Origin of the sequence: Gemmobacter denitrificans (assembly GCF_036964905.1) — a bacterium.
In the GTDB taxonomy this organism is placed as follows: Bacteria; Pseudomonadota; Alphaproteobacteria; order Rhodobacterales; family Rhodobacteraceae; genus Gemmobacter; species Gemmobacter denitrificans.
On record NZ_JBALHR010000006.1, the window covers coordinates 114,073 to 168,491 of the forward strand.

The window sequence follows — 54,419 nt, forward strand, 5'->3', positions numbered from 1 at the left end:
ACCGGGAAGCTGACGACCGTCAGAAGGGCCGCCGCCAGCATGGGCGAGACGAGCTGTTCCAGATCCTCGGCCAGCCTAAGCAGCGACAGCGCGTTTGTGTAGTCGTCCTCGTCCTTCAGCACGTCAGGGATCACCGCTTGGAAGGCCGGGGTGAACCCGGCAGATGCTGCCTGCAGGAAGAAGATCAGGACATAGACTTGGCCCACCTGATCCACGAAGGGCAGGAAGGCAATCACCCCCGCTCGGATCAGGTCCAATGCCACAAGGAAGGCCCGACGCGGCAGGCGTTCGGCAATCGCGGCGGCCACTGGGGCCAGGGTCACATAGGCCACCATCTTGATCGCAAGCGCGGTGCCGAGGACCGCCCCCGCATTGTCACCCGCAAGCTGCCAGGCCAACAATCCAAGCGCCACGGTGGCCAGCCCCGTGCCCACCAGCGCCACGATCTGCGCGGCGAAGAGATGGCGGAAGGTCGGGTTTCTCAGCGTGGACAGCATTTACAGGAGCTTCGTAAGGGCCTTGATCTCGGCCAGGTCGTGCGTCCCTTCTCCGGTCAGGCAGTGGTCGATGTGATCGTGGATCAGCGCGCGCTTCGCCTCGGCCACGGCGCGTTCGACGGCATGCAGTTGGGTCGCCAGATCGACGCAGGGCCGTCCCTCCTCGATCATGCCGATGACGCGGCGCAGATGCCCTTCGGCGCGCTTCAGCCGGGCGGCGATGGCGGGGTGGCTTGCGTGGGTGTGATCTTCTGCCATATATCTGAGAGTATCCCCCCAGGGGGGATGAGGCAAGAGAGCGAAGGGGGCCAACCCCGAGGGACGATGATGCGGGCAGGGGAACCAGCATGGCGGGGGTTAAGGGCGCTTTGGGCGGTCCTGTGCCTTGCTCTGTCCCTGGCAATCGCTCCTACCGTTGAAACCGTTAAGCATGGTCCCGGAGCCATGGCCGCCGAGGCCGATCAGCGTGCCTATCACGCCGAGCACGGCCATGAACACGACATCGCTGGCGCGGATCATCACGACTCGAGCGACCACGATCATGTCGGGGCGGCGTTGCTTGCACCGCCCGGGGCGGAAGTTCCCCCGCCACCCGAGCGGACGCTGCGCCCGGACTCCCTTGTGGCCTCCGGCACCATCCGTGATGGCCCGCGACGGCCGCCCCGACTGACGTTGATCTGAGCCGCCGCCCGGCATCCCGGGCGGTCCGATCTCTCACGTCAGGAAACATCACATGATTCAGTTTTTTCGGGCGCACTGGCGCCCCCCGATGCCATGGCAGGCGCTGATCGCCCTCGCCATATTGTTGACCGCCCTGCTGCTTGCAGGCGCGGCCCTTGCCCACAACGTCACCGAAGGCGACGCGGGCTATGTGCAAGAGGTGACGGGCTTCCGCCCCATCGCCTTTATCTACCTGGGCGCCAAGCACATGGTGACGGGCTATGACCATCTGCTTTTCCTCGCCGGGGTGATCTTCTTCCTTTACCGGTCGAAGGACATCGCGACCTATGTCAGCATCTTCGCCATCGGCCATTCGGTCACGATGATCGCCGGTGTCTGGTGGTCCATCTCGATCAACGCCTACATCATTGACGCGATCATCGCGTTCTCGGTGGTCTATAAGGCGCTGGATAACCTGGGCGCCTTCCGGCTGTGGTTCGGGGTCCAGCCGAACACTAAGGCAGCTACACTGGTTTTCGGCCTGCTGCACGGCTTTGGTCTCGCCACCAAAATTCAGGATTACGACATCTCGCCAGACGGGCTTCTGGGCAACCTCATCGCCTTCAACGTGGGCGTCGAACTTGGCCAGCTGATGGCCTTGGCGCTGATCCTGACGGCGATGACCCACTGGCGGGCGCGCCCCGCCTTCGCGCGGCAGGCCTATGCCGCGAATGTCCTGATGATGGTGGCTGGCTTTGCCCTGATGGGCCTGCAGATCACCGGCTATTTCGTCGCCTGAAGGGAGGGCGAGACCCATGACCAACCGTTTCGATTTCTCGAAAGCCCCCTTGCGGGCCGAACCACGCCACCCTGCGGCGGCCGCACCGGTCCAGTCGGTGCCCGCGACACCCGGCGGCCTGATCCGGTCCACGCTGCTGGCCGCCGGGGCGGCAGGGGCGATCCTTGTCCTGTTCTGGCTGCCCGCCGAATACGGGATCGACCCAACCGGCGTCGGCGCGTTGACCGGCCTGACGGAGATGGGCGAGATCAAGCAGCAGCTTGCCGCCGAAGCCGAGGCCGATGCGCAGACCGCAGCGGCGGTGCCGGTTACATCCGGTGCGGCTTTGCCCGTTTCGACCGCCCCCGCGCCAGAAATCCTTGAGCGGCTTGACCGGATCGACGCCCAGCTTGCGGCTCTCTCTGCCGTGATCGGCACCCCGCCTGGCCTGACCGAGCCCGTGGCAGCTGCCGCGGTTCCGGCGGAGCCAGCGCCCGAAGCGGCAGCCCCTGCAGCCGACCTGGTCGAGGCCGCCGTCGCCGAGGCCGCCGCGCCGGAACCTGCCCCCGAACCCGCCACCCCCGAATGGCGCGACGAGGTCAGCTACACCTTGAACCCCGGCGAGGGGATCGAGGTGAAACTCGCCATGGAGGCAGGCCAGACCGTCCGGTTCTTCTGGACGGCGAACGGTAGCGTGGTGAACTTTGATCTTCACGGCGACGGCAGCGGCGAGAGCATCAGCTACGAACAGGGCCGGGCCGTGCCCGAGGCCTCAGGCGACCTCACTGCCGCCTTCACAGGCAACCACGGCTGGTTCTGGCGCAACCGCACCGAGGCGCCGGTCACCGTGACCCTGCGCACGGGTGGGGATTACGCAGAGATCAAGGCTCCGTAATCACTTCGGCTGGGGCAAACCAAATTTGTCTGCCCCAGCCGGGCTCGATGTTTCTAGATCGCACTCATAAGCCGGACGAAAATTCGCTAGCCCCGCTGAAAAACTGCCCTGCGCAGTTTCCACGTCCCCTGACTAGGTTTCCATTTGGCTAGGGGTCTTCCCAGATGCCAGCGCGTCTGCGAACCACTGCGGTTGCCGGCCGCGGCCAGACCAGGTGATGCCTGCGTTCTCAGGGTGATGATACTTCGCCACGGCTGGCGCACGGGTGGTTTTCACCTCAACACCGATCAGGTCGGCGAGGGAGTAGCCCATCTCCTTGGCGATGGCTTCTAGCTTGGTGCGGGCTTCGGCCTTGTGACGGTCCTCATAGGTGGAAATCGCCTTGGCGAGGTCTCTCTGCAATTGCCGCAGTTCCTTGAGCGACATCGCCTCGAGATTTAAATCAGCCACTTGGCCCTCGTGTCCTGTATGATGCGTCCGGGATAGCCGTCAGGTCGAAACATCGCAACTCCCAGAGAAGTCCGCGCGATAGGGCAGTGGGTTGAGGTTGGCTTGAGCCGCCGGGTCGATGCTCTCGAAGATGCTTCAACTCCGTTGCCTTGGCTAGGAAGGCCGAGTTCTGCGAGAGCCCCAGGTCGCCCCTATCCCCGGTGCCATCCCTTCGACTTACAATCCCCTAAGCCTGTTCGGCCTCTGGCGCGCAACCCCGCGTCAGTCCGGGCCGTGTTGCCCCTCTGGGGCTGCCCGCTCCACCCCGGCCCTCTGGAGGTTTCCGGTCGACGTTCCGTCTCCCGTGCACGCCTCGGCCGACAGGCTTTTTCCGGGTCTTGTCGAAGGGACGGTCCCAGGGACAGGAAACACAGGAGCTTACCATGCAGAACATCGTCATCCTCGCCGGCAACATCGGTCAGAAGCCTGTAGTGCGCTCGACCCAAAGCGGCACGAAGATCACCAACTTCACCCTGGCCACCTCGCGGCCGCGCCTCTCGGAAGGTCGCGTGATGCGCGACGAGAACGGCTACCGGGTTATGGACACCGAATGGCACCGCATCACCTGCTTCAACGGCCTCGGCAAGACCGTCGCAGAGCACTGCGAAGAGGGCATGAAGGTCCTCGTCCACGGTCGCATCCACTACACCAAGTGGACCGACGCCACCGGCACCGACCGCTACGGCTGCGAGATCATCGCCGAGAAGGTCGACTTCCTGAGCCGCCCGAAGTCGGCCGAGTTTGAGTCCCCCGAGCTGGTCGACCGCGACGACGAGATCCCGTTCTAAGGAACGGGGTCTCCCCCTCGGGCCCGGCGGGGAAACCCGCCGGGTTCTGGGCTTCGCTCCAGTCGAATGCCCCTCCCGTCCAACCGGTCATTTCGATAGCTGGGCCGCCCCAGAAATCGAAGGATGGAAAATGAAATCAACATCTTCTGCACTCACACCGCGCAAGATCGCAGAATTCTGCAAGGCTCGGCTCACGTCGATTTTCACCGAAGATGAGGTGCGCTTGCTCTATAGCTGCTTGGTCGACCTGCTCGAGCGAAACGAGTACCCACCTTACCGGGGCAGCGGGCTCGACTTGCAGTCTCTGTCCGCCATGCTCGACATCGATGTTGATCGCTTCCGTGCTCATAGGGCAATTCTGCAGCCGATCTTCGACGCTGTAGCACGCGAGGTTTCGAATGCGACCCTGCGTCCGGCCCGCGCCGGAGGCCGATCAACACGCTCCATGCCCAGCGGGCCCGCCATAAACCCCACAGGCGTTCGAGCAACAGGTACCGAGAATGTCCGCAAGAAGCCTGGAGTCCAACCGAAAGCGGTTGTCGAGTTTCCCGAGCCGCTGGACACAACCTGGCAGGATCCTGCGACCTTTGGCGAAGCCCTTCAACTGCATGCCCGCCGTCATGGCGAAACCATCTACCACCTCTACAACGCGGTGGTGAGACCTGAGGATGGCGTCAATCGCAGCACGCTCATCAGCTGGGGGCGCGGCAAGAAGGTCCCGCGCGCTGCGATCAGTCTGGAAATCTTGGGACGCATCGAGCGGCGCTATCGTCTGCCGGCGGGCTACTTTCTGAGCCTGTCTGGCCTGCCCGACCGAGCACCAGGCGATTTTGATCTAGATAACATCTCGCCGTCTGAGCGCCGGCGTCTGGCGTGGCACCTCCCCGAGGATTTCAACCGCAGGCCAAGCCAGGAGAAGGCGGAAATCCTGAATTGGGTCCGAACAGTGATCATCAGCGGGTCCACGGACTACCGGAGGTATCAGGCGGAGGCCATTCGCCAACGCTATGCGGTTCGTTTCAGCTGTGCTTCGGGGCCGGTTCGCAAGTCGTCATCGGCGCGGACGCCGGAGGAATCCGGCATCATCATCGCGCCCAAACGCCTGAACGACGAGATGGCCGACCTTCTGCGTTTCAAAACGTCGACCTTCGCCGCCTTCGGCATGCAACGGAATGGGGTGTGGGGGACGGAAACCGCCTCCCAGAAGGTGGAGCATTTCGGGCTGTGGTTCGGGGCGTTCGTGGCCCCACCCGAGAGCGACGTGCAGGGGCTCGGCGTCGATCCGAAGCTCTTGACCTTTGCCATGATGATCTTTCCGCAGGTCTGGGACTGGTACCTTCACTGGCGGGAGCGTCGGCGCGGCTTTTACACGAAATGGGAGATCGACCTGCTCTCGATTGCTGCGGCGATCTCTCGGGACGAGACCGGTTGGCTGCGCCAATCGCCCCGTATGGGCAGCAGCCTTCGTCCGATCGAAGGCTTGGTTACCGAGGCCGACATCATCGCTGTGCAGTCGGATTGGTCTACCGCCTGCGACCGTATGTACAAGCACGCCCGTCGGCGTATCAAGGAGATCGACCGTGTTGCCCGGGTTCATCGAGACCCCTTCGAGCCCATCCTGCCGGTGCTTGAAGCGCCAAGCCCGGTCGGCGAGTACCGCAAGATCACCGAAGAAATCCTGCAGCGGATGCCAGATGAACGGCACAACGCACGCGCAGCGGCAGAAGCTGTTCGGGCATTCCTGATGCTGCGCATCGGTCTTCACACAGGGCTGCGTCAGAAGAACTTGCGCGAACTGATGCTGTGCCAGCCTGGTACCTTGCCGACCTCAGAGCGCAAGCTGGAGGACACGAAGCGTGGCGAGTTGCGTTGGAGCAGCCGCGACCAAGGGTGGGAGATCCTGATCCCGTCGGTCGCTTTCAAGAACGCCAACTCGTCGTTCTTCGGATCAAAACCATTTCGTCTGATCCTGCCGGACCTCGGGCGGCTATACGAACTGATTGAAGCTTGGATCGAGCGCCATCGCGCGCGCCTGATCGGCGAGGCGGCTGACCCGGGAACGTTTTTCGTCAAGACGGCGAAGATGACGAGCACCAACGCGGCTTACTGCCAGAACACGTTCTATGAGGCATGGCGCACCGCGATTCAACGCTACGGCATCTATAACCCATGGACCAAGCGCGGGGCCATCGAAGGCCTTCTGCCGCATGGCCCACATAACGTACGGGATGTTCTGGCAACCCACATCCTCAAGCGCACCGGATCCTATGAGCAGGCAAGTTATGCCATTCAGGATACGCCCGACATGGTCGCACAGCACTACGGCCGGTTCCTGCCGCAGGACAAATCCGAGATCGCGGCACGGATCCTGAACCAGGTCTGGGAAGCGGCCTGATCAATCAAGAAGAGTTGTGGATCTGGAAGTCTCCCGGTCCACAGCCCAGAGCAGAGAGCGGCAAGTCCTAGTGGCATGCGCTAGTGGCAGAAAGCCGATTTACCATAGATTTTTCCGATGCCGCAGAATATGTTACTTCCGACTGTTAGTGGCATTCTGGAGTCCGTTTGACGTATATCGTGTCCCCATCGCGGATCGAGCCTGCCCGGCTCGAAGATGGCATCCCGCTTGACCTGGTCGAGACGGCAAACCGGCTGATCCAGTCAGCCCGCGGTTTGGGTCGCAATTTACCTGCCCGAACCTTGTCCGACCTTGCCGCGATGGTGCGGATGATGAACAGCTACTACTCCAACCGGATCGAGGGCAACAACACCCGACCGCGCGACATCGAACGCGCACTGGCCGGCGACTTTGACGCCGATCCAGGACGCCGGGCGCTGCAGCAAGAACATGCGGCGCATGTCCGCCTGCAGGAAGAGATCGACCGCCGGGCGGTCGAGGGCACGCTTGCAGACCCGAGTGATCCGTCGTTCATCAAATGGCTGCACGAAGCCTTCTATGAAGGTGCCACTGAAGAGATGCTGACGCTGCGCCATGGGGGCCAAGTGGTCCGGATCGTGCCCGGAGAATGGCGGCAGGGCGACGTAGAGGTTGGCGCCCATGTTCCGCCTCCGTTTGACGCCGTTCCCTCGTTTATGGCGCATTTCCACACCCGGTTTCAGCTGGATTGGCTGCATGGTCAGGTCACGCGCACACTTGCCGTGGCGACGGCGCACCATCGCTTCAACTTCATTCACCCGTTCTACGATGGGAACGGCCGTGTCAGTCGTCTGATGTCGCACGCAATGGCGCATCATGCGGGCATTGGGGCAGGGGGGCTCTGGTCTGTTTCGCGCGGGCTGGCGCGAGGTCTTCAGGATGGCCTTCCGGGTCGTGAGGAATATCGCGAGATGATGCAACTTGCCGACCGTGTCCGTCAGGGCGATCGTGACGGGCGCGGGAACTTGTCGTTGGCAGCGCTGGTCAGCTTTACCAAATGGTTCCTCGCGGTTTGCGAGGATCAGGTCAGCTTCATGGCGGGCATGTTCGACTTTGACCGATTGGGTGAGCGGCTGGCCCGTTACGCTGCGCTCTCGGGTCTGGGCGACAGGGCAGGGGACTTGCTGCGCATCATCCTCCTGCGGGGTGAGGTCGACCGTGGTGATGTGGCGGCCCTGCTGGGCGTGGCCCCGCGAACAGCACGGGCCACAATGAAAATCCTCCTAGACGATGGGGTTGTCGGCTCCGAGACTCCGCGTGGTGCCTTGATGCTGCGTTTTCCCAGCAAAACCCACGATGTGCTGTTTCCACGCTTGTTCGACGCAGTCTAACGGCTGCCAAGTTCTGGATCGTGAGGGAAGGTGATCGCAACGCGCGGCTCAAATTCGTCGGTACGGAGGACGGCGAAAGGGCAGGGGGCGCGGACCTGGCCGCTTGAGCGCTGACAATGCGTGAGGGGCCTGCTCATGCGCGGGCCTCTCACCGACCACAACCCCGTCCCGCGATGTCGCGGGGCGCCAAAGGATCCATCCCCCATACCTAGATACTCAACCAAGAGCCTGGCCGGGAGGCGGGCAGCGTTAGAGGCATCAGCGAGACAATAGGCTCCTGACGTTGGGGAACAATCCCCCGCTCGCCATTCCCTTCCTTGCCCCGAATCCTGTCTTCGAGATCAACCCGCGAGGGGTCGGACTACGGGCAAGCCCGTGCCGCCGGGTGGATTCGGGCGAGCCGAACGCACCCGGTGATGTCAGCCAGTCGTCGGGCCTGCGGGGTCCTGTCGCGCGGGGGATGGTCCCCCGCCTCCAAGACAGGAGCCAAACAGATGTCCCGCAAAGATGCTCACGCCTTCGCAGCCTCCCTCGCCGCCACGCTCATGGTCTCGATCGTCGTCTTCCAGGCAGGGGATGGAACCTTCGGCGCCGTCCCCGCCGATGAAATCGACGGCGACGAAGTCGTGATCGTCTCGGAATACGATCCCTTCGGGTGAGGCTTCGGCCTCACTTTTCGAGGGCCCGGGCACGGCGCAGGTGCGCCTCCGGGCCTTTCGCCGACCGTCTGGCCTTGCGCCGATTAAACGGGCCGTCATCGGACTATTGCGTGCCTGCCAGCACTGGCAGGCCATCCTCTCGCCATTCCGGCAAACCGCCGTCAAGGCGGCGCGCATTGAGGCCGTGTTTGCGCAGAGCGGCCACAGCCTGGTGGGCATAGATGCAATAGGGCCCCCTGCAATAGGCCACGATTTCGGTGGCCGGATCGAGCGTCGGGACGATCCGTTCGATCTCCGTCAGCGTCATGTTGAGCGCACCCGGAATGTGACCTGTGGCGTATTCGTCTGCAGGGCGTACATCGAGCACGGTCACAGAACCCTCGGCGATCCGGGCTGCCAGGTCTTCCCTGCTGACCGGCTCGGGCGCATCCTCGCCGCCCGAGAGGCCCCGCAGGATGCGCTCGACCTGCGCAAGGTTGCGCTCCGCCACGATGCGTAGAAGGTCCATGAGCGCGAGCGTCTTCGCGTCGGTCAGCCGGTAGATCACTGCTTTGCCGTCACGGCGGCTGGTTACGAGAGCGGCCCGGCGTAACTGTTGCAGATGCTGCGAGCAGTTGGCGATGGTCAGGCCCGTCTTGTCGGCAAGTGCCTCCACTCCGCGCTCGCCTTGCGCCAGTTGTTCCAGCAGCATCAGACGCGCCGGAGCCGACAAGGCGCGTGCGACGAGGGCGTATTCCTCCAGCAGGGCCAGCTTCGGGCTGATTGACAAGGCGTGTCTCCTGACGCTACATCATTCAAGCGATGAATTGAATAATAGCGATTCCATCGCGCCCCACAAGCCCCAAGGCCAGCGATCAATGTCCGAGACCATCCTTGCCACTGAGGCAACCATCCGTCTTGCCATCTTTCTGGGTGTTCTGGCAGCGATGGCGCTGTGGGAAGTGGCAGCCCCCCGGCGGAGACGGGAGATCCCGCGGGTGATCCGCTGGACCAATAATCTTGCGCTCGTGGTGGTCGACACAATCATCCTGCGGCTGTCCTTCCCGTTTCTCGCGGTCGGTCTGGCCGTCATGGCCGAGGATCGTGGCTGGGGCCTGTTCAACAATCTCGATGTGCCGGTCTGGGTCGCGATCATCGTCTCGATGCTGCTGCTTGATCTGGCGATCTACCTGCAACACGTCATGTTCCATGCGGTCCCCGGCCTCTGGCGGCTGCACCGGATGCACCACGCCGATCTCGACTTCGATGCAACCACAGGGCTGCGCTTCCATCCCGTGGAAATCCTCATCTCGATGGGGATCAAGCTGGCGGCGGTCGCGGCGCTCGGACCGCCCGCCGTCGCGGTGCTGCTGTTCGAGGTGATCCTGAACGCTATCGCGCTTTTCAACCACGCCAACATCGACCTGCCGCGCCCGGTGGACCGCGTGCTGCGCCTCATATTCGTGACGCCGGACATGCACCGCGTCCACCATTCCACCGACCCGCGCGAGACCAACTCGAACTACGGCTTCAACCTGCCGTGGTGGGACCGGCTGCTCGGCACCTACATCGCCCAGCCCGCCAAGGGACATGAGGGGATGGAGATCGGCATCGAGCAGTTCCGCACGCGGCGCGATCTCTGGCTTGATCGGATGCTGGTCCAGCCGCTGCGCGGACCGGCCAGTGGCCATGCGCTCGATCCGCGCATCACGACGAAGGATACCGCCGAATGACTGCCACCGTCTTCACGCGTGGCATCCGCGAGAACCGGGTGCAGGTCGCCCATCAACTGATCCAGGTGATGCTAGTGGGTTTCGCCATCGGCATGACGCGGACGGTGGTCCCGGGTCTGGCCGAGAGCGAGTTCGGGCTAGAGCGCGGCTCGTTCCTCTTGCTCGCCTCCTTCGTGGTGGCCTTCGGCGCGGTGAAGGCGGTGATGAACTTCGTCGCCGGGCGTTGGTCCGAGCGGATCGGGCGCAAGCGCGTGCTGTTCTGGGGTTGGGTCGTGGCGCTGCCGATCCCCGTGATGATCTGGTATGCGCCCGACTGGAACTGGATCGTCGCCGCGACCGTGCTGTTGGGCGTCAACCAGGGCCTTTGCTGGTCAATGACGCAGACCGCCAAGCTCGACATCACCAAGGCCGAGGAGCGGGGTCTCACCATGGGGCTGAACGAGTTCTCGGGCTATGTCGGCGTCGCGATCGCGGGCATCCTAACCGCCTATGCCGCCGAATGGCTGGGGCCACGTGTTGGCTTGTTGGTTTTCGGCATGGCGGTGGTCCTGCTGGCGCTAGTCCTGACGGTTGTCTGGGTCAAGGACACTCTGCCATGGGCTAAGGCGGAGACGGCCGCGCACAAGGCAGCACCCCCGAAATCCCTGCCGCGCTACCCCGAAGGCGTGTCCGAGCATCCCACAACGGGCGAGGTCTTCGCGCTGATGAGCTGGCGCGACCGCCGCCTCTTCGCGATCTCCCAAGCGGGGCTTGTCGAGAAGTTCGTCGATGCGCTGGTCTGGGCGCTGTTCCCGGTCTTTCTCGTGACGCAAGGCGCGACCCTCACCGAGGTCGGCTGGATCGTCGGCACCTACGGTTTTGTCTGGGGCGGCTCGCAGCTTGTCACCGGGCGGCTGTCGGACCATGTCGGTCGGTTCTGGCCCAACGTGCTCGGCATGTGGATCTGCGGCGCGGGCGTGGCGATGGTCGTCATGGGGACCGGCGCGCTCTGGTGGTCGGTCTCGGCTGGGGTAGCGGGCTTTGGCATGGCGCTTCTCTACCCGAACCTCTCAGCGGCGGTCGCCGACATCACGCCGCCCGCCTGGCGCGGCTCGGCCATCGGCATCTATCGCTTCTGGCGCGACCTCGGCTACGCGATCGGCGCTCTCGGTCTCGGGCTGGCGGCCAGCCTGACCGGCACTGCGGAAGCGGCCTTCTGGTTCGTCGCGATCTCCATGTTCGTCTCCGGCGGCCTGCTGTTCTGGCTGTCTGAAGAGACGCACCCCCGGCTCAACCCCGCCAGCCCACGGGAGCTTGCAGATGCCTGACACGCTTGCCCGCCCTCTGGGCTTCCTTTCGATCTTTTTGGGCGCTGCCTCGATCGCGCTTCTTGCAGTTTCTGTCTGGGGTTTCCGGGCGGGCGGCTGGCCCTGGCCGCAGGCCTATGACCTTGCCGGCTGGGGGGCGTGGGCGGCAGGTGCGGGCGTCATCGCCGCGCTGGCTGGGCTGGTGGTCTGGCTCCGCCGCAGGAAGGGCGGCGCTGGAGTGGTCCTGCTGGGGCTGATCCTGTCGCTGCCCGTCGCGGGCCTTGGCGCCGCCTTCGAGATCGCCGCACGCACCATGCCGCCGATCAACGACATCTCGACCGACACCGAAGATCCGCCGGTTTTCTGGTTCACGGCCACACCCAGCGACTACCCGGCGCAGAACGCCGAGCCGCAGCGCGCTGCCTATGCTGATGTGCGTCCGCTGGAGCTACCGCTGCCCGTTGACGAGGCCTTCGCCGCGGCGATCGGCCTCGTGGAAGAGCGCGGCTGGGAGGTGCTGTCGGCCGATCCCGAGGAGAGCCAAATCGAGGCGATCGCCCGGAGCCGGCTCTTCGGCTTCGAGGACGAGGTGGCGATCCGCGTCACAGAAACCGAAACCGGCGCCCGCATCGACATGCGCTCGCGCTCGCGCCTCGGCCAGATCGACCGCGGCGCCAATGCCCGGCGCATCGAAGCGTATCTCGCCGATCTCGAAGCGCGCGCCCCGACCTGAGGACCCAAGATGAAACACCTGATCCTTCTGAACGACCCACCCTATGGAACCGAGCGCAGCTTCAACGGCCTGCGCATGGCCCACGCGCTGGCGAAGAACGACCCGGAGGCCGAGATCACCGTTTTCCTGATGGCCGACGCGGTGCTCTGCGCCAAGGCGGGGCAGAAGACGCCCGATGGCTACTACAACCTCGAGCGGATGCTCCGCAGGGTTCTTTCGTCGAAGGGGCGCGTCCTGATGTGCGGCACCTGCATGGACGCGCGCGGCCTTGCAGAGGGCGACATGATGGAGGGCGCGACCCGCTCCACCATGGACGAACTCGCGCAAGGAACGCTCGCTGCCGACAAGGTGCTGGTGTTCTGATGGCCGGGATGCTGACGCTCGCCACCCTCGCGGCCGATCCGGATCGCTTTCACCTGATTGATGTGCGCGACGCCGAAGACTACGCCACGGCCCATGTGACGGGTGCCATGCATATCCCGCTGGTTGCACTCGAAGACCGGGCGGGTGAACTCCCTGCCGGCAGAACACCCGTGACCATCTGCGGCAAAGGCGGCGGGCGCTCCGCCGAGGGCGCGGAGATCCTGAACAGGCTCGGCCACCCGGACGCCGTCTGGCTCGAAGGCGGCACGATCGGCTGGCTCGCGCAGAACACCTGAACACCAAGAAACCGGAACGGAGGAGACCCCGGATGACCCTGAAGCACCTAATTTTGGCGACGACCGTCGCGCTCGGGCTGCAGGCAGCGCCCGCCCTGGCGCAGGACGCCGCCGTTGAGGCCATGCAGGAATACATGATGTTCTCGGAGTACGAGTCCGGCATCATCCTGCCCCAGCAGATCGACCAGAGCGTCTTCGAGACGGCGCTCTTCGTCGATACCCGTGACGCAGGCCAGTTCGAGGAAGGCACGATCCCCGGTGCCGTCAACATCGAGTGGCGCGAAGTGCTCGACCGGATCGACGAGATCCCCGAGGATCGCATGACCATCCTGTTCTGCAACACCGGCAGCTTGTCGGCGCAGGCTGCCTTCGCGCTGCGTGTAGCAGGACGGTCGAACGTCGTCGTCATGCAGACGGGCTTCACCGGCTGGCAGCAGGACGCGGCATACAAGCCCTGATCCGCTAATCCCTCGGTCGGGCGGTGCCCCGCTCGACCTACCCTGCAGGAAACACCGTGCCCAACGTCACAAAGCCGCTGCCGCCGATTCTGTCAGACAAGCATCACGACGCCCCGTCGGCCTTCACGCCCGAAAGCCTGCTGCGCGAGGCGCGCCGCCAGAAAGGTGCGGAGTCTGTCGCAGTGCCGAAGGTCTGCCTGCTCGACCCCGACGGCGACATCGTGCGTCAACTCCGCGCCGAGGCTCGCGCGCGGCGGCACGAAGGATGGGTCTGCTACCACACCGATATGTGGGTGTTTGATCTGGACGGTCACGAGATCGGCGTCGTGGGCTGCGCTGTCGGCGCGTCCTTCGCCGTTCTGGTCGCAGAGGAGATGTTTGCCTCGGGATGCAAGCTTCTGATCAGCGTGACCTCCTCGGGACAGATCATGCCGCAGGGCGCACCGCCCTATTTCATCCTGATCGACCGGGCATGGCGCGACGAAGGCACGAGCTATCACTACCTGCCGCCATCCGACTGGAGCGCCGCGCCCGAGCAGCTTCTTTCCCGACTGGATGGCGCATTCGAGGGCGGTCCCCGCGTGCTGACCGGGGCGACCTGGACCACCGACGCCCCGTTCCGCGAGACGGAGGCCGCCATCGCTGCGGCGCGGTCGCGTGGCATTCTGGCGGTCGAGATGGAAGCGGCGGCGCTCTATGCATTTGCCAAGGCACGGGATCGCGACGTGATCTGCCTTGCGCATGTCACCAACCAGATGGGCACCATCGAGGGCGACTTCGAAAAGGGCGAGGCGAACGGCACCGCCGATGCCATGGCGGTGGTGTCGCGGATTGTAACTCGCCTCGCTTGAGGTTTTCAGGCTGTAAGGGACAGAGCGATACCGCCCAACGCGGCAATGATCACGACGCCCCAGGGGGGCATCTTCCAGGCCATCAGGAGGACGAAGCAGGTCAAGGCCAGTGCGAAATCGCGCATGTCGCCGATGGCACTGGTGAACACTGGAGAATAGAGCGCAGCACCCAGAATGCCCACGACGGCGGCATTTGCGCCCTGCATCAGCGACTGCGCGCGCGCCATCGACCGGAACTGATCCCAGAACGGGAGGACGCCGATCAGGATCAAAAAGCCCGGAAGGAAGACCGCCACGAGGGCGATCATTGAACCAAGCACACCATTCGGTTCGGGCCCAAGAACCGCGCCCAGATAAGCAGCAAAGGTGAACAAAGGTCCCGGCACCGCCTGTGCCGCACCGTAGCCGGCAAGGAAGGCATCCGGCGCAACCCAACCGGGTTGCACCACCTCTGCCTCCAAGAGCGGCAGCACGACATGGCCGCCGCCAAAGACCAGCGCTCCGGCGCGGTAGAAGCTGTCGAAGACCGCCAGTGCCTGCCTTTGTCCCGCGAGCAGCGGCAGGACCACGAGAAGCCCGACGAAGACCAACAGTGCCGCCCCCGCGATGCCGCGCGTCACCGGCATGGTGATATGCCCACCGACAGGCGCGCCCGTGCCGCGGCCAAGGGCAAGGCCAAGCGCCGCACCGACGATGATCGCGCCGATCATCCCTATGGCACCCGGCAGAAAAGCCAGCATCGCGACCGCGACGACCGCAATCGCAGCACGTTCCTTATCCGGGCAAAGATTCTTCGCCATGCCCCAGACCGCCTGCGCGACAATCGCCACCGCGACAATCTTGAGGCCATCCAAAGCGCCGGTGCCGATCGGCCCCGCGATGCTGGCCGCCGTCGTGGCAAAGACCAGCAGGATCAGCGCCGAGGGCAGGGTGAAGGCGATGAAGGCCGCAAGCGCGCCCAACCAGCCTGCGCGCATCATGCCAAGTGCAAAGCCGACCTGGCTGGAGGCCGGGCCGGGCAGGAACTGACAGAGCGCCACCAGATCGGCGTAGGCTTGGTCGGACAGCCATTTGCGTCGGTTGACCAGTTCCTCGCGGAAATAACCCAAATGCGCGATCGGCCCGCCGAAAGAGGTCAGGCCGAGCTTCAGGAAGGTCAAGAACACCTCTCGCGCCGTGCCACGGGTCGGTCCCTTCGCCGCTATCTGGTCCTGATCCTGCAATTCTCTATCCCGTTTGTCGAAATCCTACGCCTTGTCGGCGGATTATGTGTCAGTTGCGCGACGGCAAAAGGATCACCGCGCTGCCGATCAGACACAGCGCAACGCCCACCATGTCCCAACGATCGGGCCGCTGTCCCTCCACCAGCCACATCCAGATCATCGAACTTGCAATGTAGACCCCACCATAGGCGGCATAGGCGCGACCTGCGATGGCACTGTCTGCTCGGGTCAGGATCCAGGCGAAGAGAGCGAGGCTCGCAAGCCCCGGGATCAACCAGAGCGCCGATTTGTCCAGCCGAGCCCAGGCCCAGAAGGCAAAGCAACCCGCAATCTCGGCAAATGCCGCGATCAGATACCACACAAGGGTCATGCCGGTCCTCCCGTCCGCCGCCGTGCCAGTTCGCGATAGAGCGCCTCCCGTGTCACGCCCAATTCTGCCGCCACGTCCTGCCAGCGGCCCTTTTCCGGCAGGGCGTGACCTTCGTACAACCAGGCATTGAGCCGCTCGGCCACCTTGGGCAGGGACCGGATTTCCGCACGGACACGGGCGGTCTGAACCGATCGGGCAAGCATGGCCGACCATGCCAGAGCGAGGTCGGGATCGTCGCGCAAGGCCGCGATGAAAACCGGTTTGGGCAGCGCCGCCAGCGTTGCGGGTTCCGTCACGACGGCATCGCAATGGTAATGCTCGGAAAACGCCGAAGCTTCGGCCAGCACTGTCTCCGGCCCCGCATTTTGCAGGATTAACCGGGCCCCATGGGTCGTGTGGCGCTGGAGCTGCACCCGACCGGCGCGCAGCATGTAGATCATCTCGACCTGCTGCCCTGTCAGAAACACTGCCTCGCCTGCGGGCAGGTCAAGGGATCGTGATCCGGCAAAGAGGGGAATAAGAGCGTGTCGCATGATTATGATCATATGTCCGTGGGCAAGCTCCTGCAATACGGAGGAAAAACGACCTTCAAGGATGCCGTGCCATGCCTCGTTTCTCCGTCCTCGCTCTCGCCCTCGCCTTTCCGAACGCCCTCTTTGCTCAGGATCTGACGGTGCACGGGAATTTCCGCCACATGATGCACACGGGTGAAACTGCGGGCACTGTCGCGCTTGATACGCTGACCGTCCCGTCTGCCTGGGGCGTCGGTGCGACGGCGGGCTTGCGCGGTGAGGTGGTGATCCGCGATGGCGCGGTCCTGGTCAGTCGCGGTGATGACCCGGACGCGCGCCTGACGCCACCGGAGGCCGGGGAGCAGGCGGTCATTCTCGCCTTTGGCACCGTGGAGGACTGGCAGTCAGTCGCAATTCCCCACGACATGGCGCCCGACCGCCTGACGCATTTCATCGAAATGCAGGCGCAAAGCCTCGGCCTCGACCCTCAGGGGGGTTTTCCCATCCGGATCGAGGGTAGCTTTCCGCAACTGGTCTGGCATGTGGTGACAGGGGACGCCCCGGCGCTCGGCGGCCATGGTACGGGCCACGGCGGTGGTCATGCCAATAGCCAGTCAGGGATGAACCTCTATGACGAGGCTGGAGCAACCGGCGAGATCATCGGCGTCTATACCGGCGCCGCGCTAGAGGGCATCGCCTCGCATCCGGGCGAGAGGCTGCACCTGCATTTCGTTTCGGGGGACGGAACGCGGTCGGGTCATATCGATGAGATCACGATTTCTGCAGGGGCACTGCTGATGCTTCCCGCCGCAGAGCAGACCGAGGCCCCTGATCACGCGATGCCGGATACTGGTCCCACCCTGCGCGAAGGCGGGCAATCTGCCTTTGCCGCCATCCAGGAAATCACCGCTGCGCTGATGGCCGATCCTGCGACGGACTGGACCAAGGTCGACATCGAGGCGCTGCGACAGCACCTGATCGACATGGACAACGTCACCTTGCGGGCCGATGTCGCCAGCGAAGAGATCGACGGCGGGGCGCGGTTCACCGTGACATCTGCTGATCCATTGGTCCAAGCCTCGATCCGCGCGATGGTGATGGCGCATGCGGCCACGATGAACGGAGTGGAGGGCTGGGACATGCGGGCCGAAGAGGTCGACGGTGGCGCGGTCATGACCGTGACCGGACCCGATACCGCCCGCATACGTGGCCTTGGCTTTATCGGCCTGATGACCGTTGGCATGCATCATCAGGCCCATCACCTGGCGCTGGCTTCGGGCCAGAATCCCCACGATCATTGAGGCTTTCCCCATGCAGCGCATCCTTCTGACATTGGCCGCCCTTGTCCTGCCTTTTCCCGTCCTCGCGGATATCCTGAATGTCCAGCCGGTGGCTCCAGGAATCTGGGCCATCGAAGGCCCCGCTGAGCAGCGCGACGCACAGAACCTTGGCAACAACGCCACGTTCGGCCTGATTGAAACCACCGATGGCGCGGTTTTGGTCGATCCGGGTGGCACCTGGGCTGGCGCCGCCATGCTGCATGATGCGGTGCGTGGCCTGACGGATCAGCCCGTAACCCATGTGATCAATACCGGTGGACAGGATCACCGCTGGCTCGGCAACAGTTATTGGCAGGCGCAGGGCGCGACTGTCATCGCCTCGGCCGATGCGGTGACCGATCAGCAGGCGCGGGCGTCCATGCAGCTGACCATGTTGTCCCAGCTTGTGGGCGAGGGCCTGTCCGGCACCGAGCCCGCCTACGCTAATGTTACTTTCGAGACGGATCACGTCCTTGACCTCGGTGGCCGGCGGATCGAAATCCGTCACGTTGGGGCTGCGCATACGCCGGGCGACAGCTTTGTCTGGCTGCCCGATGCGCAAGTCGTCTTCACTGGCGATATAGTTTATGTCGGCCGGATCCTCGGTGTGATGGAATTCTCGGACAGCGCCACCTGGCTGGAGGCTTTTAGCGCCATCGAGATGCTGGAGCCTGTTCACTTGATCCCTGGGCATGGTCCTGCGACCACGCTGGCGCAAGCGCAGGCTGATACCCGCGACTATCTGCAGAACCTGCGGGATAGGATGCGCGAGCATATTGACGTGGGCGGCGATATCATCGGTTCGGTCGATGTCGATCAATCGGCCTTTGCATATCTGGACCAGTTCGACGCCTTGGCGGGCCGCAATGCCCAGGCGGTTTTCCAGCAGATGGAATGGGAGTGACGATGGAAGAGAAAAGCAGGAAACGGCTCAAATTATTATACTCCTGAGCGCATTTGCTTCGAGCTTCCTGACGCGAATCCCGCACAAACCGATGCTGTATGCTATGAGCAAATCCTTGCAAGTCTTGCCCACTTCTAGCGCCTCCACGAACCACTGCGGTTTGCGCCCAAGACTGGACCAGTTGAACGACGTGTTCTCCGAGTTCAGGTACTGCGCCGCTGCAGGCGCTCGGGAGGATATCGTCTCGGTGCCGGCAAGTTCGGCGAGGGAGAAGCCCAACTCCTGAGCGAAAGCTTCCACCTTGGCACGGACTTCAGCCTGCTGCAGATCTCGATAGGTGGAGATCGCCGTGGCGACGTCCTTCTGCATTTTCTTCAGCCCGCTGAGCGACAGTGCCTCGAGATCGCAATCAGCCATTGATGCGGTCCGTGTCCTGAATGATCCAGTATCGATACCCCTTCGAGGCAGGGCGCCGCAACTCCCAGAAGGCTGGGGCAGGGGTGGCAGAGACTGTTGATCGCCATTTCGTCGCCAGGGAGGTGCTGAACTGGGGGTCAGACTGTCCCGATTGGCAGGGTGACAGGGTCTGGCATGGGCTCCCCGCGCATCTCTGGCTTCTGGGCCATCCCTTCGACGGACAATCCCCTAACCCCGTTCGGGCTCCTGCGCGCAACCCCGCGTCAGTCCGGGCCGAGTTGCCCCTTTGGGGCTGCCCGCTCCACCCCGGTCCTTTGGAGGTTTCCGGCGTCCATGCTGGCCACCGTGCACGCGTCACCCGACGGGCTTTTTCCGGGTCTTGTCGAAGGGACGGTCCCGAAGACAGGACACACAGGAGCTTACCATGCAGAACATCGTCATCCTCGCCGGCAACATCGGTCAGACCCCCGAAGTCCGCACCACCCAAAGCGGCACGAAGATCACCAACTTCAGCCTCGCCACCTCCCGCGCCCGCCTCTCGGAAGGTCGCGTCCTGCGCGACGATAACGGCTACCGGGTCATGGACACGGAATGGCACCGCATCACCTGCTTCAACGGTCTCGGGAAGACGGTCGCGGAGCATTGCGAAAAGGGCATGAAGGTCCTCGTCCACGGCCGTATCCACTACACCAAGTGGATCGACAGCATGGGGAACGACCGCTACGGCTGCGAGATCATCGCCGAGAAGGTCGACTTCCTGAGCCGCCCGAAATCGGCCGAGACCGAAAACCCCGAGCTGGTCGACCGCGACGACGAGATCCCGTTCTGAGAACGCGGTCTCCCCCTTCGGGCCCGGCGGGGAATCCCGCCGGGTTCGCTCAGCCAATGCAAGGCTAGGTGGAGCCATGACCTCTTGCGTGCCCCACCGCTCATGAGCATCTGGTTCAGTTCGCGGGAGTCAATCACACGGAGCTATGGGGACCATGACTGTAGCTGACAGACCGTGTCAGTTGGACTTTGCTACCAAGGCGCCATCGAAACCTTGGAGCAAAACATGACAAGACTTTCTTTGGCGACAGGAATGGTCACCGCAACTCTAGCCTCGGGCGTGATGGCCCAGGATTGTGGCACATCAGGCAACGCCGAGCTTGGTGTGATCGAGATCGTTCAGTTCCGCCTCGCCGAAGGGGTGAGCCGGGAGGATTTCCTTGCCGCCGCCGCCGCGACCATGCCCGTGCTTTGCGCAACGGAGGGCTTCATCGGCCGCACGCTTTCTGAAGGCGAGGACGGTGCTTGGACCGATCATGTGAAATGGACCAGCCTCGACACGGCGCAGGCGGCTATGGCCGGATCGATGGAGAACGAAGCGCTGCTGCCCTTCATCGTGGCCATTGACCCGGACAGCTTGGCGTTGTCCTATCAGACGCCGGTCAACCTGAACTGAAGGAGCAGAACGATGATGGTCGGCAACACACTCGAAATCGCGCACTTCCGCCTCAGCCTGGGCACGACGAAGGAACAGTTTCTGGAAGGCGTCAAGGCGTCCAACACTTTTCTGACGGCGCAGCCGGGGTTTGTGTCCCGGCGGGTGTCCTTCCTGAGCGATGGTGAGGTCTTCGACCTTGTCGAATGGGAAAGCCTAGCCCAGGCGCAAGCCGCGTTCGAACTGTCGATGGAGGGGGATTATCCCGCGCTCAGGCAGTTCATCGGTTGTCTCGACATGGCAAGCGGCAGCATGAAGCATGGTGAAGTCCTGCATGTGACCGGCTAAGACAGGGGCATGAGACGCACGGATCGACTGTTCGATATCATTCAAGTCTTTCGCGATGGAAAGCTCCATAAAGGCGAGGAACTGGCCACTCGAATGGAGGTCTCGCTGCGGACCATCTATCGCGACTTCGACACGCTTGTGGCCTCTGGCGTCCCGATCACGGGCGAACGCGGCGTGGGATATCTGATGCAGGGTCCGGTGTTCCTGCCGCCGCTCAACATCACGCAGGGCGAGCTTGAGGTTCTAGAGCTTGGGCTCGCCCTGGTTCAGGCGTCATTCGGTAGGGTTGTTGCGGCGGATGCGCAAACCCTGGGCGACAAGGTGCGCGCCGTGCTGCCGCGCCCCGAGATGCTGGATCCGGGCCGGGGCAGCATCGGCGTCTATCACACTAAGTTCTCGGACGCCGAGCGCGAGACGCTGGCGGTCGTGCGGCGCGGCATCCTTGCCCGCACGAAGCTGAGGTTCGACTATCTGTCTTTGCAACAAGAGCGGTCGCATCGACATGTCCGCCCCCTTCAAGTGCAGGTATGGGAGGCGGTTCTGACCTTCACGGCGTGGTGCGAGGATCGTCGGGATTTCCGGGTCTTTCGCCTGGATCGCATGGAAAAGACGGTGCTGACGGGGGAAGGGTTCCAGCCAGAGCGCGGCAAGACCCTTGCCGACTACCTGAAAGGGATGAAACCAGATGGTACCTGACCCCACGCCGGACAGCGTAATCCAGCATCTGCTCGACCGTTTTGACGGCACCCGCGTGGTCGAGGCCTGGGGGGAGAGGTCCATCTTCTACAACCCCGGCCACAAACTGCCGCGCGGGGTCTACTTTGCCACGGTCAAGGAAAAGGACGGCGACAACGACAAGGCCTCACGTCTGGATCGCGCCGGGATGTTCCGGTTGAATGTCGGCACGACTAGGCCGCTGTTTCTGGAACGGTTCGGACCACCACCCGCACGCCCCGGCAAAGGCGGGGTGATTGACGGGCCGTGGGACTTCACCGCCCCGGACATCCTGACCCCCCATCCGGTCTATGGCTGGATGAGTTGGGTCGCAGTGCTGAACCCATCTGCCAATACCTTGGCGGATATGGATGAGCTGATCGAGGCGGCTTTCGAAAAGGCGAAGGCGTCCTACAAGAAGAAGGTGGGATAGCGATTTTCAACCTGAGAGCGGACCTTTGCATCTTCGCACTGAACCGCCACTTGGTCCGCTAGCTGCCCGTCTTGCCCCATTCGAAGAGCTAGAGGAGTGCTGGTTTCCCGGTGACGGGTTGAGGGTTGGGAGAGTGGCTCCTGGCGCCCGTCGCGGGAGATCGCTGATGGGCGTTGTGGAAGTTCTGGATCCGGTCGCGCCGACGCGGACGGGTGGCTGGAAGGTGGATGTGAGCCGGGGTGAGCGGAACGGGCGGGTGTCGTCCGAATGGTTCAACCGGCCCGATGATGAGCGGTATCTGTCGCTCGACGATCTCTGGGCATCGGTGAAGGGCCGGTCCGAGCGCAGCCGTAGTCGCGTGGTGCAGACGGCGGATATCCGGGTCGAGGCCGGGCGTGACAGCGCCGAGCGGCTCCACCTGGTCTTGCCGAAAGCGCTTGAACCTGTTGCGCCCACGCACTGGGCCTTCGGCCAGCTGGCCAGCATCGTCGGCGCTCCGGCATCCTACCTGCGGCAGCTGCCCGCGCCGCTGGCGGGGATCAACCTGCAATATGGCCTGACCAACCACCGCGCCGAGCAGGTGAAGACCTTCGAGACGGAAGACGGCCGCACCGAACTGCGCGCTGTGACCGGGCCGGACTACGGCCGCATCCATGACCATGAGCTGGTCGAGGCGGTTCAGCGCATCGCGGGCAATGGCACGGGCGACACGCGCTGGAAGGTGCCGGGCGTGCTTGACTGGTCGACTGGGGTCTACAACCCCGATGTCGAAATCAGCCGCGACACGACCACGCTCTATGCCTCAGACCGTGACGTCTTTCTGTTCCTCGTCGACGATCACAACCCGATCGAGGCGGGCCGGCTGCCTGACGGTTCCCCCGATCTCTACTTTCGGGGCTTCTATTGCTGGAACTCGGAGGTGGGGGCAAAGACCCTCGGCATGGCGAGCTTCTACCTCCGTGCCGTGTGCCAGAACCGGAACCTCTGGGGCGTCGAGGATTTCCAGGAGATCACCATCCGCCACTCGAAATACGCCGCGTCGCGCTTCGCCCATGAGGCGGCCCCGGCTCTGACGCGGTTTGCCAATTCCTCGCCACAAGGCTTCGTGAACGGCATCAAGGCGGCGCGGCAGCAGATCGTCGCGCGGACGGACGAGGACAGGGATGACTTCCTGCGCAAGCGCGGCTTCTCGAAAGCCGAATCCGGCAAGATCATCGAGAAGGTGCTGATGGAAGAGGGCCGCCCGCCCGAAAGCATCTTCGATTTCGTGCAGGGCATCACGCGGCTTGCGCGCGACAAGACCCAGCAGGATGCCCGGCTCGACATGGAAGGGCGCGCCAAGAAGCTCCTCGACCGGGTCGGCTGACGCTTGGTCCGACAACGCGACCGCCCTCGCGCGCGGCGGTCGCGCTTTTTCCTTCCACATGCATGCCACTCGCCTCGCCCCGAGAGGGCAGGGGGTTCCGGTGCGTGCAATTCAGCGAGACCCCCATGACCCCCCAGGAAGAAACCGTCATCCTCGAGGCCCGTGACATCCTCGGCCGCTATCTCAGCCGGAACCCGGTCATCGGCAGCTGGCAGGCGCTGATGGACTATTGTGCGCTTTATGCCGATGCCGGGATTATGCCGACATTAATTGTCCCGGCCTTGCTTCCGGCGGGGATCGCTGTGAAGGAGTCGGCATAATCACAGTGCCTCGAGGAAGGCGAGGAGATTGTCAGTTGGCCGGAAGCGGCCGGGCTTCATTGTGATCGGGGCTGTCCTTTCAAGGGCTCTTTCCTTGATCTGCAGATCCGCGTGCAGGTAGATCTGCGTCGTTTCGATCTGTTCGTGGCCGAGCCAGAGTGCGATGACCGAGGTGTCGATCCCGGCGCGCAGGAGGCGCATGGCGGCAGAATGGCGCAGAACATGCATGGAGACGCGCTTCTTTGCCATAGTTGGACATTTGGCCTGAGTTTCCGCAACGTATTTGGCCAGTCTGCGCTCAAGCGCATCGCGGCTGAGGGCGCGTCCGGTCTGTGTCGGGAACAGCGGTTCTGCTGGCTGTCCAGCCCGCTCGGCAAGCCATCCCCGAAGGATCGCGGTGGTCCCGGAGGTGAGCGGAGTGATCCGCTGCTTTCGCCCTTTGCCGGTGCAACTGACATGCGCACCGGCTCCGAGTTGGACATTGGCACGGGTCAGCCCGATTAGTTCAGACGCCCGCAGTCCTGTCTGGGCTGCGAGGCTGAACAGTGCCGTGTCGCGCCGCCCGGTCCAGGTCGCCCGGTCCGGAGCGGCTAGCAGCGCATCGATCTCGGCCTCAGTCAGCCAGGTTACCAGGCGCCGTTCAAAACGTTTCGGCGGTATTGCGAGAACCCGTCCGATGGTAGCAGCATGTTCGGGGTGGCGCAGGGCGGCATAGCGGAACAGGGAGCGGATCGCGGCCAGCCGGGCGTTGCGGGTGCGCACGCCATTCTGTCGCCCGTGCTCCAGATGGTCCAGGAAAGCACCGATAAGCGGCGCATCAAGGTCGTCAATGTCGAGTCTGACCGGTGACTTGCCTTGTCGATCCGCAGCAAAGACCAGAAGCAACCGCAGGGTGTCACGATAGGCTTGAATCGTGTTGGCGCTGGCCTGACGCTGGCGGACGAGGCGGTCAGTGAAGAACGCCTGCAGGGTCGTTGCGAGCGCAGTCATGCTTCACCTGTAAGGTGACGCTCAAGCCTATCGCCGGCCAAGCCCAGCAACTCTGGTGCTGCCGACAAGTACCAGTAGGTGTGCTTGGGGTCGGCATGACCAAGATAGGTTGCCAGAATGGCCAAGCGGGAGCCGGGTGCACCCGATCGGTATCCGTCGGCGATGGTGCTGACGGCGAAGCTGTGCCGTAGATCGTGAATCCGGGGTCGGCAGGTCGGCGAACGCGGAACGATGCCGCAATAATGCAGCAGTTTCTGGAAGGTAGGCTGCACGATGTTGTAGCGCAGCCGCTTTCCAGTTGCACTGATCAAGAGAACCGCCGCGCTGGAAGGACGGGGACGATCGGATCGAAGCAGGTAGTTCTGCAAGACAGCGACCGTCGTCGGATGCAGGGGCAATTCCCGTGCCTTGTCGAACTTTCCCTTCCGGATCGTCACTATGCCGTCGCCGATATTGAGGTCGTCACAGTCGAGGCTGATCGCCTCGCCAATGCGCATGCCGGTCACCGCCAGCAGGCCGATCAGCACCCGGTAGGTGGCCTGTACGTGTGATCCGGGCAAGATTTCCGTGGCGCGCATCAAGTCGGCCACCTCCTGTGGGGTGAAGAGGTAGGGCGTTGTGCGCCGTCTTCGTGCTGGAAGAAGATCGTCTGGCGGCACTTCGCTGACCCCGTCGAGCGTATGCAGGTGCCGGGCGAAGATACGTACGTCAGCCAATCGCCTATTGGTCCAAACAGGATCCGCGCCTGAAGGAAGCGTTGCCCAGGCGAGCGCTGTCACGGTCAGGACATGGGTCTCGCCACGTTCCTCTGCGAACGCAACAAACTGGCGGAGACGTCGCTCGACCTGATCCATTTTGTAGCCCAAGGCACGCCGCATCGTCAGATAATCGGTAAGGGCATTTCGGAGGTGGCTCATTGCGCGTCCTCCGGCCAAGGACGCGCGATCAGGCGCAGATTGTTGCGGTCGACCTTGGCGTAGATCGCGGTAGTTTGGGCTCGGCGGTGACGCAAAAGCTGTCCGATCTCAGACAAAGGGGCGCCGGCGCGCAATAGCTCTGTCGCTGCAGTATGGCGAAGCCGGTGCGCATGAACGCGCCCAAGGCCAGCACGCCGGGCGGCTTCCGCCACGATGGTGCTGACCCGGCTCGGGCTGAGTGCGCGATGAGGTGCGATATGCCGGACGAAGACCATACGACCCTCAGCCTTCGTGGGTCGGGCGTGGCGCAGGTATTGGGCAACGGACTGACCGACATCTGCCGGAAGGGGTAGCCGCTCATGACGGTTCCCCTTGCCATGTACGCAGACCGTGCCAGCGCGCCAGTCGATATCATCAAGCCCAAGCCTGGCGACCTCGCTGCGCCGCAGGCCTAATCGAACAAGCAGGGTTAAAATCGCCAGGTCGCGCACGCCGTCGATCGAGCTGATATCGCAGGCCGCGAGAAGCCGTCGTACCTGATCGCGTTCGAGCCCCTTCGGCAGTCCTGCAAGTCGGCGATGCAAGACTGAAGGTACAGCCGGGGCCAGCGGGCGCTCCGTGACACCGTCGAGGTGTAGGAACCCGAGGAAAGACCGCAGCGCCGTGAGGGTCACCTTCGCCACGCCCGTGTTCCGCGAAGGGCACCAGGCCACCACGAAGGATGTGACGTCGGCGGAGGTCAGGCTGGCAAGATCGAGACCGCCATCTTGAATACGCGCGTCAAGGAATGGGCGCAGACAATCGACATAACGATGGACTGTCGTCCCACTAAGACCACGCTCTGATCTCAGGAATCGCCGGTACTGGTCCAAGATTGGGCCAGCGGGGCCGAGTTCCTTGAGTGCTTCGGGGTTGGGCACCAAGCCCAGCCCGCGCAAATGGTGGAGAATGTGACTCAGTGCCTTGGGCGTCTTTAGCTTGCGCACCCCTGCGGCGCGACGATCGCCCATGAACCGATTAACCTGAACCTCCGATAAATCGCTCAGCTCCATCTGCTGGCCCGCTAGCCAAGAGAGCAGATCATTCAACAGCCTGCGCTGCTTCCAGATCGTGTCAGCGGCGTAGCCTAGCTTATGCAAATTCTCCTCGAGGCCCACGGAAAGGGCCGTGACAGGGTTCTTGCCCCGATTCTTCTTAAGTTTGTTCACCGTGAGGTCTCCTCGTTTCGATGCGAAAAAGGAGACGATACCAACCTTCAGGCCCGAGGATTATGCCAACAGGAATGATGTCGATTGCTTCTTATTCAGATGCTTACACGGCTATGTCAGCATAATCCCGGCATCGGCATAAAGGGCGTTATGCCGAAGTCTGCATAACGCGCTGACCGTCCGCGGCCCGGTCGAGCGCTTCCACGTCCTCTACCTCGACCGCAAGAACCGCATCATCTCCGATGAGCTTCTCTCGACCGGCACGGTCGACCATGTCCCGGTCTATCCGCGCGAGGTGATCAAGCTGGCGCTGATGCTGAACGCCAGCGCCCTGATCCTGATCCACAACCACCCGTCAGGCGATCCGACGCCGTCGGAGGCCGATCTCAGCATGACCAAGGAAATCCAGAAGGGGTGCAGGTATCTCGGGCTGACGTTGCACGACCACATCATCGTCGGGGCCGGGACGGAGCTGAGCTTGCGGGCGCTCGGCAAGCTCTGACGCTGCGGCCAGATCCATCACCGTCGCCCCTTCTAGGAAGAGGGCGGCGGTTTGGTCTTTGACGGATGAAGCGGGGAGAGAGGCTTCCCGCGCCGTCGGAGATCTCCCCCATGTTCGATTTGCCCCAGCCAATCCACCCCAGCAACGGCGTGCGCGGCGTCCCCCCGGGTTGTCCGCCTGGAAACACCGATCTCAATCATCCCTTCGCGCTGACCCTGTCGCGCCGCGCGCCGGCCGACCTCATGTCGGGCCGGGCCGCCCCACTCGTTCTCGCCCGCTTCGCGACGCTGGCCGAGGCCATGCAGGGCGCGATCGACCATGCCGAGGGTATGGCCCCGGATGCTGCGCCCGAGCTTCTGGCGATCCTTGACCGCGACGACCGTCTTGTGCTGGCCGGAGCCGCCAGCGACCACGCTGTCGCCTGGTGCCACCCGGTAATGAGCGCGGTCGAGGCGAGGGGCGTGGTGATCGAGGCAAGCCAGCTGCGCGCGCAGGCGAGCCGTGCGGCCGCCTGGGGCGAGCCCGATCTGGCAGGGCGGCTGCGCCACCGCGCCGATCTTCAGGATGCGCGTCTCGTCGACCCGCTCTGGCGCGCCTTCGCCGCCCGGGCGCTGCAGGTAGCTGCGTGAGGCCCGAGAGACAGAGAAGGGCAGGGGGATTTGGAGCTTGTCCGGGGGAGAGAGATCGCCCGGCCCGGCTCCGATCCCTTCCCCTTACCGGAGACACCCGATGACCCTGAGTGAACCCACCCTCGCGCCGCCGATGGCGCCCCCGACCGTCGATATGGGCCAGATGTTCGCGTCCCATGCTGCGCGCGCGGCCCGCATCGAAGCGCTGCGCCCCGGCAACAAGGACCGCCTGTTTGACGGCCTCATGGCCGCGGGCATCACCCATGTCACCGTCACATTTGACGGTGCCGGGGACAGCGGCCAGATCGAAAGCATCGGCGCATGGTCGGGCGAGACCGCGGTCGAGTTCCCGGAGACCGAGATCGCCTATGCGGCGCTCACCTGGGACGACCCCGAGGTCGAGATGCGCCAGCTCTCGCTCGAAGATGTCGTCGAGCAGCTGGCCTACGACTTCCTCTCCGACACCCATGGGGGCTGGGAGAACAACGACGGCGCCTGGGGCGAGTTCTGCTTCGACGCTGCCGCTCGCTGCATCCATCTCGAGTTCAACGAGCGCTTCACCTCGTCCGAACTCTACACGCACGATTTCTGAGGGGGCGGCGATGGCACATCCCTTGTCTATTGGGAAACTGCCATAATCGGGGTGGCTGGCGAGACCCCGACACATCCCTGGGCAAGCAATCCCGAGTGATAGCATGGGGCTCGCCAGCTGACCGTTGCTCAACCTGAACAGTTGCCTGGGAGGACTCCCCGAGGTGTCGATCCCGCAGAACAAGGATAGGTGCCGGAATGGCCTCTCACGAATTCATTGGCGTCGATGTCGCCATGGACTGGATCGACGTCTGTTATCTGTCCAACGGCCGCCATGAGCGGATAAAGTCTACAAAACAATCGCTTGCAAAGTTCGCCAAGGCAGCGAACGACGCAGTCGTCGTGTTGGAAGCCTCAGGTGGTTATGAGCGGCCATTGATCGAAGCCCTGATCAAAGCCGAGGCCCGTTTCATACGTGTGAACCCGCGGCAGGCGCGCGAATTTGCGAGGGCGACGGGAAAGCTGGCAAAGACCGACAAGGTTGATGCGGCAATCCTTGCCCGAATGGGGAAAGCGTTGGATCTCGTTCCTTCTCCCATCCCGGATCCTGACCGCGTGCGCTTGGCTGACCTCGTGGCGCGACGAGAGGATTTGGTCGCTGCGATCCAGGCCGATAGAAACCGCCTTGGGACAAGCCGGGACGGATGGGTCCGGCGGGAAATTCAACGTCTTGTTGCGATTCTTGAAGATCATCTCGACGCAGTTGAGAAGGAGATCGCTCGCCACATCGCGGCTTCCGGGTCTCTTCTCGAACAAGCACGTCGACTTCGTACAGCGCCCGGGATCGGACCGGCACTGGTCGCCGTGATACTTGCCCGATTGCCCGAGCTCGGAAGACTAAAGGCCAAGCAGATTGCTGCGCTTGCTGGACTTGCGCCGCAGGCTTGTGACTCAGGTTTATCCAGAGGCAAGAGACGAGTCTGGGGTGGCAGAGCTGACATTAGGCGAGCCCTTTACCTCGCGGGGTTTGTAGCCAGCCGGTTCGACCCGACGTTGGCGGCGTTTCGAGCCAGACTTCAGGATTCTGGAAAGCCTCCGAAACTTGCGATTACAGCATGCGCCCGCAAGCTGCTCACGATCATCAACGCGATGGCGCGAGACGCCACGGACTACGCTTCTGCAGTCTCCTGAAAGACAGTTGCTATCACCACGCCCTGTCCTCGGTAAAGAAATGGGACGGCACGGTCGACGACTTCATCGCTGTGCATGCCTGGTTAGATGTTATCTGGACAGGCAAGGATTTTCTTGGCGCCAAGGGTAGCGATTGTCCATAGGAGGGACCCCGTCGTCCGCACTGCGCGGATCAAAGCGCTGGCGGTGCGGACGGCGGGGAGGTCCCTGTGGTCTATCGCGATTGTCGCGCATCTCCAATTCATCTGTTTATGCTTGACTGCCCTTAGCCACTACTCATCTGCCAATTTTCCGTCGCGCAGATGGATAAGCCGATCGAAGCGGTCGAAGATTTTCTCGTCATGGGTCACGGTCAGGATGCAGGCTTCCTGCTCGGAGGCAAGCTTTCGCAGCAGGTCCATGACCAGTTGTGCGCGTTTGCTGTCCAGGGCAGCGGTCGGCTCGTCCGCAAGGATGATCCGCGGGCGGTTCGCCAGCGCGCGTGCGATGGCAACCCGCTGTGCCTCGCCCCCTGACAGTAGCGCGGGCTTGACCGGGGCGCGGTGGCCGACCTCGAGATAATCGAGAAGCTCTTTTGCCCGCTCCTTTCCCTTTTCGGGCGCCCAACCGGCAAGGTCGAGGACGAGGGATACATTTTCTGCCGCCGTCAGAAAAGGTAGCAGGTTGTGGGCCTGAAAGATGAAGCCGATCTTGTCGAGCCGCAGGCGGCGCAAGTCGCTGCGCAGCCATTTGCCGTCATAGACCGGATCACCGTCCAGCACCACCCGGCCCGAGGACGGGTCAAGGATGCAGCCGATGATGTTCAAAAGCGTCGTCTTGCCAGACCCCGAGGGCCCCAAAAGCGCGATCACCTCGCCTGCGCGCACCTGCAGGTCAACCTGACGCAGCGCATCGACGCGGGTCTCTCCGTCGCCATAGTGCTTGGCCACGGCCTGCACATCGACCAAAATGTCACCGATTGCCATGACTTAACCCCCCAAGGCGGTGGCGGGGTCCACCTTCATTGCGGCACGCACGCCGAGCCCGCTTGCGGCCAGACAGACAACAACGATGATCCCGGCCAGGACGGCCACGTTGAACGGCTCCAGCACGACACGCCGCGGAAAGACATCTTTGACCAGCAGGATCAGGGTTAGACCGATGCCCCAACCTGCGGTCCCAAGGATCAGCGATTGCTGCACGATCAGCCCGATGATGGTGCGGTCGGGGGCGCCGATCAGTTTCAGCGTGGCGATCTGCTTCAGCTTTTCCATGGTCATGGTGTAGATGATCAGCGCGATCACCACGGCCGACACCGCCAGCAGGATACCCAGAAACAGCCCGATCTGACGCCGCGCCTTGTCCACGACCGAGGCCAGCAGAATATTTTCCTGTTCGATCTGGCTAAGGGCCGCCAGATGCTTCCATTGCCGCAAGGTTGCTGTCAGCAAATCGACATCCGCGCCGGGGGTGATGCGCACGATTACCGCCGCCACCGAGGCCGACTTGACCGCCCCCGCCCCGCGCGCGGCCTGCACCCGTTGATCTGCCGGAGCAAGTTCCGTTTGCAGCGCCATCGCATCGGCAAGCGTCATATAGACCGCCGGATCGCCGCCCGAGTTCATCGCCCCTTCGACCAGCCCGACCACGGTAAAGCGGTTGCGGCCAAGGCGGATGGTATCACCCAGCACAAGGCCGGTCTTGCGGTCGGCCACCAGTTCGAAATGGCTGGTGCCGATGCCGCGCCCTTCAGCGATGACCTGCGGGCCACCCGGTCGCCCCGGCTCATACCCAACGACGTAGAGCCGCAAGGTCCGGTCAAGAAACGGGGCCTCCACGGTCTGGTAATTGATGGCACCCGCTTCGGCCACGCCGGGCATGCGCGCCACGGTATTGCGGCTGTCGGCGGGAATGGAGGAGGCTTCGGCGAAAGGCCCCTTGGTGCCCGCCTCGACCACCCAGACATCCGCTGCGGGGGCCTCGACCACCGCCAGCGCATCAGCTACAAGGCCATTGTAGATGCCGATCATCGCCAGAACGACCGTCATCAGCAGGCCCAAGCCAAAGCAGGTCAGCACAAAGCGGAACAGCCCATGCCGGATGTCTTTCAGCGCCAGATTCATGGCGCGTCCCCGATCCGGGCCAGTCTGCCTTCGTCGGCGCCTTTCGGCGGCATGGCGACAATCGCGGCACCCTCGGGCAGGCCGCCTGTCACCTCGACCCGGCCCCGGTCGTCGCGTGCGCCAAAGGTCAGCTCGGCGCGGCGCAACCGACCATCCTGCACCAGCCAGACTATGCCGCGAAAGCCGTCAAAGCCGGTGATCGCCACCTCGGGCACCATCAGCGCGTTGTCGCGTATGCCGGTCAGGATGCGTACTTCGGCCTGTTCGCCAAGGAACATCGCTTCGGGGCAGTCGGAACAGGTCAGCCAGACGCGGCGCTCTTCGTTCACGCGGTCACTTTCCAGCCCGATCCGGGCGACGGTGCCGTGAAACTCGGCCGCGGGCTGCGACCGCAGGCGGATGACGCCCTCTTGGCCAAGCGCCAGTTGGCCGGCGCGTTCTTCGTCGATGAAGGCCTGAACCCAGACGGTTGCGGGATCAACCAGTATAAAGATCGGATCTCCGGCCTTGACCACCGTGCCCGGCTCGACATTGCGGGCCACAATAACCGCATCATAGGGTGCGACCAGCCGGTGATGGGCGAGCAAGGTTTGTTCCAGTTGCAAGGCGGCCGCCGCATCTGCGCCCTGCGCGCTGATCACGGCCAGATCGGCTTCGGCCAAGGCCAGTTCGGCCCGCGCCACATCCTCGTCGCGCTGTGCCTCCTCGGCTCGCTGGATAGAGGCGACGTCCTGCCGCGCAAGTTCCTTCTGTCGATCGTTCGCGGCAATGCGCTGTGCCAGAACTGCCTGCGCCCGCGCCACTGCGGCATCGGCCTTGGCCTGACCGGCGGCATTTGCCGCAACCGCTGCTTGCGCCCGCGCAACGCGCGCTATCTGCTCAGCCGGATGCAAGGCGGCCAGTTCCTGTCCGGCCTTGACCGCATCCCCTGCATCTGCCGACACCGACACCAATGCCGCGCCAACTTCGAACCCGACGCGCGACAGGATCCGGGCCTCGACGGAACCTAGACCGTAAAGGCGCAAGGGCACCCCGGTTTCAGCCACGACAACCGTCACAGTCAGGGGCCGTTCGGTCAGAAACCAGCCCGCCGCCGCCAGCCCAACCAGTGCAACCGCGCCAAGGATCCAGGTTCTGCGCATCGCTCAGCCCTCGGCCCGGCGCATGCGGTTGATCAGGCCATCTTTCAGCACAAAGTGGTGATACAGCGCGCCCACAAAATGCAGCGCAACCAGTGCCAGCAGCACGATCTTCAGCACGTTGTGCCCTTGCGCAGCCAGATCGACGCCGCCGAACCAGGCCATCGACCCGCTGAGCGGCATCAGGATCATCAGCGCGTAAAGCCCGACATGCGCGGCCTTTGCCAAGGCGCGCTGCATCGCATTGTCGCCGACCATGGCGGGCGCGCCGCGCCGTGCCCGGATCGACAGCCGCCACAGCGCAAACAGCATGACCAGCGCCCCGCCTGCGACATGGGCCAGAACCAGCGGATTGAAGGCGATTTCCATCCCCTTTGCCGCAGCGTCCCACGCGGCGGCGATGGCATCCTTGAACAGATATTGCTGCACGATCAGCAGGGCCACGCCCCAGTGAAGCGCGATCTGAAGGCGAGTGTATCCTTTGGGGCTTGGCATGGCGGTCCTCTCGCTCTGGCGAATCAGCTTGCTTGCCTTGCAGATTATGTTAGTAATTACTTACTTACAAGAGGTGCTCAATGTTACGTCGCAAATCAGCCGAGGATCGCAAGACCGAAATCATTGCCGCCGTTCTGGACTTGGCCGACCGTATCGGCCCGGACCGGCTGACGACCAATGACATCGCGCAAGAGGTCGGCGTGACCCAAGCCGCGATATTCCGGCATTTCCCGACAAAGGCGGAGCTTTGGACCGCGGTCGGGGACGCTATCGCGGATCGGCTGGAATGCGCGTGGCAACAGGCTGTGACGAACAGCGAAAGCCCGCAGGCACGGCTAAGGGCGCTGATCGCCGCACAGTTGCAGCAGATCGGGGAAACCCCCGCGCTTCCGGCCATTTTGCATTCCCGCGAATTGAACCTGGACAATGCCGCCCTGCGCGACCGGTTTCGTGGGGTTCTGATGCAGTATCAGGCGCATCTGGTGGCAAACCTGCATGCCATGGCCCAAGCCGGGATGATGGGTGCGGGCGTTCAACCAAAGGATGCCGCCGTGCTTCTGACCTCGCTTGTTCAGGGCATTGCCATCCGGTGGAGCCTTGGCTCGCGCAGCTTTGACATCGTGCCCGAGGGGATGCGCCTGCTGGAGGTGCAACTGGTTCTGTTTGCCCGCAAGGAGATGCAGACATGAAAACGCATCACATCGCCGGTGTAGCGGCCATAGCCTTTGGGTTGTTGACGCTGATATCGGGTGGATCGGCCCTGTTCGGCTTGGTCGACATGGGGGCCGTCGTGCCCTTTGTCTTGTGGTTCAACTTCCTCGCAGGCTTCGCCTATGTCATTGGCGGCCGGCTTCTGATGATCGGGCATCGGCTTGCGTTGCCCGTCGCGCTGACCATCCTGATCGCGAACGCAACGGTGTTTGCCGTGTTCGGCTGGCGGGTTTTTGTGGGGGATGCCTTCGAGGCGCGCACTGTCGGCGCGATGACGTTTCGGACAGCTTTCTGGGTAGCGATGGTCTGGGCTTCCGTGCGAAGATCATGACATCTGGTATGAGTTTGCTATAGCGCGCGGTTTGGCCGACGCAATCCGATGTCAACATAGCTTATTTGTCGTTCGCTCACTGCTATGGGTCGGCTTCTTCACCCAGATCCTTCAACAGACGTTCGATGCGCGAAGCTGTGCTCTGATGTCGTTCGACCTCTTTAGACCATCCCCGCTCGCGCGCATCTTCAGCAAGTACTAACTCGAGTTTTCTCCGCTCTTGCAGCCGACCAGCGTAAGCTTTGGTCGTGACGAACTTGGCGCAGCTGAGATACAGGTCGCATTCGCAAGGTCCCTCCGACGGCAGGCGTAGACAATGGCCAAGTTCGAGCTCGGTCTTGATGAAGTTCGACTTAAGCCAGTCGATCGCCGCGCATGACAGCTTTCCTGCGCGGATCGCTTCTGCGCCCGGTCCGGCAATCATTTCGCCGGGTCCCAGAACGCTGCGGTAGTCGCGCAGCACTTCGGCGTCGCTGATCCGTGCGTAGACCATGGACATGTGCGGCGTCTGATGCCCCAAGACGCTCATGATCGTGTGCAACTTGGCACCTCGTTCGGCAAGTTGCGTGCCCACAGTGTGCCGAAACCGATGGCTGGTAACTATCGGCTTTCCATCTTGATCGACCAGCCCGGCGAGTCTGCACATCTGATTCAGGGGGTATTGTAGCAAATAGTCTGCCGACATCCGCCCGCTGCGGCGAAAGAAGACATAGCGGACCAAGTCGCCAGTCTTGTCATCCCGGATCGGACGGTCGTTGGCTTCGAGCCGTCGCTGGATGACTTCGTGCAATGCCGTTGCGGCGTCGTCATGCAAAGGCACCAGGCGTTCCCGCATAGTCTTTCCAGCGGGTATCCGCAGTCGGAAGGTCCCGTCGGGATACTGATCCAGGCAGTCCAAGCGGAGCCGAATCACCTCTCCCCGCCGAGCGCCAGACCAGCGGGCGATCAGGAGCGCTGCCTTCTGAAACTCACACTCGAGGCTCGGCAGCTGCGCCATAAGGCGCGACAGCTGGTCCTCGGGAATAAACCTTGGCACGCGATGTGCCAACTTCGGCAGATCGTTCGGATCAAGAATGGGTCGGGTCGGAAAATTGGGCCAATCCCATGCTGCGCCATCAGACAGGAACTTGGCAACTGTGCCCGCCCTTGCTCGACGAGCATTTATGGACAGCGGCGCGCCCGTGCGTGGTGCAATGTCGAACTGAAGGTGGCGAAGGTAGTCGTTGAAAAGCTCCGGATTGATGTCAGCAAAGTTCAAAATGCTGGGCTGTCGCGTAGATAAGTAAGTCACAAAATGCCTCATCGAAACGGCCATGTGATCTACCGTCGGGCGAGCAAGACTGACCCGCTTCATCTCAAGCCAGCGGTTTGCCAATTCCTGCAGGTCTGGCCTCGGCGAGGCGATCGGCTTGCGTTTGTCCTGGATAATCTGAGGCCGGATGACATCGTTCCCGTTTTGGAAGAGGAGCAGCTGCAGAACGCGGGTTTTGACCCGCCAGCTGCGCTGAAAGCCTGCCGGGAAGTCTTCTTTCTCGTTTCGGAAGATATGAGTGTCGTGCCGTGCGGCGAAGGCGTCGACACCTGCGATCATTTCGTCAAGGTGATGTTGGCGAAGATCGCCAAAAGAGCGGACACCCGTGTGCATCGCAAGACGTGGCAAAACCACGCGGAGCGCTGCTTGCACGCCGGTTGCAGAATAGCCAATCTTCGCACTGTCCGCGACCAGTGCGTCGGGCCCTTCATAGGCGTTCAATGGCTCCATCGTCTCCGCCACGCGCATGTTTCCGACTGCGAACAGGAAATCGTAGTCCAACCGGATTCGGTCGGTCATGGCTGCGTAATAGAGATAGCTGCGTGCCCGAAAGCTGACCGGATAGGTCGGATGGGCCTGCTTGTCACCATTTAGGCAGCCAATTCTGATCGGCAGGGGGCAGCGAACCAATCCCTGATATCCGGCCAACTCTCAATGAACATGGATCGGTATATCAACCGCTTGCGGCGAAAACTTTCAGCCATCGGGATGCGCGCCAGAAATGCCGCATAGTCAGCTTCGTCTGCGTGCTCAAATATGACAGGGAGGTCGACGGCCGATTTTGACGATACATGGGTCACAGAGCCTCTCCGTCCGTTGTTTGCAAAGGACGGTCCAGCCCTAAGGCGTGTCGATACTCTGCGACCACCACGGCGTCGGAAACCCTTGTGTAAATTCTGGTCGATTCCGGCGAGGCATGACCCAATCGCTTCTGTAATGTCAGTTCTCGCATCCCTGCCTCCCACATGCGCGTCGCATGGGTGTGGCGAAGGGCGTGCGGGGTCATCCACGGCTCTCGGATCTCGGCGCGATCACATGCGCGAGCGAAAAGTCGCGCCAGCGCAGAATAGGACAGCGGTTCTTGACGGTTTACGCCTGTGCCGCCGAGCAGGAACACGAAAGGAGCGTCAGCATCACCTGGCCGTTCGTGCATGACGTATGTGTTCAGGGTTTCCAGTGTCTCGCCATCATGCAAATCGACTACGCGCTCGACGCGAGACTTTGATCGCGCGCCCTTTGGATGATCATCGCGGCAGCGCACAAAGATGCGTCTGCGCCCGTAGCCTATATCGGTGAGATGCAACCCGAGAACTTCTCCGGGGCGCAGGCCTCCGTTCAGCATCAGTAATACTAGGCTGCGATCTCGGAGATTGCGCGTGGCGGCCAATAGACCTTCGACCTGTTGCTGACTCATCGGTCTTGGAAGCCGCTGCATGGTCTTGAGGCGCAACTCTCTGACCTCAGACCTCTGCCGTGAAGTCCCTGTCAGAAACGGCCTGTGCTTGTCGCTCACCCGCCAGGATGTTTGATCATGTTTCTTCACGATCGGGTTTGCCCCGCTGAACGCTCCGGTGAAAATCGCCCAACGATAGAAGGCGTCGACCGCCACAAGGGCGCGATTGATCGTGGCGGCTGACAGTCCTTTTGCAACGTGCGCCCCCTCACTCACCACAAGTCTGATCGAAGTGCCCCGGCGCTTGCGGTTTGCGGGCACTGATCGAAGGTGCCCCAAGAAGGCGACGGAGAGTTCTGGGGAGAAGGCGGTCCAATGAGTTCCTTGGGTTGAGAGAAAGGTCCAGAGATGAATGAGGTCGCGCGCGTAGGCGAGGGCGGTGTTGGGCGAATGTGCTTTCGCCAGCAAGTAGGCAGCAAATCGACAGATCGGATCGACTGGATTACCTTTCAAATCCGTCACCAGAATTGTGCCGCCGTTAGCGGAAGCTGTCAGTTTGAACATCAGCGCCTCAAGAGATTCCGGGGTTATGCCGTCCAGCATAGGGCAAAACGCCGCCGCGGGCGTGCTGTCCACATAATCGATGCCAGCAAGGAGATCACGGCTGACTTCCGGCACAGGGCCTTGCGCCACCATGCCGAGGGCATCTTCATGGCCGAGACGATTTTCGGCCCGACCCTCACGCTCTCGACCGGACGCATCATCCCGACCCGCTGGGTCGGCGAGCAGCATGTGAAGGAGGACCTCGGCTTCATCCCGAGTTTTGCCGACTGGGTGAAGGCCATCCGGCCAGAGCCGTGGATGGGCCGGACCGCGCGGATCGAGGCCCTGGTCGATCCGCATCTCGCCTCGCCCGTGGTCGAGGTCAGCTGAGATGACCGATCCGGCCTATCAGCGCCTCGGCCTGCCGGCGACGGCGTCGCCCTATACGGTCCTGCGGGCAGCGGTCCGGGCGCTGCATCCCGACACGCGCGCGGTTCGCGGCTTCCGGGCCGCGCGCAAGCGCTTCTACCGGCAGATGCTCTGCGAGCATACCGCGCGACAGGCGGCGGGCGACACACCAACCGGCTGATCGCCCCAACCACCCGTTCATCCCAATGCAGTGCCCGGCTTCTCGGCCGGGTCTTCCCCATTCAGGAGGTCCCTATGGCGGATTACTTCACCCACTTCTCATGCCTGCTCGATGTCGGTACCCCCGACAATGCGACCCTCGCTCTCGCCCTGTTTCAGGAACTCCGCGCCGCGGATCAGGACGCCGACGACCCGGAGGTCGCGGGGTTCACTCTCGCGCGTCAGGACGCGCCCGAGGGCAGCACCCTCTGGATCCATGACGATGACCACGGCGATGTCGAAGCCGTCATCCGCTTCGTGCTGCGCCTTGCGGAGGAGCTCGATCTCACCGGCCTCTGGGGGTTCCAGTATGCTCTGACATGTTCCCGGCCTCGCCTCGATGCCTTCGGTGGCGGCGCGCATGTCATCGACCTCGGCGCGCGGAGATCCATTGGCTGGACCAGCACGCAAGAATGGCTCGCCGCCGCGCTGAATGGGGAGGACGTCGATGCCTGAAGTCATCTGCACCACCGTCTACCAATTCCCCGAACTCTCGGATGCCGCCAAGGAAAAGGCGCGCAGCTGGTATCGCGAGCTCGGCCCTCACGACGATTGGTGGGACGCGGTCTACGAGGATTTCGAGCGGGTCTGCGAGGTCCTCGGTATCCGCCTGAAGACCACGCCCGTGCGGCTGATGGGCGGCGGGACGCGGGCCAAGCGCTGTATCTGGTTCTCCGGGTTCTGGAGCCAGGGCGACGGGGCCTGCTTCGAGGGTTACTGGTCCCACGCCAAGGGCGCCGCCGCGCGCATCCGGGAATATGCGCCCCTTGATGCCACGCTGCACGGCATTGCCGACCGGCTGCAGGCCATCCAGCGGCGGAACTTCTACCAGCTTGCCGCCGAGGTCAGCCATCGGGGTCGCTACTATCACGAATACACCATGTCGGTGGATGTCACGCGGAACAGTCCGACCTGGCAGCCGCCGACCGAGGACGCGGAAGATATCGTGACCGAGGCGCTGCGCGATCTGGCCCGCTGGCTCTACCGCCAGCTTGAGGCCGAATACGACCACCTCACCTCGGACGAGGCCATCGAGGAAGGGATCACCATCAACGAGTATACTTTCACAGAAGGAGGGCGGCGGTTCGGGTGAGGCGCACCCTTCGAAGAACTTTCCCGACCGCACGCTTGAAACGTACGTCGATGTGGCGTACATATCGACAAGACATTTCAGGAGGCGACCATGCTCGGTTTCCACGATACCACGCGCGCAATCGATGAGCGTAACGAGGCCCGGATGAATTTCCGGACGAAGCCGCGCATCAAGACTGCAATCCAGAAGGCCGCGGCACTGTCCGGCGTCGACGACTCCGTCTTCACGATGAACGCCGCCTATCAGGCCGCGCTGGCAACGATCGCGGCGCATGAACGCACCGTGCTGCAGCCGGTCGATCATGAGGCGTTTTTCGCGGCGCTCGATGCACCAGCTGCGCCGACCGATGCCCTGCGCGCGGCCTTCCGTCGACACAGCGACACGGTTGTGTCGAAGTAAATGGCCACGTCACAACCGGCCGCCTACACCATCGAGCCGTTCGATCCTTCGAAGCATGATCGGGCGGCTTTTTCTTGCGGGGTCGAGCAAGTCGACAACTATTTCCAGAAGACCGCGAACAAGCTCGCCAAGGCGGACAATGTCCGCCTCTATGTGATGGTCGACCCTGACGGGACGGTTATCGGCTTCTATGCCCTGAATGCGCACGCCGTTCAGTTCACGGATCTGCCTGCGAAGTTCGCGCGGACCCGGCCTTCGCATGGCAACATTCCTGCCGCCTATATCTCGATGATCGGGCGGGATCGGAAGTTCAGCGGTGCCGGGTTTGGCGGCGATCTTTTGGTCGACGCCCTACGGCGCATTGCCGTTGCGGCCGACGCCATTGGCGTCGCCGTCGTCATGCTCGATGTGCTCGACTGCGGCGATCCAGACCGCGTTGCGCGCCGCAAGGCGCTTTACGAGAGCTACGGGTTTGAGCCGCTGCCTTCGAACCCGCTCAGAATGTTCCTGTCCGTCAGCACAGTTCGCAAGCTGATCGATGAAGAGGACGACATGCAGAAAAAAGATGCCGCACTCGCGGATCTGGCGCGGCTCGGACAAAAGTTTGACCGAGGTTGAAGTCCTGAAGGTAAAATCTGCCAAACTGTAGGTTGGCAACTACGCTCGGTTTGCCCAACCACGGTATGGCAGGAACTCGGGGAGGCCGGAGCCAGCCGGTGTCGGGATCACTTGTTCCCGTCGATCCACTTCGACATGAGTCCCTTGTCGCGGAAACATTCCTCGGGCACGGCGCGGCGCTTGATCCGAGCGAGTTTCTCCGCGAAGGCCACCTGCTTGGACGTGGGCAGCCGATCCATGTCGGATACCGGCTTCAGCTGGGCCTGCGCATCGATCCAGGCACTCAACGACCGGCGATCCTGCTGAACCTCCCAGGGCAGGAGGGTCTGGTTGCGCAGGGCGAGCGACCGCGCATAGGCGATCTGCTTGGGCGTCGCGGGCAAGGCGTATGTGGTGCTGTCCATGAGGAAACTCCCTTGCTGGCTTGGCTATCAATATAGAACATAACAGGAACAAAATCAAGCTGAGCCTCTGGGACGCGTCGGTTCGAGAGGGAGAGATGGGCGGGGGAAGATCAGGTCTGAGGGTGCCCGAGAGAGGGCGTCCGGGCCTGTCCCTTTCCTTCATCCCGGAGCTTCCCGATGACCTATCTCGCGCCTGTTGCGCCTCCCGTTCCCGTTCCATCGCGCGATCCCGCGCCCGCGATCCTCGCCGTCGCCGGAGCGCTGCAGCCCGACCTGGCCCAAGGCTTCCGGATCGACGCGCTGCGTCTGCGCCTCGAAATGGAGCGCGCCTTTGGCGGTTCCGATGCCGATGGCGCTTGGGACTGGAAGCTCGCTTATGAGGCGGGCGAGGTGGCGCTGGTCCTCTTCCTGCGGAAGTTCGGCCGCGCGATGCTCGCCCGTTCCGGCTCGCCCGCTGCCCTGCTGCCGATCCTCGCCAAAGTGGCGGGCCTCTTGCCCACGCACACCCGGCGCTCGGAGGAAATGGAGCGCTTCCAGCAATTCTCGACGCCGCTGCCCATGGGACTGGCTGCAATGGCGGCAGCGCAGATCACGCCCCGTGACCTCGTCCTCGAGCCTTCGGCCGGGACCGGGCTCTTGGCGATCCTCGCGGAGATCGCGGGAGGCAGTCTGGCGCTGAACGAACTCGCCGAGACCCGCGCCGACCTTCTGCGTGACCTTTTCCCGGAGCGTCCTGTCACTACGTTCGACGCAGACCAAATCGACGATCATCTGGACGTGGGCGTCCGCCCGAGCGTCATCCTGATGAACCCGCCGTTCTCGGCGGTAGCCCATGTCGATGGCCGGACGACCGAGGCGACGGCCCGGCATCTTCGCTCGGCGCTCGCGCGGCTGGCCCCAGGCGGGCGTTTGGTCGCAATCACCGGGACCGGTTTCGCGCCGGATGCGCCGGCCTGGGCGAAAACCTTCAGCCGTTTGACCGAGACGGCGCATCTGGTCTTCACCGGCGCCGTCTCCGGTGCAGCATTCGCCAAACACGGCACCAGCTTCGAGACGCGAATTTCGGTCTTCGACAAATGCCGGGGCGGTGAGAGGGGCGGCATAACCGCCGATCTGGCTCGGCCGATGTCCGTCGATGCGCCGCAGCTCCTCGCTCGGATCGTAGCAGAGGTGCCGCCGCGCTTCGAGATGGATTCGGGCGCCGTCGCTCAATCGCAGCCAGCTTCCCCTTTCCGGGGACTTTCTCCCCGTGCGTCCGGCCCTGCCGCTCGACCCTTCCGTTCCACGGCAACGGCTAAGATGGATGTGCATGTCACCACGCCGGATGCCGAAGACCTCGTCTACACCCTGCGCGAGGCCGCGGACGATCTCGGCGCTGCGCGTCTGTCCGATGCGATCTACGATACCTTCCGCCTGCAGGCCATCGACATCCCCGGCGTGGAACCGCATCCGGCCAAGCTGGTGCAGTCGGCGGCTATGGCGTCCGTTGCGCCCCCCAAACCCTCCTATCGTCCCAAACTGCCCGCCGCCGTGCTACGCGACGGCATGCTCTCCGACGCGCAGCTCGAGACCGTCATCTACGCGGGCGAGGCGCATTCCGCGTATCTCGCGGGGTCTTGGACCGTCGATGGGACCGGCGACATAGTCTCCGCTGCGCCCGACGAGGCCGCGGACGCTGTCCGCTTTCGCCGCGGCTTCTTCCTTGGCGACGGCACCGGAGCAGGCAAGGGCCGCCAGTCGGCCGGGATCCTGCTCGACAACTGGTGCCAGGGCCGTCGCAAGGCGCTCTGGATCTCGAAGAGCGACAAGCTTCTCGAGGATGCACAGCGCGACTGGTCGGCGCTTGGCCAGGAGCGTCTGCTCGTCACGCCGCTCTCGCGCTTCGCCCAAGGCCGCGACATCCCGCTTTCTGAGGGCATCCTCTTCACCACCTACGCCACCCTGCGCTCCGAAGAGCGCGGAGCCAAGAAATCGCGCGTCGACCAGATCGTTGATTGGCTGGGGGCGGATTTCGACGGGGTGATCCTGTTTGACGAAAGCCATGCCATGGCCAATGCCGCAGGAAGCAAGGGCGAACGCGGCGATACGGAGGCCTCGCAGCAGGGCAGGGCGGGCCTGCGCCTGCAGCACAAGCTGCCCAATGCCCGCGTGGTCTACGTCTCTGCCACGGGAGCCACAACGGTGCACAACCTGGCCTATGCGCAGCGGCTCGGCCTCTGGGGCGGCGAGGATTTTCCGTTCGCGACACGGGCGGAATTCGTGCAAGCCATCGAAGCGGGCGGCGTCGCTGCGATGGAGGTTCTCGCCCGCGACCTGCGGTCGCTTGGTCTCTACACCGCCCGGTCGCTCTCCTATGACGGCGTCGAATACGAGATGCTGGAGCATGCGCTGACGCCCGAGCAGCGCGGCATCTATGACGCCTATGCCGGGGCCTTCGCCATCATCCACAACAACCTCGCCGCCGCGATGGAGGCCGCGAATATCACGGGTGAGAATGGCACGCTGAACCGCCAGGCCAAATCCGCCGCCCGCTCCGCCTTCGAATCCGCCAAGCAGCGTTTCTTCGGCCATCTTCTCACCTCTATGAAAACCCCCACCCTCATTGCCAGCATCGAGGTCGATCTCGCGGCAGGCCATGCGGCCGTCATCCAGATCGTCTCGACCGGCGAGGCGCTGATGGAGCGCCGCCTGTCGGAGATTCCAACCGAGGAGTGGAACGACATCCGCGTCGACATCACCCCGCGGGAATACGTCCTGGACTATCTCGCCCATTCCTTCCCGGTGCAGCTCTACGAGCCCTTCACCGACAGCGAGGGCAACCTGTCCTCGCGGCCCGTGGTACGCGACGGCCAACCAGTCGAGTGCCGCGAGGCCGCCCGCAGGCGTGATGCGCTGATTGAGAAGCTGGCCTCGCTGCCGCCCGTTCCGGGGGCGCTCGATCAGATCGTCCAGCGCTTCGGTACCGACCTCGTGGCCGAGGTCACGGGCCGGTCGCGCAGGATTGTCAGGAAGGGCGAGGGCGCTGCCGCGTGCCTCGTCGTGGAAAGCCGGGCTGGCTCGGCCAACCTCGCGGAAACCTCCGCCTTCATGGATGATCAGAAGCGCATCCTGATCTTCTCGGATGCCGGCGGCACGGGTCGGAGCTACCATGCCGATCTTGGGGCAAAGAACCAGCGTTTGCGGGTGCATTACCTCTTGGAACCGGGCTGGAAGGCGGACGCGGCCATCCAGGGCCTCGGCCGAACCAACCGCACCAATCAGGCGCAGCCGCCGCTCTTTCGGCCGGTGGCGACGGATGTGAAGGCAGAGAAGCGGTTCCTTTCGACCATCGCGCGCCGCCTCGACACGCTGGGGGCCATCACGCGGGGCCAGCGCCAGACCGGCGGACAGGGGCTGTTCCGCCCCGAGGACAACCTCGAGTCGCCTTACGCTCGCGATGCCCTGCGCCAACTCTACCGCCGCATCTATCGCGGCGATGTGGCTGGCTGCTCGCTCGGGGCTTTCGAGGATGCCACCGGTCTGAGCCTGACCGATGATAACGGTCTGAAGGATGATCTGCCCCCGATCACCACTTTCCTCAATCGCCTGCTCGCGCTGACGATCGAAATGCAGGCCGTGCTCTTCTCGGCCTTCGAGGACCTCCTCGACCAACGGATCGAGGGCGCCATCGCGGCCGGTGTCTACGACCTCGGGCTCGAGACGCTACGTGCCGAGAGCTTCCGCGTCACGGATGCGCGGGTGATCTACACCCATCCCGGCTCTGGCGCAGAAACCCAGCTTCTCACCATCGCGGAAAAGCGGCGCAATGCTCCGACTTCGCTGGCGGATGCGCTCGACTGGCTCGATGACACTAGGGCAAGGCTTCTGATCAACAGCCGCTCTGGCCGGGCGGCAGTGCAGGTCCCCGCCACCAGCCTGATGCTGGATGACGGCACCATCGAGCCCCGCCTGCGGTTGATCCGTCCGACCGAAGCCAGCACAGTCCCGGCCAAGATCATGGACGACACCAACTGGTTGGAGGCCGACCGCTCGGCCTTCGCCACCGCCTGGACCGCGGAATTGGCTGAGGTGCCGGAGTTCAGCGAGACCACGCTGCACATCGTGGCGGGTCTTCTGCTGCCGATCTGGAAGCAGCTCCCCGAGGACGAAACCCGCGTCTACCGCCTGCAGACCGATGACGGCCAGCGCATCATCGGCCGCCGCGTCTCGCCCGCCTGGGTCGCGACCACGCTGGCAGATGACGCGCCGGAACTGACGGCAGCGCAGGTCCATGCCCTCGTACTTGAGGGCAAGACGGTCGTGCGGTTGGCTGAAGGGATGGAGTTGCACCGCTCCCGTGTCATGGGCGTGAACCGCATCGAGATCACCGGCTTCACCGAGGCCGCCAAAGACCGCCTCAAGGCCTATGGCTTCTTCTCTGAAATCATCGTTTGGAAGCTGCGTCTCTTCTGCCCAACGGACTCGGGCGGCATTGCCGTGCTGGATCGTCTGCTTGCACGTTGTCCTGTGACAGGACTACATGCACGCGGGGGTTGTTAAGCCATGTATTTCGAGACCGAAGATGTGATCCGCGCTTTGGCGGAGAATGCCGAAGGCGTGTGTCGCGCCTACCTTCCCGCCGGACGGCGGGAAGGGTCCTACTGGATCGTGGGCGACCTGCAGAACAACCCCGGCCGGTCGCTTTTCGTGCGGCTGACCGGACCAGTCTTGGGGCCTGGTGCGGCGGGAAAGTTCACGGACGGTGCCACGGGCGAGCACGGTGATCTTCTCGACATCATCCGCGTGAGGACCGGGATCTCCCGCTTTCCCGATCTTCTGGCCGAAGCGCGGGCGCATCTTGGCCGTCCGCAGCCGGCCCTCCCGGTTGCGCCAGTGCCAAGGAAGGCAAAGGCGCCTGGTGGCACGCCAGCAGCGGCGTCGCGGCTCTTTGCAGCCTCGATGCCGATCGCAGGCACGCTTGCCGACACCTACCTCCGCTCCCGGGGCCTGACCCACGGCGGCATGACGAGTGCTCTGCGCTTCCACCCGAAGTGTTGGCATCGGGATGAGGGGCAGACCCGGAGCATCCCCAGACCAGCACTCATCGCCGCGGTCACCGATCGGGCAGGGGCCTTGCAGGGCGCGCATCGTACTTGGTTGGCACCTGACGGACAGGGAAAGGCGGCTGTCGACACACCGCGGCGTGCCATGGGTCACCTCCTCGGCAATGCCGTCAGGCTGACCCCGCATGACGACATCCTCGTCGTCGGCGAAGGCATCGAGACCATGCTGTCGCTCGTCGAAGCTGTGCCCGGCCTTCCCGTCTGGGCGTCGCTCTCGTCGGGTCACCTCGGGGCGGTCCTGCTGCCGGAGGGGCTTCAGCGCCTTTACATCGCCATCGACAGCGATCCGGCTGGGCAGCGCGCGGCAGAGAGGTTGAGCGCCATAGCCACCGAGGTCGGGGTGCCCGTTCGGGTTCTGGAACCGCAGCTCGGGGATTTCAACGATGATCTCCGGGCGAACGGCAAAGAGGCGCTACGCCAGCATCTGGCAATTCAGATCGGGCCCGAGGATCGGCATCGCCTGTTCGGCTGATCCGCATCGCGCATGTGGCGGACCAGGGATAGCGGGGCAGGGGTCACGGAGTCCTGACGTGGCTGTGGATCGTCGCTTTGCCTCTTCCCGGGCAATCTCATCCACCCGTCTCCCGAGCGGCCTTCAAGAGATGGGCAGGCGGCCGTCAAAGGTGCCGCCCCTTCAAGGACGGGGGGCGACTGATTTCCGCCGGCGGGGAAAAGCCCCGCCTTTGCATCGCGAAAGACAAATCAGCCGCCCCCCGTCCTCCTCCACATGCGTTCCGGCCCCGAAGGCGGGGTGAAGGGGCGTCCCCCGTGACGGCTTTCGCAGCCCATGAAGGCCGCGCGGGATGACGCGCGGACGAGACCGGCCCGGAGGCAAGAAACCGATGACGATCCACACCCACGACGACGCGTATGAACCCGCCCACACCGCATCCCAGACCGCCCATGCGCTCGACGAGCTGCAGCTCTATGGCTACCGCCCCTTTGACGAGCCCGATCCGCGCCCGATGCCCGATGGACAGCGCCTCGCGGTCGCCGTCGCCGACATCTTCGATGCCCTCGTCGCGACCCTGGAAGACACCCGCATGGAACCCGACCTCGAAGAGGTGCTCTGGGGCCAGGTCAACCTCTTCCACCGCGCCACGGCCCGGATCGAGCGGTCGCTCGATGAGAACGAGCAGGCGCAGCGCCGCCTCCAGCGTGAGCAGGACGGCTCCGAGGTGAAATCCACAGAGCTTGAGCGCCTGACGGCCGAAGGCCTGACCCTCATCGAACGGCGCAACTGCATGGACATGATGCGCGATCACGCCGCCACCGAGTTCGTCCATCACACGGGATCGACCTGGCGGCCCCGCACCGGCTCAATGGTGAACCGCCAGCACATGACCGCAGCGCTGATCGACAGCCGCGACTTCTTGGCCGCCAAGCGCCGCGCGGAGACCGAGGTGATGCTGCCCGCAGGTCCCAAGGTCGCCCTCACCGGTGGGACCGACTTCAACGATCACCGCCTGATCTGGGGCAAGCTCGATCAGGTCCGGACCAAGTATCCCGACATGGTCCTTCTGCACGGGGGCAGCCCGAAGGGCGCAGAACTCATCGCCGCCAAATGGGCCGAGTCCCGGGGCGTGACGCAGGTGGCCTTCAAGCCCGACTGGGCTAAGCATGCCAAGGCTGCCCCCTTCAAGCGCAACGATGCCATGCTGGACGTGCTGCCTGTGGGCGTCCTCGTCTTCCCGGGCAATGGCATCCAGGAGAACCTCGCCGACAAGGCAAAGAAGCTGGGCATCCCGGTCATGAAGTTCGAGAAAGGGGCGTGAGCCCCCTCAGTATCCGCTTCCGGCCCAAAGCAGACGGTCACGCGCTGGAAAAGAGCCTGCACAAAGGGATACCGACAGCTCGATAACCCCACGATCGGGTCGAGCCATCTGTTGCCAAGGAAGAGTGGGCGTTTGCGGTTCAGATCCAACCGCCTGCAATCTCTCCTCATTCTTCCCGGCATTTGCTGTCATCAACGTGCGTGAGCGTCACGGGCTGGAGGCGCACTATGCCCCAGCACGCTTCACCTCGGGCAGCTTGCCACCGAAGGCACGGGTTGCGGTGTTGGCCGCGCTGACAACCGCGCGGATCAGGTTGTCATGGTGGGAGTCTTCCAGGCGGCTTCGCACGCAGGCCAGGCCAATGGTCGCAATGACCTTGCCATGCCAGTCAAACACTGGCGCTGCAAACCCTGCTGTGTCCACTTCGAATCCGCCGATCGAACAGGCGTAGCCCAATTTACGCGCTTCACGGATGCGCGCGTGCAGTTCTTCGCGGCTTGCGGTTTCGGCGGTGTAACGCTTGTCTGACGTTCGCGCCAAAAGACTCTCAGCCTCGTCCCGCGGCAGATGTGCCAGATAGACGACGCCCGATGCCGTCGCGTGAAACGGCAGAACCTGCGTCGGGTCGATCCAGACGCGGGTGGATCGGTTCGGTTCACACAGCGCGATGGTGGTCAGCCCGGCCTCTGACGCCAGCGAGGCATGGCCGGATTCCCCGGTCTCTTCGGACAGGCGGTCCACGATCGGTTGCAGGGTCGAGATCATCGGGAAGGACGTCTCGCGGATTCGTGCAAGGCGGAGAATCGCTGTCCCAAGCCGATATTTCCGGGTGTCGGGATGCTGTTCCAAAAGACCGCCCGCGACCAACGAGTTCAAGACCCGCATCGCTGTCACTTTGTCCAATCCGGAGGCCTTGGCGATATCGACAAGGCGGAACTCGGGGGCCTCTGTCGTGAAAAGGTTCAATAAATGCATGGCCTTGTCGATTGTCTTCATCGACTGGGCGCGTTTGGGGGCGGCTGAATCCACGACTGAGACCCTGACGGAATGAATTATTGACAGACCATATCATTGTCGTAACAATATAGTCAATCAAGTTGATAATAATGAAACAACACGGGAGATCAAGATGAAAAGCCTTGTAAGCGCCACATTCGCGCTGCTGGCCACGGTGAGTGGCGTAACCATGGCGCTGGCGGAATATCCTGAGCGTCCGGTGTCGATCATCGAACCCTGGCCGCCCGGCGATGTGGACGACCAGTTGCTGCGCGTGATCGCGGAAGTCTTCACCCAGGAAACCGGCGTTCCGGCCAAGGTGGTGAACCGCCCCGGCGGATTTGGGCTTGAGGGTGCGGCGTCGGTCCTGTCTTCGCCCGCGGATGGGTACACCATCGGCAGCTTTCTGATCGACATCCCGACCAGCTATCCGATCCTTGGCATCGCGCCCTATGCGCGCGAGGATATGGAGGTCATCGGCCTGAACATGAACTTCCCCTTCATGCTGGCCGCGCGCAAGGATGCGCCATACAACAACCTGGCCGAGCTTGCGGCCTATGCCAAGGACAACCCGGTCAGCTTTGGCCATTTCGGGTTCGAGACGATCCCGGCGCAGCAGACCTTTGAGGCGGCGCGCCAGCTTGGGTTCAGTTTCAGCACCGAAACCGGCTATGAGGTGACGGATTGCACCACGCTGAGCAACGGCGATGCTGACGTGATCAACACCACGGTCGCACTGGTTCTGGCCTGCAAGGACGATGTCAAGGCAATCGCCGCCTATACCGAAGCGCCGCTTTCCGTGTTCCCCGATGGCCCGCTTTTGCGCGACCAGATCAGCGGGCCGACCTTTACGCTGTGGTCGGGCATTTTCGTTCCGAAAGGCACCCCGCAAGAGGCAAAGGACAAGCTGGCCGCGATCATCGAAAAGGCCATGCAATCCGATCAGGCCAAGCAGATTGCCGAAACGACCGGCGCTGAAATCTACTGGCAGCCTGCAGCCGAAGCGCAGGCGCGGATCGATGCGGACTTCGAGGCGGTCAAGGCTCTTTTCGCCAAGATGAAGCAGTAACGCCCTTTCGAAGGGATTGAGCAAAACCGGTGCGGCCCACGCAAGGGCCGCGCCCAGCTTCTTGCGCGCTGGAGTGAGCCAGATGTCCGATCACATCGACCACATTGCGACCATTGCCGATGCGGATTCCGAGGCCTTTGAAGAGGATGTCATCCCCGAGGCAAGCCAGCTTGCCATGACCCATTTCTGGGTCTTCGCGCTGGTGGCGTTGGCGGTTCTGCCCTGGGCCACAGTGCCGGGCAAGCGCGACCTCGGTTGGGTGCAGGAGCCCTGGTCCTGGCCGTTCATCACGCTGAGCTTCGGCCTGATTGGCGGTTTCGGCCCCTTGCGGGCCTATCTGCGCGACCGGCGCAAGCCCGGTTTTTCCGCCAAGGCCAGCCTTGCCTTCGAAGGTATGGGGCGGGCGATGATCTATGCGCTTGGCTTCATGGCCTATATCGCGGGCGTTGCGTTCCTTGGCTTCACCATCGCCTCTGTGATCTTCATGCAGTCGCTTCTCTATATCTCGGGCCTGCGCGGGAGGCGGTGGGTTGTGACCGGCCTTGCAGTGGTTGCGGTGATCGTACTGGCCTTCCGGGTGGGCCTTGGCATCTGGTTCCCGCTGCCGCCCGTCATGCAGCTTTTCCCCGACTGGGTCGGCAATTCCTTGGGTGAATACCTATGATCGATTCCATCCTTCTCGGCTTTCAGGAAGTCGCGCAGTGGCAGGTGATCCTTGCCCTCTTGATCGGCGCCATGGCCGGTATCCTTGTCGGCGCCGTTCCGGGCATGGAGCCTGCGGGCGCCATGGCCATCGCGCTGCCCTTTTCCCTGACGATGGAACCCCTGCCCGGCATCATCCTGCTTCTGGGCTGTTATGGCGGGGCCTGGTATGGCGGGGCGATCCCGGCGATCCTGATCCGGGTGCCGGGAACGCCGGTCAACGTCCTGACCACCTATGACGGCTACCCCCTGGGCCAGAAGGGACAGCCGATGCGGGCGCTTTCGCTGGCCTATTCCTCGTCCTTTGTCGGCGGGATCCTTTCGGTCATGGCTTTGGTCTTCCTTGCGCCCTTCATGGCGAAGGTCGCCGAAAAATTCGGCCCGCCGGAATTTGCCATGGTCATGCTTCTGGCGACGATTTCGGTGATCCTTGCCCATCACCAGAACATCCGCGGCGCGATCCTGACCTTTGGCATCGGGGCCTTTCTGGGAACCGTCGGCTTTGAAAGCCCGCACCACACATTGCGCTATACCTTTGGTCAGGATTGGCTGACCGGCGGTATTCCCATGGTGCCCATGGTGATCGGGCTTTTCGCCATCAGCCAGGCCTTTGTTCTACTGGAGACCAAATCGCCGCCAAAGGTGCCGAAGGACCTGAACACCACCGGCCGTTTCGCCGGGTTGTTCGAGGTGTTCAAATATCGCGCCACCGTCATCCGCTCCAGCCTGCTGGGTCTGGTCATGGGGCTGTTGCCGGGAGTGGGTGAGTTCGGCGCTCAATTCCTGTCCTATTCGCTGGCACGGCGGTTTTCGAAGAAACCCGAAGAGTTCGGCAAGGGTTCACCCGAAGGGCTGGTCGCCTCGGAAGTGTCGATCAACGCCTGCACCTCGACTGTTCTTGTGCCGCTTTTGTCGCTGGGCATCCCGGCCGATCCCTTGATGGCGATGCTCTTGGCGGTGTTCATGATCCACAACATCATCCCCGGCCCACAGCTGTTCGCCGAGCATCCCGACTTTATCTCGGGTCTCTATATCTCGTTGTTTCTGCTGAATATCTTCGTGATGATCCTGCTCTTGGCCTTTACCAAACATGTGGTGAAACTGTCGTCCATCACGCCCCGGATGATCGGGGCGACGATCATGATCCTTGGCTTCATCGGCACCTATACGCAGAACTTCCGGGTGACAGACGGGCTTTTCACGCTCGCCTTCGCCATCGTCGGACGCTTCATGCTGAAGAACGGGATCCCGGCCTTCCCGATGGTCGTGGGGCTGGTTCTGGGGCCAATGCTGGAGGGTCGGATCAAGCAGGCGCTTAGCATATCGGCGGGTGATCCGACGATCTTCCTGACCCGGCCGATTGCGGCGGCCTTTCTTGGGCTGGCGATTGCGGCGGTCGTGGTCTTTTCGTGGAACCACCTCCGGCACGCCAAGGCCAGATAGGCTGTCCGTCCTTTCCCCATACGCAGGAGTACCCCCTTGGCCAGTACCGCCGATCTCATTGCCCGTCGCGCCCGGCTTCTTGGGCCCAATGTCTCGACCTTCTACGATGACCCTGTGCATCTGGTGCGGGGCGAAGGGGTCTGGGTCTGGGATGCCGAGGGCCGCAAGTATCTGGATTGCTACAACAATGTGCCGCACGTCGGCCATTGCCACCCCTATGTGGTCGAGGCGATCTGCCGGCAGGCCTCCACGCTGAACACCCATACCCGCTATTTGCACGAAGGCATCCTTGACTATGTCGAACGTCTGACCGCAACCTTTGAGGACGATCTTTCGACCGCGATCATGGTCTGCACCGGGTCCGAAGCGAATGACATCGCGCTGCGCATGGCCGAGGCGGTGACGGGCAAGCGGGGCGTGATTGCAACCGATCACACCTATCACGGCAACACCACCGCCGTATCGCAACTGTCGCGCACCAATATCCCGGCGACGGGCGATGGCAGCCATGTCCGCCACGTTCCCGCGCCCGACAGCTATCGCCCCTTGGGCGGCGAGGGTGGGGCGGCGCATGCGCAGGCCTTTGCCGCCGCCGTCCGCGCCGCGATTGATGATCTTGAAGCCTCGGGCCACGGCTTTGCAGGCATCGTTCTCTGCCCGGCCTTCCTGAACGAAGGCTTCCCCTTGTTGGAGCCGGGCTGGCTGGAGCCTGCCTTGGCCGAGGTGCGCCGCGCGGGCGGCCTCTTCATCGCTGATGAGGTGCAGCCGGGCTTTGGCCGCAATGGCGAGCGGTTCTGGGGCCACCAGCGCATCGGGGCTGTGCCGGATGTGGTGACGATGGGCAAGCCGATGGGCAACGGCCACCCGGTCGCCGCCGTGGTGACCCGGCCCGATATCATGGCGGCCTTCCGCAAATCATTCCGCTATTTCAATACCTTCGGCGGCAATCCGGTGTCCTCGGCCGCCGCCGCCGCCGTTCTGGATGTCATTCAATCGGAAGGCTTGCAGGAAAATGCCCGGGTCGTCGGCGCCTATGCCAAGGCCGGTTTGGCGAAACTGGCCGACACATATGAATGGATCGGCGATGTGCGCGGCTATGGCCTGTTCTTCGGGGCCGAGATCGTTCTGGACCGCAAGACCAAGGCCCCGGCCCCGGCCTATGTCGCCCGCGTCGCGAATGAGATGCGGCGGCGCGGCGTGCTGCTGAACCGGTTGGGCATTCACTACAACACGCTGAAAATCCGCCCGCCGATGCCGTTTTCCACCGCCCATGCCGACATGCTTTTGGGGCTTCTGGACGAGGTGATGGGCGAATTGGGGGCCCCCGATGCCTGATCTGGTGCGACAGGCCCTGACCGCCTGGGGGTTTGAAGATTGCCCCGCCGCGCTGATCGCGGCGCGGGAAAATCAGGTGTTTCGGGTGGAAACCCGGGATCGCCCGCTGGTCCTGCGCCTGCATCGCCCGGGTTACCGCAGTCAGGCCGAGCTGACCTCGGAGCTGGACTGGATGGCGGAACTGACCCGCGCGGGCCTGCGCGTGCCCCAGCCGATCCCCACCCTCACCGGCGCGCGCTGTATCGAGGTCGCGGGACACTTGGTGGATATGCTGAGCTTTCTGGATGCCCGGCCGCTGATGGCGGGCGGGCATTGGAACGCCGAGGCCGATCCTTTGGACACGGCCCGGCAAACCGCGGTGACGCTGGCCCGGCTGCACCAAATTTCCGACCAATGGTGCCTGCCGGAAGGCTTCACGCGCCCCGCATGGGATGCGGCGGGGCTTGTTGGCGAGGCACCGGTCTGGGACAGGTTCTGGGAAAACCCCCGGCTGAGTGCTGTGCACGCCAGACTTTTCACCGCGCTACGCGACCGCGCGGCGGCCGAACTGGCGGCCATCGGGCCAAGCCTTGACTATGGGCTTATCCATGCCGATGCCGTGCCGGAAAACGTCCTTCTGGCCAAGGACGGCGTCTATCTGATTGATTTCGATGATGGCGGCTTTGGCTTTCGCCTCTTCGATCTGGCGACCACAGCCAACCGGCTGGACCGCCACGATCCCTCGGGCCGTGCAAGCGAGGCCTTTCTTTTGGCCTATCAACAGGCCCGACCGACCGATCTGACAGCCCTGCCGCTGTTCCGCGCGCTGCGTGCCCTGACTTATGTCGGCTGGGTGATGACCCGCCTTCACGAACCCGGAGCCGAGGCGCGCTGCGCCCGCTTCATCACCGAGGCCGAACATCGCGTTTCGGCCTGTTTCGATGCCATCCAAGGACCATTCGCATGACCCAAACCGCCCCAACCCCGCTTCTCCCCCTGCCGAACCAAGCCGAAGTCGTCGTCATCGGCGGCGGGATTATCGGTGTGTCGACGCTGTATCATCTGGCAAAGAAGGGCGTCAGTTCGGCGGTGCTGGTGGAGCGCAAGACGATTGCTTCGGGCACCACATGGCACGCGGCAGGGATCGTCGGGCAGCTGCGCGAAAGCGCCGGGCAGACTGAGCTGTCGCGCTATACCGCGCGGCTGTTCACCGAATTGGAAATCGAGACCGGGCAGGCGACCGGCTACAAGCAGAATGGCACGCTGCATGTGGCGCTGTCGGACCTGCGGCAGGAACAGTTGCG

Annotated in this window: 60 protein-coding genes and 4 pseudogenes (2 of these 64 only partly in view); 44 read left to right on the plus strand and 20 right to left on the minus strand. The window is 63.4% G+C overall.

Going from position 1 to position 54,419, the window contains the following annotated elements; genetic code table 11:
• The 3 genes from V6590_RS11760 to V6590_RS11770 form a co-directional block, all read right to left on the minus strand.
• On the minus strand, positions 1–497 hold the 5' end (the start) of the coding sequence (locus tag V6590_RS11760) for an MFS transporter (protein WP_335423170.1). The gene continues 811 nt to the left of window position 1, outside the view; 497 of the gene's 1,308 nt are visible here — the first part of the coding sequence; it begins with the start codon at positions 495–497; its stop codon lies beyond the left edge, outside the window.
• Positions 498–755: a metal-sensing transcriptional repressor gene (locus V6590_RS11765; RefSeq protein ID WP_335423172.1), complete on the minus strand. Its 258-nt coding sequence runs from the start codon at positions 753–755 to the stop codon at positions 498–500. It lies immediately after the preceding gene.
• 99 nt (positions 756–854) lie between these two features.
• Positions 855–1,040 carry a hypothetical protein gene (locus tag V6590_RS11770; protein WP_335423174.1) on the minus strand — a complete coding sequence of 62 codons (186 nt, stop codon included), beginning with the start codon at positions 1,038–1,040 and terminating at the stop codon, positions 855–857.
• 190 nt (positions 1,041–1,230) lie between these two features.
• Here V6590_RS11770 and V6590_RS11775 point away from each other — a divergent pair, with 190 nt between their 5' ends.
• Positions 1,231–1,956: a HupE/UreJ family protein gene (locus V6590_RS11775; protein WP_335423175.1), complete on the plus strand. Its 726-nt coding sequence runs from the start codon at positions 1,231–1,233 to the stop codon at positions 1,954–1,956.
• A gap of 16 nt (positions 1,957–1,972) precedes the next feature.
• Positions 1,973–2,830 carry a hypothetical protein gene (locus V6590_RS11780; RefSeq protein WP_335423178.1) on the plus strand — a complete coding sequence of 286 codons (858 nt, stop codon included), beginning with the start codon at positions 1,973–1,975 and terminating at the stop codon, positions 2,828–2,830.
• A 132-nt stretch (positions 2,831–2,962) separates the two neighbouring features.
• On the opposite strand, the gene V6590_RS11785 is transcribed toward V6590_RS11780, so the two are convergent.
• Positions 2,963–3,280, minus strand: a complete 318-nt coding sequence (locus tag V6590_RS11785) for an H-NS histone family protein (protein WP_335423179.1) — start codon at positions 3,278–3,280, stop codon at positions 2,963–2,965.
• Between the two features lie 422 nt (positions 3,281–3,702).
• Between V6590_RS11785 and V6590_RS11790 the strand changes: the two genes are divergently transcribed.
• The 4 genes from V6590_RS11790 (at position 3,703) to V6590_RS11805 (ending at position 8,531) form a co-directional block, all read left to right on the plus strand.
• Positions 3,703–4,107 (plus strand): single-stranded DNA-binding protein, encoded by a 405-nt coding sequence (locus V6590_RS11790; protein WP_335423181.1) that lies wholly within the window; start codon positions 3,703–3,705, stop codon positions 4,105–4,107.
• Positions 4,108–4,237: 130 nt separating this feature from the next.
• The gene (locus tag V6590_RS11795) at positions 4,238–6,502 is read left to right on the plus strand and encodes a hypothetical protein (protein WP_335423182.1); all 2,265 of its coding nucleotides are present in this window, start codon (positions 4,238–4,240) and stop codon (positions 6,500–6,502) included.
• Between the two features lie 179 nt (positions 6,503–6,681).
• The gene (locus tag V6590_RS11800) at positions 6,682–7,872 is read left to right on the plus strand and encodes a Fic family protein (RefSeq protein WP_335423184.1); all 1,191 of its coding nucleotides are present in this window, start codon (positions 6,682–6,684) and stop codon (positions 7,870–7,872) included.
• A gap of 494 nt (positions 7,873–8,366) precedes the next feature.
• Positions 8,367–8,531 (plus strand): hypothetical protein, encoded by a 165-nt coding sequence (locus tag V6590_RS11805; RefSeq protein ID WP_007803240.1) that lies wholly within the window; start codon positions 8,367–8,369, stop codon positions 8,529–8,531.
• 103 nt (positions 8,532–8,634) lie between these two features.
• Here the strand turns inward: V6590_RS11805 and V6590_RS11810 are convergent, their stop codons facing one another.
• Entirely contained in the window at positions 8,635–9,300 is a 666-nt protein-coding gene (locus tag V6590_RS11810) for an ArsR/SmtB family transcription factor (RefSeq protein WP_335423262.1), read from the minus strand.
• Positions 9,301–9,388: 88 nt separating this feature from the next.
• On the opposite strand from V6590_RS11810, the gene V6590_RS11815 reads away from it, so the two are divergent.
• The 7 genes from V6590_RS11815 to V6590_RS11845 are packed head-to-tail and all read left to right on the plus strand — an operon-like array spanning position 9,389 to position 14,230.
• Complete coding sequence (locus tag V6590_RS11815) at positions 9,389–10,243, plus strand: sterol desaturase family protein (RefSeq protein WP_335423263.1); 855 nt, start codon at positions 9,389–9,391, stop codon at positions 10,241–10,243.
• Entirely contained in the window at positions 10,240–11,550 is a 1,311-nt protein-coding gene (locus tag V6590_RS11820; protein ID WP_335423265.1) for an MFS transporter, read from the plus strand. Before V6590_RS11815 ends, V6590_RS11820 begins: the two co-directional genes overlap by 4 nt.
• Complete coding sequence (locus tag V6590_RS11825; protein WP_335423267.1) at positions 11,543–12,262, plus strand: DUF1499 domain-containing protein; 720 nt, start codon at positions 11,543–11,545, stop codon at positions 12,260–12,262. Before V6590_RS11820 ends, V6590_RS11825 begins: the two co-directional genes overlap by 8 nt.
• A 9-nt stretch (positions 12,263–12,271) precedes the next feature.
• A complete protein-coding gene (locus V6590_RS11830; protein WP_335423270.1) occupies positions 12,272–12,625 on the plus strand; it encodes a DsrE/DsrF/TusD sulfur relay family protein in 354 nt (117 codons plus the stop codon).
• Positions 12,625–12,921: a rhodanese-like domain-containing protein gene (locus tag V6590_RS11835; RefSeq protein ID WP_335423271.1), complete on the plus strand. Its 297-nt coding sequence runs from the start codon at positions 12,625–12,627 to the stop codon at positions 12,919–12,921. Before V6590_RS11830 ends, V6590_RS11835 begins: the two co-directional genes overlap by 1 nt.
• A 32-nt stretch (positions 12,922–12,953) precedes the next feature.
• Positions 12,954–13,379 carry a rhodanese-like domain-containing protein gene (locus V6590_RS11840; RefSeq protein WP_335423274.1) on the plus strand — a complete coding sequence of 142 codons (426 nt, stop codon included), beginning with the start codon at positions 12,954–12,956 and terminating at the stop codon, positions 13,377–13,379.
• A 56-nt stretch (positions 13,380–13,435) separates the two neighbouring features.
• A complete protein-coding gene (locus tag V6590_RS11845) occupies positions 13,436–14,230 on the plus strand; it encodes a nucleoside phosphorylase (protein WP_335423275.1) in 795 nt (264 codons plus the stop codon).
• 5 nt (positions 14,231–14,235) lie between these two features.
• On the opposite strand, the gene chrA is transcribed toward V6590_RS11845, so the two are convergent.
• The 3 genes from chrA to V6590_RS11860 all read right to left on the minus strand — a co-directional run bounded on the left by chrA (position 14,236) and on the right by V6590_RS11860 (position 16,356).
• Positions 14,236–15,396, minus strand: a complete 1,161-nt coding sequence (chrA, locus tag V6590_RS11850) for a chromate efflux transporter (protein ID WP_335423277.1) — start codon at positions 15,394–15,396, stop codon at positions 14,236–14,238.
• A 106-nt stretch (positions 15,397–15,502) separates the two neighbouring features.
• On the minus strand, positions 15,503–15,823 hold the full coding sequence (locus V6590_RS11855) for a YnfA family protein (RefSeq protein ID WP_335423279.1): 321 nt from the start codon (positions 15,821–15,823) through the stop codon (positions 15,503–15,505).
• Complete coding sequence (locus V6590_RS11860) at positions 15,820–16,356, minus strand: Crp/Fnr family transcriptional regulator (protein WP_335423281.1); 537 nt, start codon at positions 16,354–16,356, stop codon at positions 15,820–15,822. Before V6590_RS11860 ends, V6590_RS11855 begins: the two co-directional genes overlap by 4 nt.
• 71 nt (positions 16,357–16,427) lie before the next feature.
• On the opposite strand from V6590_RS11860, the gene V6590_RS11865 reads away from it, so the two are divergent.
• Together V6590_RS11865 and V6590_RS11870 are read left to right on the plus strand one after the other, a co-directional pair.
• Positions 16,428–17,636, plus strand: a complete 1,209-nt coding sequence (locus tag V6590_RS11865; protein ID WP_335423283.1) for an acetolactate decarboxylase — start codon at positions 16,428–16,430, stop codon at positions 17,634–17,636.
• Positions 17,637–17,646: 10 nt separating this feature from the next.
• Positions 17,647–18,558 carry an MBL fold metallo-hydrolase gene (locus V6590_RS11870; protein WP_335423284.1) on the plus strand — a complete coding sequence of 304 codons (912 nt, stop codon included), beginning with the start codon at positions 17,647–17,649 and terminating at the stop codon, positions 18,556–18,558.
• A 27-nt stretch (positions 18,559–18,585) separates the two neighbouring features.
• Here the strand turns inward: V6590_RS11870 and V6590_RS11875 are convergent, their stop codons facing one another.
• Positions 18,586–18,975: an H-NS histone family protein gene (locus V6590_RS11875; protein ID WP_335423286.1), complete on the minus strand. Its 390-nt coding sequence runs from the start codon at positions 18,973–18,975 to the stop codon at positions 18,586–18,588.
• 424 nt (positions 18,976–19,399) lie between these two features.
• On the opposite strand from V6590_RS11875, the gene V6590_RS11880 reads away from it, so the two are divergent.
• The 7 genes and pseudogenes from V6590_RS11880 to V6590_RS20945 all read left to right on the plus strand — a co-directional run.
• Positions 19,400–19,804, plus strand: a complete 405-nt coding sequence (locus tag V6590_RS11880; protein WP_335423288.1) for a single-stranded DNA-binding protein — start codon at positions 19,400–19,402, stop codon at positions 19,802–19,804.
• Between the two features lie 225 nt (positions 19,805–20,029).
• Positions 20,030–20,419, plus strand: coding sequence for an antibiotic biosynthesis monooxygenase family protein (locus V6590_RS11885; RefSeq protein ID WP_335423291.1), 390 nt, complete (start codon positions 20,030–20,032; stop codon positions 20,417–20,419).
• A gap of 12 nt (positions 20,420–20,431) precedes the next feature.
• Positions 20,432–20,746 carry an antibiotic biosynthesis monooxygenase family protein gene (locus tag V6590_RS11890; RefSeq protein WP_335423293.1) on the plus strand — a complete coding sequence of 105 codons (315 nt, stop codon included), beginning with the start codon at positions 20,432–20,434 and terminating at the stop codon, positions 20,744–20,746.
• A 9-nt stretch (positions 20,747–20,755) separates the two neighbouring features.
• Positions 20,756–21,442, plus strand: coding sequence for a helix-turn-helix transcriptional regulator (locus V6590_RS11895; RefSeq protein ID WP_335423295.1), 687 nt, complete (start codon positions 20,756–20,758; stop codon positions 21,440–21,442).
• Complete coding sequence (locus V6590_RS11900) at positions 21,432–21,893, plus strand: DUF6194 family protein (RefSeq protein WP_335423298.1); 462 nt, start codon at positions 21,432–21,434, stop codon at positions 21,891–21,893. The genes V6590_RS11895 and V6590_RS11900 overlap by 11 nt, the downstream gene beginning before the upstream one ends.
• Before the next feature lie 166 nt (positions 21,894–22,059).
• A complete protein-coding gene (locus V6590_RS11905) occupies positions 22,060–23,259 on the plus strand; it encodes a DUF932 domain-containing protein (protein WP_335423299.1) in 1,200 nt (399 codons plus the stop codon).
• 125 nt (positions 23,260–23,384) lie between these two features.
• Positions 23,385–23,498 (plus strand): annotated as a pseudogene (locus V6590_RS20945) (DNA repair protein); the annotation flags it as partial.
• A gap of 81 nt (positions 23,499–23,579) precedes the next feature.
• Here V6590_RS20945 and V6590_RS11915 read toward each other — a convergent pair.
• The 3 genes from V6590_RS11915 to V6590_RS11925 are packed head-to-tail and all read right to left on the minus strand — an operon-like array spanning position 23,580 to position 26,694.
• Entirely contained in the window at positions 23,580–24,569 is a 990-nt protein-coding gene (locus V6590_RS11915; protein WP_335423304.1) for a tyrosine-type recombinase/integrase, read from the minus strand.
• Positions 24,566–25,486: a tyrosine-type recombinase/integrase gene (locus tag V6590_RS11920; protein WP_335423306.1), complete on the minus strand. Its 921-nt coding sequence runs from the start codon at positions 25,484–25,486 to the stop codon at positions 24,566–24,568. The genes V6590_RS11915 and V6590_RS11920 overlap by 4 nt, the downstream gene beginning before the upstream one ends.
• Entirely contained in the window at positions 25,483–26,694 is a 1,212-nt protein-coding gene (locus V6590_RS11925; protein WP_335423308.1) for a tyrosine-type recombinase/integrase, read from the minus strand. Before V6590_RS11925 ends, V6590_RS11920 begins: the two co-directional genes overlap by 4 nt.
• A gap of 169 nt (positions 26,695–26,863) precedes the next feature.
• On the opposite strand from V6590_RS11925, the pseudogene V6590_RS11930 reads away from it, so the two are divergent.
• The 5 genes and pseudogenes from V6590_RS11930 to V6590_RS20950 all read left to right on the plus strand — a co-directional run.
• Positions 26,864–27,196 (plus strand): annotated as a pseudogene (locus V6590_RS11930) (JAB domain-containing protein); the annotation flags it as partial.
• A 110-nt stretch (positions 27,197–27,306) separates the two neighbouring features.
• Positions 27,307–27,825: a DNA repair protein RadC gene (locus V6590_RS11935; RefSeq protein WP_335423310.1), complete on the plus strand. Its 519-nt coding sequence runs from the start codon at positions 27,307–27,309 to the stop codon at positions 27,823–27,825.
• Positions 27,826–27,925: 100 nt separating this feature from the next.
• On the plus strand, positions 27,926–28,417 hold the full coding sequence (locus V6590_RS11940; protein WP_335423312.1) for a DUF6878 family protein: 492 nt from the start codon (positions 27,926–27,928) through the stop codon (positions 28,415–28,417).
• A 197-nt stretch (positions 28,418–28,614) separates the two neighbouring features.
• A complete protein-coding gene (locus V6590_RS11945) occupies positions 28,615–29,547 on the plus strand; it encodes an IS110 family RNA-guided transposase (protein WP_335423314.1) in 933 nt (310 codons plus the stop codon).
• Positions 29,544–29,636, plus strand: a pseudogene (locus V6590_RS20950) (DUF6915 family protein); the annotation flags it as partial. The gene V6590_RS11945 and the pseudogene V6590_RS20950, both read left to right, overlap by 4 nt.
• A gap of 183 nt (positions 29,637–29,819) precedes the next feature.
• Here V6590_RS20950 and V6590_RS11950 read toward each other — a convergent pair.
• Genes V6590_RS11950 through V6590_RS11965 form a run of 4 tightly spaced genes read right to left on the minus strand, consistent with a single transcriptional unit; the run spans position 29,820 to position 33,283 of the window.
• A complete protein-coding gene (locus V6590_RS11950; RefSeq protein WP_335423316.1) occupies positions 29,820–30,512 on the minus strand; it encodes an ABC transporter ATP-binding protein in 693 nt (230 codons plus the stop codon).
• Positions 30,513–30,515: 3 nt separating this feature from the next.
• Complete coding sequence (locus tag V6590_RS11955; protein ID WP_335423318.1) at positions 30,516–31,649, minus strand: ABC transporter permease; 1,134 nt, start codon at positions 31,647–31,649, stop codon at positions 30,516–30,518.
• Positions 31,646–32,791, minus strand: coding sequence for an efflux RND transporter periplasmic adaptor subunit (locus tag V6590_RS11960; RefSeq protein ID WP_215507777.1), 1,146 nt, complete (start codon positions 32,789–32,791; stop codon positions 31,646–31,648). The genes V6590_RS11955 and V6590_RS11960 overlap by 4 nt, the downstream gene beginning before the upstream one ends.
• 3 nt (positions 32,792–32,794) lie before the next feature.
• Positions 32,795–33,283, minus strand: coding sequence for a cytochrome b (locus tag V6590_RS11965; RefSeq protein ID WP_335423319.1), 489 nt, complete (start codon positions 33,281–33,283; stop codon positions 32,795–32,797).
• 80 nt (positions 33,284–33,363) lie between these two features.
• Between V6590_RS11965 and V6590_RS11970 the strand changes: the two genes are divergently transcribed.
• A complete protein-coding gene (locus V6590_RS11970; RefSeq protein WP_335423321.1) occupies positions 33,364–33,972 on the plus strand; it encodes a TetR/AcrR family transcriptional regulator in 609 nt (202 codons plus the stop codon).
• Positions 33,969–34,325, plus strand: coding sequence for a hypothetical protein (locus V6590_RS11975; RefSeq protein ID WP_028030776.1), 357 nt, complete (start codon positions 33,969–33,971; stop codon positions 34,323–34,325). Before V6590_RS11970 ends, V6590_RS11975 begins: the two co-directional genes overlap by 4 nt.
• A gap of 82 nt (positions 34,326–34,407) precedes the next feature.
• On the opposite strand, the gene V6590_RS11980 is transcribed toward V6590_RS11975, so the two are convergent.
• Together V6590_RS11980 and V6590_RS11985 are read right to left on the minus strand one after the other, a co-directional pair.
• On the minus strand, positions 34,408–36,156 hold the full coding sequence (locus tag V6590_RS11980) for a site-specific integrase (RefSeq protein ID WP_335423324.1): 1,749 nt from the start codon (positions 36,154–36,156) through the stop codon (positions 34,408–34,410).
• 277 nt (positions 36,157–36,433) lie between these two features.
• The gene (locus V6590_RS11985) at positions 36,434–37,726 is read right to left on the minus strand and encodes a tyrosine-type recombinase/integrase (RefSeq protein WP_335423384.1); all 1,293 of its coding nucleotides are present in this window, start codon (positions 37,724–37,726) and stop codon (positions 36,434–36,436) included.
• Between V6590_RS11985 and V6590_RS11990 the strand changes: the two are divergent.
• From V6590_RS11990 to V6590_RS12015, 6 genes and pseudogenes are all read left to right on the plus strand, one after another.
• Positions 37,658–37,963, plus strand: a pseudogene (locus tag V6590_RS11990) (DUF6915 family protein); the annotation flags it as partial. The gene V6590_RS11985 and the pseudogene V6590_RS11990 sit on opposite strands and share 69 nt — an antisense overlap.
• A 1-nt stretch (position 37,964) precedes the next feature.
• Positions 37,965–38,162 carry a hypothetical protein gene (locus V6590_RS11995; protein WP_097147500.1) on the plus strand — a complete coding sequence of 66 codons (198 nt, stop codon included), beginning with the start codon at positions 37,965–37,967 and terminating at the stop codon, positions 38,160–38,162.
• A 74-nt stretch (positions 38,163–38,236) separates the two neighbouring features.
• A complete protein-coding gene (locus V6590_RS12000) occupies positions 38,237–38,656 on the plus strand; it encodes a hypothetical protein (RefSeq protein ID WP_335423331.1) in 420 nt (139 codons plus the stop codon).
• Positions 38,649–39,293: a DUF8835 domain-containing pootine gene (locus V6590_RS12005; protein ID WP_335423333.1), complete on the plus strand. Its 645-nt coding sequence runs from the start codon at positions 38,649–38,651 to the stop codon at positions 39,291–39,293. The genes V6590_RS12000 and V6590_RS12005 overlap by 8 nt, the downstream gene beginning before the upstream one ends.
• A gap of 90 nt (positions 39,294–39,383) precedes the next feature.
• Positions 39,384–39,692, plus strand: coding sequence for a type II toxin-antitoxin system TacA family antitoxin (locus V6590_RS12010; protein ID WP_335423335.1), 309 nt, complete (start codon positions 39,384–39,386; stop codon positions 39,690–39,692).
• Positions 39,693–40,310 (plus strand): GNAT family N-acetyltransferase, encoded by a 618-nt coding sequence (locus tag V6590_RS12015; protein WP_335423337.1) that lies wholly within the window; start codon positions 39,693–39,695, stop codon positions 40,308–40,310.
• A 107-nt stretch (positions 40,311–40,417) separates the two neighbouring features.
• Here the strand turns inward: V6590_RS12015 and V6590_RS12020 are convergent, their stop codons facing one another.
• Positions 40,418–40,714: a hypothetical protein gene (locus V6590_RS12020; RefSeq protein ID WP_161763006.1), complete on the minus strand. Its 297-nt coding sequence runs from the start codon at positions 40,712–40,714 to the stop codon at positions 40,418–40,420.
• 177 nt (positions 40,715–40,891) lie between these two features.
• Here V6590_RS12020 and V6590_RS12025 point away from each other — a divergent pair, with 177 nt between their 5' ends.
• The 3 genes from V6590_RS12025 (at position 40,892) to V6590_RS12035 (ending at position 47,591) form a co-directional block, all read left to right on the plus strand.
• Positions 40,892–45,253 (plus strand): strawberry notch-like NTP hydrolase domain-containing protein, encoded by a 4,362-nt coding sequence (locus V6590_RS12025; RefSeq protein WP_335423341.1) that lies wholly within the window; start codon positions 40,892–40,894, stop codon positions 45,251–45,253.
• A 3-nt stretch (positions 45,254–45,256) separates the two neighbouring features.
• On the plus strand, positions 45,257–46,288 hold the full coding sequence (locus tag V6590_RS12030) for a DUF7146 domain-containing protein (protein WP_335423343.1): 1,032 nt from the start codon (positions 45,257–45,259) through the stop codon (positions 46,286–46,288).
• A 370-nt stretch (positions 46,289–46,658) separates the two neighbouring features.
• Complete coding sequence (locus tag V6590_RS12035) at positions 46,659–47,591, plus strand: DUF2493 domain-containing protein (RefSeq protein WP_335423344.1); 933 nt, start codon at positions 46,659–46,661, stop codon at positions 47,589–47,591.
• 225 nt (positions 47,592–47,816) lie between these two features.
• On the opposite strand, the gene V6590_RS12040 is transcribed toward V6590_RS12035, so the two are convergent.
• Positions 47,817–48,587, minus strand: coding sequence for an IclR family transcriptional regulator (locus tag V6590_RS12040; RefSeq protein WP_335423346.1), 771 nt, complete (start codon positions 48,585–48,587; stop codon positions 47,817–47,819).
• A 133-nt stretch (positions 48,588–48,720) separates the two neighbouring features.
• On the opposite strand from V6590_RS12040, the gene V6590_RS12045 reads away from it, so the two are divergent.
• From V6590_RS12045 to V6590_RS12070, 6 genes are all read left to right on the plus strand, one after another.
• On the plus strand, positions 48,721–49,656 hold the full coding sequence (locus tag V6590_RS12045; protein ID WP_335423347.1) for a tripartite tricarboxylate transporter substrate binding protein: 936 nt from the start codon (positions 48,721–48,723) through the stop codon (positions 49,654–49,656).
• A gap of 82 nt (positions 49,657–49,738) precedes the next feature.
• Positions 49,739–50,320, plus strand: coding sequence for a tripartite tricarboxylate transporter TctB family protein (locus tag V6590_RS12050; RefSeq protein WP_335423349.1), 582 nt, complete (start codon positions 49,739–49,741; stop codon positions 50,318–50,320).
• The gene (locus V6590_RS12055; RefSeq protein ID WP_335423351.1) at positions 50,317–51,801 is read left to right on the plus strand and encodes a tripartite tricarboxylate transporter permease; all 1,485 of its coding nucleotides are present in this window, start codon (positions 50,317–50,319) and stop codon (positions 51,799–51,801) included. The genes V6590_RS12050 and V6590_RS12055 overlap by 4 nt, the downstream gene beginning before the upstream one ends.
• Positions 51,802–51,837: 36 nt before the next feature.
• On the plus strand, positions 51,838–53,136 hold the full coding sequence (locus tag V6590_RS12060) for an aspartate aminotransferase family protein (protein ID WP_335423353.1): 1,299 nt from the start codon (positions 51,838–51,840) through the stop codon (positions 53,134–53,136).
• Complete coding sequence (locus V6590_RS12065; RefSeq protein ID WP_335423355.1) at positions 53,129–54,082, plus strand: phosphotransferase enzyme family protein; 954 nt, start codon at positions 53,129–53,131, stop codon at positions 54,080–54,082. The genes V6590_RS12060 and V6590_RS12065 overlap by 8 nt, the downstream gene beginning before the upstream one ends.
• Positions 54,079–54,419, plus strand: the 5' portion of a protein-coding gene (locus V6590_RS12070; RefSeq protein WP_335423358.1) for an FAD-dependent oxidoreductase. It continues 2,146 nt past the right edge of the window; the window shows 341 of its 2,487 coding nt (coding positions 1–341); its start codon is at positions 54,079–54,081; its stop codon lies beyond the right edge, outside the window. The genes V6590_RS12065 and V6590_RS12070 overlap by 4 nt, the downstream gene beginning before the upstream one ends.

Excerpts from the sequence above, each read along its gene's own strand:
- V6590_RS11765 (WP_335423172.1), bottom strand. The coding sequence starts at position 755 with ATGGCAGAAGATCACACCCACGCAAGCCACCCCGCCATCGCCGCCCGG.
- V6590_RS11770 (WP_335423174.1), bottom strand. The coding sequence starts at position 1,040 with ATGATCGTGGTCGCTCGAGTCGTGATGATCCGCGCCAGCGATGTCGTG.
- V6590_RS11775 (WP_335423175.1), top strand. The coding sequence starts at position 1,231 with ATGATTCAGTTTTTTCGGGCGCACTGGCGCCCCCCGATGCCATGGCAG.
- V6590_RS11780 (WP_335423178.1), top strand. The coding sequence starts at position 1,973 with ATGACCAACCGTTTCGATTTCTCGAAAGCCCCCTTGCGGGCCGAACCA.
- V6590_RS11790 (WP_335423181.1), top strand. The coding sequence starts at position 3,703 with ATGCAGAACATCGTCATCCTCGCCGGCAACATCGGTCAGAAGCCTGTA.
- V6590_RS11795 (WP_335423182.1), top strand. The coding sequence starts at position 4,238 with ATGAAATCAACATCTTCTGCACTCACACCGCGCAAGATCGCAGAATTC.
- V6590_RS11805 (WP_007803240.1), top strand. The coding sequence starts at position 8,367 with ATGTCCCGCAAAGATGCTCACGCCTTCGCAGCCTCCCTCGCCGCCACG.
- V6590_RS11815 (WP_335423263.1), top strand. The coding sequence starts at position 9,389 with ATGTCCGAGACCATCCTTGCCACTGAGGCAACCATCCGTCTTGCCATC.
- V6590_RS11820 (WP_335423265.1), top strand. The coding sequence starts at position 10,240 with ATGACTGCCACCGTCTTCACGCGTGGCATCCGCGAGAACCGGGTGCAG.
- V6590_RS11825 (WP_335423267.1), top strand. The coding sequence starts at position 11,543 with ATGCCTGACACGCTTGCCCGCCCTCTGGGCTTCCTTTCGATCTTTTTG.
- V6590_RS11830 (WP_335423270.1), top strand. The coding sequence starts at position 12,272 with ATGAAACACCTGATCCTTCTGAACGACCCACCCTATGGAACCGAGCGC.
- V6590_RS11835 (WP_335423271.1), top strand. The coding sequence starts at position 12,625 with ATGGCCGGGATGCTGACGCTCGCCACCCTCGCGGCCGATCCGGATCGC.
- V6590_RS11840 (WP_335423274.1), top strand. The coding sequence starts at position 12,954 with ATGACCCTGAAGCACCTAATTTTGGCGACGACCGTCGCGCTCGGGCTG.
- V6590_RS11855 (WP_335423279.1), bottom strand. The coding sequence starts at position 15,823 with ATGACCCTTGTGTGGTATCTGATCGCGGCATTTGCCGAGATTGCGGGT.
- V6590_RS11860 (WP_335423281.1), bottom strand. The coding sequence starts at position 16,356 with ATGCGACACGCTCTTATTCCCCTCTTTGCCGGATCACGATCCCTTGAC.
- V6590_RS11865 (WP_335423283.1), top strand. The coding sequence starts at position 16,428 with ATGCCTCGTTTCTCCGTCCTCGCTCTCGCCCTCGCCTTTCCGAACGCC.
- V6590_RS11870 (WP_335423284.1), top strand. The coding sequence starts at position 17,647 with ATGCAGCGCATCCTTCTGACATTGGCCGCCCTTGTCCTGCCTTTTCCC.
- V6590_RS11875 (WP_335423286.1), bottom strand. The coding sequence starts at position 18,975 with ATGGCTGATTGCGATCTCGAGGCACTGTCGCTCAGCGGGCTGAAGAAA.
- V6590_RS11880 (WP_335423288.1), top strand. The coding sequence starts at position 19,400 with ATGCAGAACATCGTCATCCTCGCCGGCAACATCGGTCAGACCCCCGAA.
- V6590_RS11885 (WP_335423291.1), top strand. The coding sequence starts at position 20,030 with ATGACAAGACTTTCTTTGGCGACAGGAATGGTCACCGCAACTCTAGCC.
- V6590_RS11890 (WP_335423293.1), top strand. The coding sequence starts at position 20,432 with ATGATGGTCGGCAACACACTCGAAATCGCGCACTTCCGCCTCAGCCTG.
- V6590_RS11895 (WP_335423295.1), top strand. The coding sequence starts at position 20,756 with ATGAGACGCACGGATCGACTGTTCGATATCATTCAAGTCTTTCGCGAT.
- V6590_RS11900 (WP_335423298.1), top strand. The coding sequence starts at position 21,432 with ATGGTACCTGACCCCACGCCGGACAGCGTAATCCAGCATCTGCTCGAC.
- V6590_RS11905 (WP_335423299.1), top strand. The coding sequence starts at position 22,060 with ATGGGCGTTGTGGAAGTTCTGGATCCGGTCGCGCCGACGCGGACGGGT.
- V6590_RS11915 (WP_335423304.1), bottom strand. The coding sequence starts at position 24,569 with ATGACTGCGCTCGCAACGACCCTGCAGGCGTTCTTCACTGACCGCCTC.
- V6590_RS11920 (WP_335423306.1), bottom strand. The coding sequence starts at position 25,486 with ATGAGCCACCTCCGAAATGCCCTTACCGATTATCTGACGATGCGGCGT.
- V6590_RS11935 (WP_335423310.1), top strand. The coding sequence starts at position 27,307 with ATGTTCGATTTGCCCCAGCCAATCCACCCCAGCAACGGCGTGCGCGGC.
- V6590_RS11940 (WP_335423312.1), top strand. The coding sequence starts at position 27,926 with ATGACCCTGAGTGAACCCACCCTCGCGCCGCCGATGGCGCCCCCGACC.
- V6590_RS11945 (WP_335423314.1), top strand. The coding sequence starts at position 28,615 with ATGGCCTCTCACGAATTCATTGGCGTCGATGTCGCCATGGACTGGATC.
- V6590_RS11950 (WP_335423316.1), bottom strand. The coding sequence starts at position 30,512 with ATGGCAATCGGTGACATTTTGGTCGATGTGCAGGCCGTGGCCAAGCAC.
- V6590_RS11955 (WP_335423318.1), bottom strand. The coding sequence starts at position 31,649 with ATGAATCTGGCGCTGAAAGACATCCGGCATGGGCTGTTCCGCTTTGTG.
- V6590_RS11960 (WP_215507777.1), bottom strand. The coding sequence starts at position 32,791 with ATGCGCAGAACCTGGATCCTTGGCGCGGTTGCACTGGTTGGGCTGGCG.
- V6590_RS11965 (WP_335423319.1), bottom strand. The coding sequence starts at position 33,283 with ATGCCAAGCCCCAAAGGATACACTCGCCTTCAGATCGCGCTTCACTGG.
- V6590_RS11970 (WP_335423321.1), top strand. The coding sequence starts at position 33,364 with ATGTTACGTCGCAAATCAGCCGAGGATCGCAAGACCGAAATCATTGCC.
- V6590_RS11975 (WP_028030776.1), top strand. The coding sequence starts at position 33,969 with ATGAAAACGCATCACATCGCCGGTGTAGCGGCCATAGCCTTTGGGTTG.
- V6590_RS11980 (WP_335423324.1), bottom strand. The coding sequence starts at position 36,156 with ATGACCGACCGAATCCGGTTGGACTACGATTTCCTGTTCGCAGTCGGA.
- V6590_RS11985 (WP_335423384.1), bottom strand. The coding sequence starts at position 37,726 with ATGGTGGCGCAAGGCCCTGTGCCGGAAGTCAGCCGTGATCTCCTTGCT.
- V6590_RS11995 (WP_097147500.1), top strand. The coding sequence starts at position 37,965 with ATGACCGATCCGGCCTATCAGCGCCTCGGCCTGCCGGCGACGGCGTCG.
- V6590_RS12000 (WP_335423331.1), top strand. The coding sequence starts at position 38,237 with ATGGCGGATTACTTCACCCACTTCTCATGCCTGCTCGATGTCGGTACC.
- V6590_RS12005 (WP_335423333.1), top strand. The coding sequence starts at position 38,649 with ATGCCTGAAGTCATCTGCACCACCGTCTACCAATTCCCCGAACTCTCG.
- V6590_RS12010 (WP_335423335.1), top strand. The coding sequence starts at position 39,384 with ATGCTCGGTTTCCACGATACCACGCGCGCAATCGATGAGCGTAACGAG.
- V6590_RS12015 (WP_335423337.1), top strand. The coding sequence starts at position 39,693 with ATGGCCACGTCACAACCGGCCGCCTACACCATCGAGCCGTTCGATCCT.
- V6590_RS12020 (WP_161763006.1), bottom strand. The coding sequence starts at position 40,714 with ATGGACAGCACCACATACGCCTTGCCCGCGACGCCCAAGCAGATCGCC.
- V6590_RS12025 (WP_335423341.1), top strand. The coding sequence starts at position 40,892 with ATGACCTATCTCGCGCCTGTTGCGCCTCCCGTTCCCGTTCCATCGCGC.
- V6590_RS12030 (WP_335423343.1), top strand. The coding sequence starts at position 45,257 with ATGTATTTCGAGACCGAAGATGTGATCCGCGCTTTGGCGGAGAATGCC.
- V6590_RS12035 (WP_335423344.1), top strand. The coding sequence starts at position 46,659 with ATGACGATCCACACCCACGACGACGCGTATGAACCCGCCCACACCGCA.
- V6590_RS12040 (WP_335423346.1), bottom strand. The coding sequence starts at position 48,587 with ATGAAGACAATCGACAAGGCCATGCATTTATTGAACCTTTTCACGACA.
- V6590_RS12045 (WP_335423347.1), top strand. The coding sequence starts at position 48,721 with ATGAAAAGCCTTGTAAGCGCCACATTCGCGCTGCTGGCCACGGTGAGT.
- V6590_RS12050 (WP_335423349.1), top strand. The coding sequence starts at position 49,739 with ATGTCCGATCACATCGACCACATTGCGACCATTGCCGATGCGGATTCC.
- V6590_RS12055 (WP_335423351.1), top strand. The coding sequence starts at position 50,317 with ATGATCGATTCCATCCTTCTCGGCTTTCAGGAAGTCGCGCAGTGGCAG.
- V6590_RS12065 (WP_335423355.1), top strand. The coding sequence starts at position 53,129 with ATGCCTGATCTGGTGCGACAGGCCCTGACCGCCTGGGGGTTTGAAGAT.